The organism is Acinetobacter sp. SwsAc5, assembly GCF_013391485.1.
GTDB classification, from domain to species: Bacteria; Pseudomonadota; Gammaproteobacteria; order Pseudomonadales; family Moraxellaceae; genus Acinetobacter; species Acinetobacter towneri.
On sequence record NZ_JACAXD010000024.1, the window covers coordinates 1 to 46,684 of the forward strand.

A 46,684-nucleotide genomic window follows, 5' to 3' on the forward strand; every position below is an offset into this window, starting at 1 on the left:
ACCTTCGAAATCTCCTAAACGTTGTCGTTGATCAATGACCTGGTCTCGGCAGTGAATACTTGTTTTATCAATGATTTGACCCCTACGATCCGTGTTTTTGTAACCGCGTTTTCGATATTTCTTCTGATGCCTTAAGTGTAGATGAAGTTTACCGCCTTTTGATTTATCTTGATAAATGTACTGGTAAATCCACTCATGTGAAGGTACATCCAGCCAACCGCGTTGTGTTAAAGCACCTGAAATTTGTTCTGGTGACCAGTCCAAACCAATCAAATAATCAATATAAGCGAAGGTAAATGCTGTCATTGATGATGAAGGACGATACCGTCTTTGACTTGCAAATTTAGCTGCCTGTTGAGCTCTATATCCACGTTGCCCAGTATTTCTTTTTAATTCACGGTAGATGGTTGATCGTGAACGTCCTAACTCCCGAGCAAGGGAGGCGATTGAACTTTTACTTTTCAAAGTAGCATAAATTTCGTATCTTTCATCTTGAGAGAGTTGGGTGTATTTCTTCATTGTGTGCTTTCCAATTGCGAGTTGAAAAAGTCTAATGATTCTATGAATACACCTAACTTTTTCAACTGACTACAAATGTGTTGCACTTGGGATTTGAATCTGCGAAAAATAATTTAAATTTTATTCTCTTTTTTTCCTTCAATTTATGCAGTCGTGAGTGCAAACTCGATCAAATATTGTCTAACAATCTGTGTGCTGTTTTAAGGATTCGCTGATTTTTATAAAGAAAAATTAATAAAACTGTGTTGAAAATATAAAGTGATATGAAACTTGAGAATTGCATAATTTTATTCATCTATTTAATATGAAAATACAAACCATTGAAAAATATGTGTTTATTTTTATATTTTTTTGTCATAAATTGACATTGGGGTGGAATAAATAATGAAAAGTGTGACTCGGTTTTCGCTTAGTCTATTAAGTGTATGTATATTATCATCCATGCTTGCCGCATGTGGTGGTGGCGGTGGTGGCGAGGGAGATACCGCTGGGAATTCAAATCAAGAAAATCCAATACCACCGGAAAATCCTCAGCAACCACCTGTGGGCAATGTGGCTAATCCTTATCCTGAACCTAAACAAGATGTCATCAATCAATCGGTACTCGGGTTTTATGATTACAACGCTAATTCTGAATCACGTGAAGTGCGTAATGATTTAGATGGTGATTTTCAGGCAATGATTCAATTTGCTCAAGGGCATGTGGTTGACCCGAATGGTAACGAGGTGAAAAAAATGCCACGTCTAACCGCAGAAAAAGAAGCATTATTATTGGTTACGCCAAATCAAGGCATGGACAATATCGACACTTTACAGCTTGAAGTGTATCAAAATGAGCGCTTGTTACGTCGTGTTGCTTTACTTGATCCAACCCAGATTCCTGCTTCAGACCAGAGCAATCAAGATGGTCGTGCCGAGGTACTGTATAGTAAGCGTGCGTGGTCGGCTAAATTAAATTGGGATGAAGTACGTCCCAGTTTAAAGCTGCGTTTGGTTGATTCTAAAAACCGTAGTGGTGCACTTGACGCAGAAAAAATTGATTTTGCAGCACCGGGTGAATTGGTACTCAACAATATTCGTATTGGTTTATTGACTGCGCCGCCGAAGTCTGGCGGGCATTATATGTTATTAGAGCCTGAAAAAGCGGGTACCGATTATTTCCAAACCATTCCTGCGGCGCAAATGACCGTGGCAAAATATGATGACATTCAGCTAGATCGAGTGATGGTCGCCAACGGCACGATTTACGATACCCAAAGTGCGGGTGAAGGTGGTGTCTATTCGGGGGACATGCGGGAAAATACTGCAAAATCGACCTTTAGTGTGGGAATTAACTTAGCCAACTGGGGTGTGACCAGTGCCTCTATGCAAAGTCAGCAACAGCCACAACTTACACAAACTGTAATTGCCCATCATGCACGAGGTAAATATACAAATGGTGATCAAACGCATGGTTTAAGTGGCGGTAATGGTATGTTGACCCTGTATGATTCTGTGGGCAACGAGTTTAGCCATGAAATTGGGCATCATTATGGTCTTGGGCATTATCCGGGTTCACAAGGTGAAAATATGTTCTGGGCTGCACACCATGCAGACAGCGGTTGGGGCTATATTGCGTATCGTAATAAAATGCGTGGCAACTTGGCGTGGCATACTCGAAACTTGGGTGATGGCAAAAATGGTGTGCCTAACTTCCTGAAACAATATGCTTATGGTTGGGATGCGATGTCAGGTGGTGCAACCAACAGTAGCATTTCGCGTTATACCCATTACACGGGTTACAGTACCCATATTCGGATTCAACCCCACTTTGGGGCGCGACATGTTTGGGATGAAAGCTCACCAAGTGGTTATAAAATTTGGAATAAAGACACACGCCAAATGGAAGTGGTTTATCCAAAAGTACCAAGCTCCAATCAGGTTTGGTACAACAGTGCCGATGGATATTATTTAAAACCGCGCTTATTTGGTGTGCCTGTAATTACTATTATTGGCGGATATGATCCTGAAACTCAGCAAGGTGTGTTGTATCCTGCTGCACGCAGTAACTGGGGTAATGTTTATAATTTACCTGCGGCAAATCGTGCTGCTGAAAATGCCGCATGTTGGTTAGATGTTCAATATGCCAATCGTAATCAGAACGTGGCATTGGCACCTAACCGTATGACCAGCAATGCCAATAAATTGCATGTCAATTTAGCACTTGCTGAGCAGCCAAAACAGGTGAATTTATACTGTAAAAAAGCCAATCATGCCGAGAAGTTATTATCGACACTGAATATTCCGCAATATAGCGATAGTATTCAACCTGCGGTAAAAATTGGTCGTACACATGGCTATGAAGCTTTAAGAAAAGTTGAAATGCCTGCTTTTCAGAAGCAGTTGGAAGCGCAAGCCAGTCAAGCTGTGGTGGCTTTAAAACCTGCTGCACAACTATTGTATGATTCTTATGCAGATTATCGTCAAGAGCTAAGTGCAACTGCACAGCAACAATTACAGCGTTATGAACAACAGCAAAATACGATTTATCGTTTAAACCGCTGGATGAATGTTTATCGTGCCGATTTAGAAAAGACTAAGCCTGAAGCGGAAACAGCATTGCACAATTTTGTGGAGCGATTGGGTTTAGGCAATGAAAATATTGTGGCTGAAGCAACACTAATGAAAAACAGAAATAACTGTTTGAAAGTTGAAACTTTGGCGAGTGGTCAGAAAAATGCTTACATTAGTGGAGCAAGTGGCTGTACAGGCGATGCAACTGAGCAGTGGATTTATGATGGTTTGGGGCGTATTCACAGCAAAGCAGAAATGGATCAGTGCTTAACCAACAACGGCAATGTGGTCTCACTTGCAAGCTGCAGTACATCTAAAGACAGTCAGGTCTGGGAAATGCACACAGCTTCGGGAACGATTCGTCAGGGGAGTCAGTGTTTTGATTTAGAGCATGGCTACCTAAAAGAAAACCGCGCGCGTTTAATTCGTTATGGTTGCACAGGTGGTGCGAATCAGCAATGGACGCAATTAAAGGCTAATAACAGTTTGCAACTGGCTTATTTAAGTCCACAAAATTTACGACTGATGCTGAAATAATTCTTCGTCTGAATTATTCATCTTCATTAATTTAAAACACCTTTTGACCAGTTCAGGAGGTGTTTTTTATTTTATGGTGGCAGGTGTATTTGAAGTGATGTAATTGGCGTGCAGAAACTAAAGATTGCTTAATTTGATAAATTATCGAAACAGCAGGCACAAAAAAAGCCCTTAACGGGCTTCTTTTGTTTAACACTTAGTTAGAAGCTAAAGCTTTAACTTGAGCGTTTAAACGGCTCTTATGACGAGCTGCTTTGTTCTTATGGATGATGCCTTTATCAGCCATACGGTCAATTACTGGAACAGCTTTTTTGTAAGCTTCAGTAGCAACCGCATAATCACCTGCAGCAATAGCAGCGATTGTGCGTTTTAAATAAGTACGAACCATAGAACGTAAGCTTGCGTTGTGTTTACGTGCTTTAACGTTTTGACGAGCACGTTTTCTAGCTTGAGCAGAGTTTGCCACTCGTGCACTCCTTGAAATAGATTGGTCTGGGCGGGCTGCAATTACTTCCGAAAACCAACATCAGAAGAATTATCACCAGCCCGTAAACAAGTGCCATATTTTGATGAAACTAGACAGTTAAGTCAAGTCTTGACATGCTTTGACAACATTTTAGCTGCAGAAAAATCAGAAAGAAACAGGTAGATTAGCTTTAAGCCTCAGAGATTGTTTAAAAAATGACAAATTCTATTCAAAATGCAATTGTAATTGGTGCGAATGGTTTAGTTGGGCAGCAATTGGTCAAACAGCTTAATCAGCTGCCTGAATGTAAAAATATCACCGTTGTTTTGCGTAGACCTTGCTCGGAATTAAATCGCTTAGAAAAAGTCCAGACGTTACTCCTTGAAGACTTTTTATTGCTCAATGATGAAGATGTGAGCGGTTATAGTCATGCATTCAGTTGTTTAGGCACAACCTTAAAAAAGGCAGGCTCAAAGCAGGGGTTTTATGCTGTGGACTATACCATCAATGCACATTTTGCCGAATTATTGCAGGCGAAGGGTACGCATTACATATTGGTCAGTGCTTTGGGAGCAGAAGCCAAATCAGCCGTATTTTATAATCGTGTCAAAGGTGAGCTAGAACAATATATTGAAAGTTTGGATTTAGACAAAGTATCAATTTTGCGTCCATCTTTATTATTGGGTGAGCGCAACGAACAACGGCGTTTAGAAGATTTAGGACAAAAGCTGTATCTTAAAATATCACGATTTATTCCCGATCATTTTACATATAAGCCAGTAAGTGCTACGCAAGTGGCTCATACTATGGTCGAGGCAGCGCAATCGCAAATTCATAAATTTCAAATTTATGATAATTTACAAATACAAAAAACCAAGTAAAAGGGGAACAACGTGTCTACAGTACCATTCGTAACTTGTGACTTATTAGATGACCATCCAGAACATGACCTTCAAGTGGTGATTCCATCTTTGGATGGTAAATTTTTCAAAAGTTACGGTGCACGTAAAACTTTTGGTGGTCAAATTGTGACTGTAAAATGCTTTGAAGATAACTCACGTGTAAAAGAGTTATTGGCAACCGATGGCACAGGCAAAGTTTTGGTGGTAGATGGTGGGGCATCTATGCGCTGTGCCTTAATGGGTGACTTGATTGCTGAATCCGCAGTGAAAAATCACTGGAATGGCGTGATCATTTACGGCTGTGTACGTGATGTCGATGCAATTGCAGCACTTGATTTAGGCGTACATGCTTTGGCTTCAATTCCACAAAAAAGTAACCGCAAAGGCGTGGGTGAAGTGGATGTGAGTTTGCATTTCGGACAAGTCACTTTTAATTCGGGCGATTATGTCTATGCTGATAACAACGGTATTATTGTGGCAAAAGAAAAGTTGGTCGATTTATAAGCGGTTTGATGGCGCAGTCATCAAATTGCTGAGCACATCACAAGGAAAACAAAATGGTGCATCATCAAATTAAAGTCATTCAGGCAGTGGCATCTATGCTTACCGAAGGTGGACGTGGAGTGAATGGGACAGCATTTCCCAAGCAACCCGAAAAAGCCTTAAAGTTATATGAGTTTGAAGGTTCACCATTTTGCCGTCGTGTACGCGAAGTCATGACCTTGTTAAATTTGGATTATGAGGTTTATCCATGCCCCAAAGGCGGCACAAAATATCGACCTTTGGTGAAACAACTGGGTGGTAAAACTCAGTTTCCATTTTTAATTGATGAAAATACAGGTGATCAGCTCTATGAATCACAGCAGATCATTTATCATTTATTCAAGCATTATGGCAAAAGTGGAAAAACGCCCAAAAAATACGCGCATTTTCCTAAAATTCCTTATGTTGCGCTTGCGGGCACATTATTGAATGGTGCACGTGGTGTGTGGATTAATCAGCAAATTGTAGAGCGCGCTGCACCTGAACAATTGATTGAACTGTGGGGTTTTGAGGGAAGTCCTTATACACGTGTAGTGCGTGGTGTATTGACTGAACTGGAGTTGCCATTCAAATTTCATAATGTAGCCAAAGAGCGTTGGCAAGATCAAGGCTTGGCAAAATTACGTTTAAAACCGGGTAAATATGTGCCACTGGCAGGTGGTAAGCGTGAGCAGGTATTAAAAGTCATGGGTGATAATATTCAAGTCCCATTTTTAATCGATCCAAATACCCAGACTCAGCTTTTTGAATCGGCCAAGATTGTGAAGTATTTACAGCAAACTTATGGCAAATAAGCTTTAAGTCATTTTTTGATTGTTATAAAAGCATCTTCAAGATGCTTTTTTGCATTTGGCAGGATGCAAAATATGCATCATTATAAATAGCCTAAGCAAAGTGGGGTTGAAACACTGACTTATAACATCAGGGGAGCATAAATCACCCTGATCAGTTGCATCTATTTTAGTGAAGCATTTAAACTCTGCAGCATTCACTTTGATTTCGCCAATTTATAGGTTCAAAATGTTCAGCAAACTTACAGGGTTGTTTAAAAATAAAGCCAATCTCGAAGAAATTGCCTATTTAGAAGCACAGAATATTCAATGGGATGCGGAACAAGGCTATATTGTCGATGGTATTTTGCTTAACGATGTTTTGGCAGAGCGTTTAAATTATTTATCCAACCGCCGTATGCAGCAGTTTGATGATTTGGCACAGCTGTATTCTACAGCTATGATTATCAATGAAAAAATTGATCTGGAAATTGCGCAACAGCGTTTTAACACAATGCTTGGTAATACCGAAGAAAACTTACTGGAATTTAAAGCGATTGTTAAAAAATTGAATGATTATTATCGACAGTTTTTACGTGATCAAAAGTAAAGAGGCGTGTGTATCAAACTTTAAAGCTCGCTGTTTTATAAAATTTTGCAATTAAATACGCTGTAATGGTGGATGAAAAAAATTACGTAAAACCGTCAATTCATCGTGCTAGTATAAGCCCCATGTTGTTTAGACCCTAAAGCTATATACATGTTCCAACACGAAATTTCCCAACTCAATTTAGCACAACTGAAAGCTGGCGAAAAACGCTGGATTGGTAATCTACAAGGTTCCGCCGCAGCATTATTATTTAAAGAAATTGGTCAGCAGAATCAGCATTTATTTGTGATTGTCGCGCGCAATCAACAACATTTGGCGCAGTTAGAAAGCGAATTAGAATTTTACGGGGTAAAACCGACTATTTTCCCCGATTGGGAAATTTTGCCTTATGACCGCTTGTCACCGCATCAAGATATTGTGTCGGAGCGTTTGGCGATTTTATCCAATATGCCGCAGCAAGGTGTATTGTTGGTTTCGGCAACCACTTTGGCACAACGTGTTGCACCAACCTCATGGGTGTTAGGCGAGCATTTCGATATTCGTGTTGGGCAAAAGTTTGCTTTGGAACAACAAAAACAGCGTTTGGTACAAGCAGGCTATCATCTGGTCGATACAGTCTATGATCATGGTGAGTTTGCTGTGCGTGGCAGTATTATGGATATTTATGCTTCGGGACAGGAAGCACCCATCCGTATTGATTTATTTGATGATGAAGTTGAAACCTTAAAGTTTTTTGATCCAGAAACGCAGCGTACCACCCAAAGTTTGCAGAATTTTACGGTTTTACCCGCCAAAGAATTTCCATTAAAAGAAGGTCGTGCGATTTTCCGTGACCGCTATGCAGAAAGTTTCCCAACGGCAAACCCGAAAAAGAACCCTGTGTATCAGGATGTGTTAGAAGGCATTGCATCGCCTGGTTTAGAGTTTTATTTTCCGTTATTCTTCACTCAAGCACAGCTTGAAGGTCAAAATACATTACTTTCATACTTACCAAAGCATTGCATTGTCATTACAGATAAGGCGGTGGATGACTGTTTAACTCAATTTTGGAAAGATGTGCTGTATCGTTATGAGGACAGACGTCATAACATCGACCAGCCGATTTTGCCGCCTGAGCAATTATTCCTACAACCAAATCAATTATTAGAACAACTGAATCAATTTGGACGTGTGATTGCATCGCCCGAAGCTTTTGAGCAAAAAGCAGGTGTAGTGAACTTAAGCACACTTGTACCACCACGTTTGGCGGTTGATCCTAAACAAGAACAACCCTTTCATGCCGTTAAGCAATATATTGATGCGGCCAATCATCCTGTTTTATTGGTGGCAGAAAGTGCAGGTCGTCGTGAAACCTTAAAAGATGCGTTGCGTGCCGCTTTGGGTGAAATTCCACAAGTGGAGAGTTTTGAGGCATTTCAGCAGTCTTTACAAGCCATTGCGATTACCAATGCACCTTTAGATCGCGGCTTGGTCATTCAAGATCAATTGAGTGTAATCTCAGAAAATCAGTTGTATGAACATCGTGTGGTGCAGCGCCGTCGTAAACGTCAGCAGGAAGTTTCTGAAGAGTTTTTAATTCGCAGTTTGACCGAGTTAAGCATTGGTGCACCTGTGGTACATATTGATTATGGCGTAGGGCGTTATGCAGGTTTAATTACTTTAAATATTGATGAGCAAGAGCATGAGTTTTTACAACTTGATTATGCCGATGCTGCAAAAGTGTATGTACCTGTTACCAATTTGCATTTAATCAGCCGTTATAGCGGTGGTGATCCAGACCTTGCGCCTTTGCATAAATTAGGCACAGATGCATGGAATAAAGCCAAACGCAAAGCGTTGGAACAAATTCACGATGTGGCAGCAGAATTACTGCATATTCAGGCACGTCGTCAATCTAAACCGGGTTTTGCTTTTGAGTTGGATCATAGTCTTTATATGCAATTTGCCAGTGGCTTTGCTTATGAAGAAACCCTAGACCAAGCCAATGCAATTGAAGCGACTTTACATGACATGCAACTGGCAAAACCAATGGATCGTTTGGTCTGTGGTGATGTTGGTTTTGGTAAAACCGAAGTCGCCATGCGGGCTGCATTTGTCGCGGTACAGAATAATAAACAAGTCGCGGTATTGGTTCCGACCACATTGTTGGCACAACAGCATTATGAATCTTTTAAAGACCGTTTTGCCGACTGGCCTGTGCGTATTGAAGTCTTATCGCGTTTTGGTTCAAGCAAATCTCATCAAAAAACCATTGAAGATTTAGCTGAAGGCAAAGTCGATATTGTGATTGGGACGCACAAAATTCTGCAAGAAAATATTCAGTTCAAGCAGTTGGGTTTAATGATTGTCGATGAAGAACATCGTTTTGGGGTGCGTGACAAAGAACGTATTAAAGCGCTGCGCGCCGATGTGGATATGCTGACTTTAACCGCAACGCCAATTCCACGTACCTTAAATATGGCATTTAGCGGTATGCGCGATTTATCCATTATTGCCACACCACCTGCACGCCGTTTAGCGGTCAAAACCTTTGTGCAAGAGCATACAGGCGATACGGTGAAAGAAGCCATTTTACGTGAATTGTTACGTGGTGGTCAGGTGTATTTCCTGCATAATGAAGTGGAAACCATTGAGCGTAGTGCTGAAACCATTCGTGAATTGGTACCAGAAGCGCGGGTTGCAGTTGCGCATGGGCAAATGCGCGAGCGTGAATTAGAGCAAGTCATGCAGCAGTTTTATCATAAAGAATATAACGTGTTGGTTTGCTCAACCATTATTGAAACAGGGATTGATGTTCCAAATGCCAATACCATTTTAATTGAACGTGCAGATAAACTCGGATTGGCGCAGTTGCACCAACTACGTGGTCGTGTTGGACGTTCGCATCACCAAGCTTATGCGTATTTGCTGGTACCTTCCATTAAGGGCTTAAAAGGCGATGCTGAAAAACGCTTGGATGCGATTCAGCGTGCCTCAACTTTGGGTGCAGGTTTTATGCTGGCAACCGAAGACTTGGAAATTCGTGGTGCGGGCGAATTACTGGGTGAGCAACAAAGCGGTTCAATGCAAGCTATTGGTTATAGCCTGTATATGGAAATGCTGGAAAAAGCCACCAAAGCCATTCAAAAAGGTAAAACCCCTAACTTCGATGCACCATTGTCTTTAACTGCAGAAATCAACCTGCACATGCCTGCTTTAATTCCAGATGATTATTTGGGCGATGTGCATCAGCGCTTATTGTTCTACAAACGCATTAGTAATACCGATACTCAAGAAAAGCTTGATCATATCCGTATGGAGTTGATTGACCGTTTTGGTATTCCACCACAAGCGGTGAAACAATTATTTGCTGTACATCAACTGCGTTTAAAAGCAGAGCAGTTGGGCATCACTAAAATTGATATTGGTACAAATGGCGGTCATATCGAATTTTCACCAGATACACCTGTGCAAGCCATGAGCATCATTCAAATGATGCAAAAACATCCGACCTATTTCCGTATGGATGGTGGACAGCGTTTAAAAGTGACGGTGATGTTGGAGGAAGCTGAAAAGCGGATTCAATTTATTGCCGATCTATTAAACAGCCTGCTAAAAACTTTGCACAGCTGAGTTTAAAAATGCAAATTGATCCAAATATCATATCGGTAAATTTATGAATATTTGCTAAGAAACCTCTGATTCTATAATGAATATTATTCATGATGAATTTGGTTAAAATTGCACTTTATTTACATCGAAACATGATGGGAATCATACTCAGTTCACTAGGGATGTGATAGTATTACCCATCATTACAATTTGCGTCATTTATAAAGATATGTTTAGTTTGCATCCACAACTTGCTCAAGATACTTTTTTTGTAGGCGACTTTCCTCTGTCAACATGTCGTTTAATGAATGATATGCAATTCCCTTGGTTAATTCTAATTCCACGTGTGCCAGGGGTTACAGAACTATACGAATTAAGCCAGGCAGACCAAGAACAATTTTTACGTGAATCTAGCTGGTTATCTAGCCAATTATCACGTGTATTCCGTGCCGATAAAATGAATGTGGCGGCTTTAGGTAATATGGTTCCACAATTGCATTTTCATCACGTCGTGCGTTATCAAAATGATGTGGCTTGGCCTAAACCAGTTTGGGGTACGCTAGCTGTACCATACAGCAATGAAGTTTTGGCTCACATGCGTCAAACCTTGATGCTTGCTCTGCGTGGTCAAGGCGATATGCCATTTGACTGGCGAATGGATTAATTGAAATGAATTGCCACGCAGGATGCGTGGCTTTTTAATCCTAGATTGGAGTAGGCCGCGGTGTTCATGTACAATTGGATGGAAAGAGATCCCAAACAATTCGAATTTCTGCATCGTTTAGTCGGGTATGCAAGTTTATCCCTGATTATGGTGGTCTATCACTACACCTACGCCGATACCGATTATCAAATTTACCTTCCGTTTTTTCTTACTTTTTTATTACTGATAATTCCTAAATTTTCGCGTTGGCTGCAATATAAATATAGTCATCAAGCCAAGCGTAATATCCTGTTTATTATTGATATTGTGGTAGTCGCAGTATGTTTGTCTGCGGTACATCTGAATTTGGTACTTACTTTTGCCGCTTTATTTGCGCTGCTATATACCGCCATTTATATTAAAGTTTCTTTCTTTTTGGTGGCATTGGCATCCTTATTGGCGGTCACAGTTTTTTATTTTTGTAATATTTTTATTTTTGGTTTTAACGAATATTTTGAACAAAGCAGTACCGAACTTACGATTTTAGCCTTTTTATGTATGATCTTTTACTTTGGCATGGGCAGTGCCTATCAGGCACGTCGTATCCGCTATACCACGGCAAAGAAAGACCATTACTACACACAAATGAACCGCTATATGGAATTTGCGAATCAGCTTAGTCGCTATGCACCTTTGCAGTTGTGGCAATCGATTATGAAAGGTGAGTCGGAAGCGAAAATTGAATATAAACGTAAAAAAATGACGATTTTCTTTTCTGATATTCAAGGCTTTACTGAACTTTCTGAAACACTAATTCCAGATGATTTAGCATTCCTGCTCAATGATTATTTAAGCCACATGACCGAAATTGCCAAGCAATATGAAGCGACGGTGGATAAGTTTATGGGTGATGCGATTTTAATTTTCTTTGGTGATCCAAATACGCAAGGTGTTGAACAAGATGCTAAAACTTGTGTAGAGATGGCTATTGCGATGCGTCAGCAAATGAAATTGTTACGCGAACGTTGGGTCAAAATGGGCTATCCGCCTTTACATATTCGTATGGGTATCAGTACAGGATATTGCCACGTTGGGAACTACGGTGCAGCACATCGGATGGCATATACCATTGTTGGGCGTGATGCTAACTTAGCTGCGCGTTTGCAAAGTGCGGCCGAAGTTGATGAAATTTTACTTTCAGATGACACTTATAAACTGATTAAAAATGATTATTTGTGTGCTCCGAAAGCACCGATCTTTTTAAAGGGGATTCAAGGTCCTGTAAAAACTTGGCAAGTGATGGAAAAATATGCGGCCAGCAAGTCGGATTATCAGCGTTGGTTTGACTACGAATATAAAGGTTTTCATTTGTTGCTTAATTTGGATGAAGTGCAGAATTTTGAATATCCTGAGCTAATTACCGTATTAGAAAAAATGATTAAAAGAATTCAAACGCAGCAAAAGCTGACCAACTCACAGGGCATTGTAAAACTTAATCTTGAAGATGAAGTGATTGAACATCCACCTGTTGAAGAAATTGCCAAAACTCATATTCCTGAAAAACACTAAAATTTTTCTTATAATGTAGATCTCGTTTAACTTTTAAATCCTCAAAAATTTTAAATCTAAAGTTGTGCAATAAAAAAACTGCGCCGTAGCGCAGTTTTTTAGAATTAGCATCATTTTATGATTAATGATTTTCTGAAGCATGGTTAATGGTGTATTTTGGAATTTCGACTTCCAAGTCTTCATTGACCACTTTAACCTGACAAGATAAGCGTGAATCAGGCTCTAAACCCCAAGCACGGTCTAATAAGTCAGCTTCAACATCATCCATTTCTTCTAGGCTGTCAAAGCCTTTACGAACAACAACGTGGCAAGTGGTACATGCACAAGACATATCGCAAGCATGTTCAATTTTAATGCCATTTTCAAGTAAGCTTTCGCATAAGTTGGCATTTTGTTCGACTTCAAACTCAGCACCTTCTGGGCAGAATTGCGCATGTGGAAGTACTTTAATACGTGGCATAATCTTTACCTTAAATTAGTTTGAGTTTGACCAGTCGTCGAGTTTAGTGCCTTTAAGTGCTGTATCAATATGTTGATTCATACGAATTGCAGCAAAAGCATCACTGTGTATTTTAAGCTGTTCAACAGCATGTTCAATGGCTTTAATGTCTTGTCCAGTCAATTCGTCTTCCAACTGCGCTTTGGCAGTATTTAAAGCTTCTAATTGTTCTGGGCTTAATAGTTGTGCATCTACTTTTAAGGCTTGTTGTAAAGCTTCAAGTTCACGTTGTGCTTCAACTTTGGTTTCATGCAAATGACGCAATTGCTTGTCTTCTTCTGCATATTTGAAACCATCTAGCAGCAAACGCTCGGTATCTGCTTCAGATAAACCATAAGATGGCTTGATGTCGATATTTGCAGTCACACCAGAAGTGGTTTCTTTAGCAGAAACACTGAGCAAGCCATCAGCATCGACTTGGAACGTAACTTCAATGCGTGCCTGACCCGCAGTCATTGGTGGAATACCGTGTAGCACAAAACGACCTAAGCTACGACAATGTTCTACCAAATCACGCTCACCTTGTACCACATGAATCAACATGGCAGATTGGCCATCTTGATAAGTGGTAAATTCTTGGCGACGTGCTACAGGAATTGCAGTATTGCGTGAAATTAAGCGTTCCACCAAACCGCCCATGGTTTCTAAACCCAAAGACAGTGGGGTAACGTCTAATAGCAACGAACCATCTTTGCTGTTACCAATTAGTTGATTGGCGGTAATTGATGCACCAATTGCAACCACTTCATCTGGGTTAATTGTGCATAATGGTTCTTGATTAAATACTTCACGAACAGCTTTTTGCACGGCATAAGAACGTGTTGAACCACCGACTAAAACTACATTTTGAATGTCATCTAGGTCAAGTTTGGCATCGCGTAATACACGTTTGCATACACTAATGGTTTTATCTAAAGCAATCTGAATAATACTTTCAAAGTTTGCGCGGTCTAATTGCAGCGTGTGCTCTAACAGTTTTAATTCAACACTTTCTGCATTGCTGAGCGCTTCTTTGGCTTTACGTGCAGACACAATAAAGTGTGCATATTCTGCATCATCTAAACTTTCAATATTCAGCTGTTTTTTTGCCCATTTTACAATCAGACGATCTAAGTCATCACCACCTAAAGCAGTGTGGCCGCCTGTGGCTAAAACTTCAAAAACACCTTGAGAGAAACGTAAAATAGAAACGTCAAACGTACCACCGCCCAAGTCGTAAATCACATAGTTACGGTCTTGAGCCAAGTTGGTGTCTTGATCTAAACCGTAGGCAACCGCTGCTGCAGTCGGTTCATTCAATAAACGCAATACTTTTAAACCTGCAAGCTCGGCAGCGTCACGTGTGGCTTGGCGTTGAGCTTCATCAAAATAAGCAGGAACAGTAATCACTGCACCATTTACAGGGTTTTGTAAGCTGGCTTCTGCGCGGTCTTTGAGTTGTTTAAGTAATTCTGCCGAAATTTCAACAGGTGTTTTACGGCCTTGAGCTGTTTCAAAAGCAGGCATTTGATTGTCTTCACCCACTAACGTGTATGGATGTTGAAATTTAATGTCCGCTTTAGAACGACCCATAAAACGCTTGACTGAAACAATCGTGTTTTTAGGGTCTGTAGTAATAAATGGCGCAGCAGCATTGCCATAATGTGTATTTTGCTCTGCATAATGGACGATAGAAGGCAGTAGCACGCGACCTTGCTCATCATGCAAGACTTTGGCTTTACCAGAAAGAACTGTGGCAACCAATGAATGAGTGGTGCCTAAGTCAATGCCAATCGCAATGCGATGTTCATGCGGTGCACTTGATTGACCTGGTTCTGCAATTTGCAAGAGCGCCATTATGTAAAATCCTTTGCCCGTTAAATATTAAAATACAAACTAAAATTAAAAATCATCGTCTAAATCAAAACTGTCATCATCAAGGAAACGATCTTCAGCTTTGTCTAGGTCAGCCATAACTTTCATGAAAAAGCGTAATTTACGCACAGTGTCACGCGCTTCTGCCCAATCTTCTTCGGCATAGTCAATTTTAAATTCACGGACTAAGCCATCAACCCATTGTTGTACTTCAACCTTTAATGACTGTAAGTCATCGGCACAGTTGGCATCATCCAATTGCTCACGAATTTCCAAGGCATCTTGTAAAAATTCAAAGTCATGGATGGATTGATCGAGATGATAATCTTGCTTTTTCAATGAGAGTAAATATGCAGCACGACTGTCTACCGCAGAGAGTTGTTTAAACGCCTGATTAATTTTACTAGATTTAATCAAGGCTTGATCTTTGTCTTCGGCTTTGTCGGGGTGATATTGCTGCTGTAGCTTTAAAAATTCAGCTTTTAAAGTAGCGAAATCAATATCGAGTGCAACAGGAAGATTAAACAACTCAAAATGATTCATGGGAGATGGAATCCGCGATTAGTGTGCAAAATTGGCTGCATAAATGCAATTAAAACAGTGTATTGTACACTGTTTTAAGCTAAAAAGAGGGAGGTGGCTTTATACCGTGAACGATTCACCGCAGCCACATTCACCTTTTTTATTGGGGTTGTTAAACTCGAAACCTTCGTTTAAACCATTTTTGACATAGTCCATTTCCATGCCATCTAGGTAAACTAGGCTTTTCGGATCAACGAAAACTTTAACACCAAACTGTTCAAACATTTGGTCGTGCGTATCGACTTCATCTACAAATTCGAGTACATAAGCCAAACCAGAACAGCCTGAAGTTTTCACACCAACGCGAATACCTTGACCCTTACCGCGATTCTTTAAGTAATTGCTGATATGAGTTGCAGCATTTTCAGTTAAATTGATCATGAAAACTCCGTTTGTTTTTCCACAAAACTTAGCAAATTAAGCTTTGGTCTTTTTGCTGCGATAGTCTTCTACAGCAGCTTTAATTGCATCTTCTGCCAATACAGAGCAGTGTACTTTCACTGGTGGAAGGGCAAGTTCGGTAGCAATATCAATGTTCTTGATCGCTTGTGCTTCATCTAAAGTTTTACCTTTAAGCCACTCAGTAACCAAAGAACTTGAAGCAATGGCAGAACCACAACCATAAGTTTTGAAACGTGCTTCTTCAATCACGCCTTCGTCATTCACTTGAATTTGCAGACGCATTACATCGCCACATGCAGGTGCGCCCACCATACCTGTACCAACGTTTTCAGCATTTTTGTCTAAAACGCCAACATTACGAGGGTTTTCGTAATGATCAATTACTTTATCGCTATAAGCCATGTCGCTTCTCCAAACCTCGGGGTCAGCCTTAATATAAATATGGGGGTGAAATTACCTTTATCAATCTAATGGCTTCCTGTCAAAGCCATTAGATTTGGGATGAATTAGTGTTCAGTCCATTCTACTTTAGAAAGGTCAATCCCTTCTTTATACATATCCCAAAGCGGTGAAAGTTCACGTAACTTTTCAACAGCAGCTTTAGTCACAGTTAGGACATGATCAATATCTTCTTCAGTGGTGTATTTACCAAAACTGAAACGAATTGAGCTGTGTGCAAGTTCGTCTGAAAGACCTAGTGCACGTAATACATAAGATGGCTCTAAAGTCGCTGAAGTACACGCAGAACCTGAAGATACCGCAGCATCTTTAAGAGACATCATTAAAGATTCACCTTCAACAAAGTTGAAGCTGACGTTTAAATAGTTGGCTACGTTTAGTGTTGGGTGACCATTCAGGAAAACTTGTTCCATGGTGTTCAAGCCATTCCAAAGTTTGTCGCGCAATACACGTAAACGGGCTTGTTCAGAAGCTAAGTTTTTGCCTGCAAGTTCAAATGCTTCGCCCATACCTACAATTTGGTGGGTTGCAAGTGTGCCTGAACGCATGCCACGCTCATGACCGCCACCATGCATTTGTGCTTTTAAGCGTACGCGTGGACTGCGGCGTACAAATAGCGCACCAATACCTTTAGGGCCATAGATTTTGTGTGCAGAGAAGCTCATTAAGTCTACTTTTAAGGTAGATAAATCAATTTCTACCTTACCTGCAGCTTGCGCAGCATCAACGTGGAAGAAGATTTTTTTGGCACGGGTGATTTCGCCAATTGCAGCGACATCGGTAATCGTACCAATTTCGTTATTGACCATCATCAACGACACTAAAACTGTGTCTGGACGAATTGCCGCTTCAACCATTTCAGGTGTAATTAAACCTGTTTGTGGTTGTGGCTCTAAGTACGTGATTTCAAAACCTTCAGATTCAAGCTCACGGCAGGTATCTAAAATGGCTTTGTGTTCAATTTTAGACGTAATAATGTGTTTGCCTTTAGACGAATAGAATTGTGCTACGCCTTTTAGTGCAAGGTTATCTGATTCTGTTGCACCAGAAGTCCACACGATTTCACGTGGGTCTGCTTTGATCAAGTTCGCAACTTGTTCACGTGCATATTCAACTTTTTCTTCTGCTTGCCAGCCATAAGCGTGTGAGCGAGAAGCGGCATTACCGAAAGTCCCATCAAAAGTCAGGCACTCCATCATGCGTTCTGCAACTTGCGGATCTACAGGAGTGGTTGCTGCGTAGTCAAGATAAATAGGACGTTTCATGTCAAATACCTGTAACCGATAAAAGGGCTGAATCAAACGGAGCTGTATTTTGGCGGATGGCAACGGTTTGTACGTTGTCACGGGCTACTAAGTCAGCAAGTGAGATTTTAGCGAGATAGTCGGCAATATGATGGGAGAGTTCCTGCCATAAGTCGTGAGTCAAGCACATTGCACCATTTTGACAGTTGCCTTTATGGTCGCAACGCGTTGCATCAACAGTTTCGTTTACGGCTTCAATGATTTCTAGCACAGTGATTTCATTTGCACTACGTGCTAAATGGTAACCACCGTTAGCACCGCGAACACTAGACACTAAGCCGTGGCGCTTAAGTTTTGCGAATAACTGCTCAAGATAAGCAACAGAAATAGTTTGACGGGCTGCAATTTCAGCAAGCGTGATCGTTTGTTCAGTTGGCTGCAAAGCTAAATCAAGTAGAGCAGTCACTGCGTAGCGACCGCGAGTTGTTAAGCGCATGATTCGATACACATGATTAGACTAGATATGGGTATTCTATGAATCCCGACTAAATTAGTCAAGTATTTTATTGTGATATTGTGCGCGAGGATTTACGCTGTTTTTCTTGATATTTTAATGCGTTTAAGCGATCCATAAATTATACACTAATAACGTAATTAATAATACTGTTATTACTCCAAAGGCGATGTTAATGCGCTTTTGACGACGTTCAATCCGACGAATACGGTTTTTATGCTGTTTAAGCTCAACTTGTAAGGTATTGATCTTAGAGCGTTGCTCATCAATTTTGTCTAAAAGTGGAGCAATGCGCTTTTTAGAACCGATCACTTCTTGTTCTTGAGGTGCTTCTTTTAGCCATTGTTTCCAGTCAGCCAAAACTTTGGGTGCACTAAAATGCAAAATTAGATCACGAAACTCATCTTTAAGGGTAATGTCACCATCTATACGCATGTGTTTAATACTGCGACGATTACCTAAAATAAAGATTTTAAATAAATCTATGAGGGTGGTGCGCACATCCAAATCGACAGCTTGTTCAGGTGCTTTGCTGTCAAATAAGATGCCGTTTGGATTGAATTCGACGTAAATGTCGAAATAAGGAATATAGCTATTAATTTTAATGGTGATTTTCTGGTCGACAAACTTTTTAGCCTGCAAAGCGACCACACGATCATGTTTGAGAATAAAGCTAAAAATTGTTTCCAACACAATCATGAGCATGGTCAGCAACAAATGTGGATTACTTTGTCTTTGTTGCGAATCACTCATAAAATCAAGTCCCTAAATCTAAAGTTGAATTCCTTGTTTTGCGCTTCGTTGAGAATACATTCTAAGAAGCGCAGCGAATAATCTTGCTTTGTAGAACAGTTTAGCAAAACGATCAAGTATTTAATTTGCTATTATGAAAGCATTTTGTAGGTTTATTACATTTATGTGCGCATAAAATAAGCAGGAGAGAGGTTCATGGAAAAAACGACGGATAGCGTAGAAGAGCATTTGGTTGAACCAGAAACCACATTGAAAAATAAAGATAAATTACGCTCAGGACGTAAATCATCACTCGATTTTCGTAAATATACCAAGCAAATTTGGCTAGCAGGTTTAGGTGCATTTTCACGCGCAGAAGAAGAAGGCAATAAATTGTTTGACTCTCTGGTCAAGGTGGGTGAGGAATTAGAATCTAAAACTACAGAAATTGCCGATCAAACAGTTGAAAAAGTGTCTGAAAAAGCCAAAGAGTCGGTCATTGATACTAAAGATAAAGTTGAGCGTTTAATTGACCATAGCGTCAATCATTCTTTAAATAGAATTGGCTTGGTGACAGCAAAAGACCTACAACATTTGGAGCAATTGGTACTGCAATTACATGCCAAAGTCGATGCGTTGATTGAAGAAAATAAACAATTAAAAGAAGATGTTGCGAAAAAGTAATTCTGTGGAAAGGGGGGCTTAAAGGATGTTGCTTTATTATACATCGGGTATTTTAGGGCAAAACTGAATAGAGGCTAACAGTTCCATCGTTTTTACCATTTATTTTGCATAAAAGCGTGCAGGGAGTATTGCTTTTACCCTCAAAGCATTGCTATAAAGGCGTTACGGTAATTTAAATTAAATCTCTGGACCTTAAATAAACGATATTAAGAGGACGTAATTTTCATGAATAAATCAGAATTAATCGATGCAATTGCAGAGAAAGGGGGATTGTCTAAGACTGATGCAGGTAAGGCCTTAGACGCAACAATTGCTTCTATTACTGAAGCGCTTAAAGCGGGTGATACTGTAACCCTCGTTGGTTTTGGTACATTTAATGTGAAAGAGCGTGCTGCTCGCACAGGTCGTAACCCACAAACAGGTGCTACACTTGAAATTAAAGCAAGCAAAGTACCAAGCTTTAAAGCGGGTAAAGGTTTAAAAGATTCAGTAGCATAATCTTTTAAAATGCCAAGAAAGCGCGCCAATTGGCGCGTTTTTTATTAATAATGTCAATAAACGGCTTCAACGCATTCATTCGTTGAGGGTTTTCAGTTAAAATCTCGCACAAATAAAATATTGGAATACTTATGGAATCTTTTCGTAAAGTTATTAAGGGTTGGTTGGGCAAAGTTTTGCTCGTCTTGTTCTTGACCCCTTTAGCACTTGTAGGTATTGAAGGATATTTTAGTGGAGGTCAGTCTGAAGACACTGCACAAACAGTCAATGGTCAGCAAATTTCAAAACGAGAATTAGATAATCTGACCAATTCCTTGAAAGAACAATACTTGGCCTATACCAATGGTGATGAAACACTATTGAATCAAAATTATATTCAAAACAAAGCCAAAGATACTTTGGTTGCACGTACCTTGTTATTACAACAAGCTGAGAAATTAGGGATTTCTTTGAGCGATGCACAAATTGAACAAATGATTGCACAGCAACCGAATTTCCAACAAGATGGCAAGTTTTCTGAAAGCTTGTATGCGAACTATCTGCAATCTGTAGGCATGACCAATCAGGCGCTTGTGGCAAATTTACGCCAAGACCATGCGTTAAAAATGCTGAGTGCTAGCTTTACCGATTATGCTTTAGTTAGCCCGTCTGATATTCAGCAAATTGCCAATTTACAAACCCAGCAACGTACTTTGCATTTATCTAGCATTAAGTTAGATGACTACAAGAAAAACATCATCACAAATGCACAAGAGATTGCTGCGTATTATGAACAGCACGCCAATGCCTTTAAACAGGTTGCTAGCGTTGATGTCGATTACATTGTGGTGACTCCAGCCAATATTGCACCTGCAAATACGGCTGTCACTGACGCAGAGTTACAACAGGCTTATCAAAAGTTTGTCGAAACTCAAAAAGGTGCTGCTGTACCGACAGTGAAACATATTTTAATCACCACCGATGCGCGTGATGATGCCGCAGCTAAAAAACTTGCAGAGCAAGCCGCAGCTGAAATTAAGCAAGGTACAAGCTTTACTGCAGCTGCACAAAAGTATTCGGATGATCCTGAGTCTAAAGCCAAAGGTGGTGAGGTTGCAGGTTATGAAGCAGGCGTATTTGGCGATGCCTTTGACAAAGCCGTGGGTAGCTTAAAATCTGGTGAAGTATCACAGCCGATTAAAACTCAATATGGCTATCATGTGATTCAAACAGAAGGTGCTACAGTTCAAGTCCCTGCGTTTGAAACTCAAAAAGCACGTTTAATGGCAGAGTTGCAAAAAGCCAAAACTGAAAATGCGTATACCGATACCATCAACAGCTTAAATGAATTGGTGGTGAGTAGTGATGCTTTAGATGTTGTGGCAGAAGAAGTGAAAACGGCCAAAGTCGAATCTGTTAATGGTTTAACTTTGGCGGCGCAGCATCCTGTTTTAAGCCAGCCATCTGTCAAAGTTAAATTGTTTAATGATGATGTGAAAAATGGCGATCGCAACGCATCGAGTAACATTACTTTAGCCAATGGCGATGTGGTATGGGTGAAAGTGCGTAATTACCATGCCGCAGGTGTGCAAACTTTAGAAGAAGCAACACCCCGCGTAAAAGCTAAACTGATTGAGAAAAAAGCCTTTGATGCAGCGAAAAAAGATATTCAAGCTGCGTTGGATGCCTTTAAAACTCAACCTGCAGCGACCGTTTTGGCGAAAAACCAAATCCGTTTTGAAAATGCAGGCATATTCACCCGTGCAGATGGTTTGTTAAAGCGTGAAATTGAACGTGCTGCATTTAGTGTGCTCGCGCCTAAAGATGGTATGTGGTCAGTAACAACAGCATCTATACCAAATGAATTGGTGGTGGTAGCTGTATCAAATGTAAACGATACTACATCGAATGCTTTAACGCCTGAGCAACTGAAAGAGTTAGCGCAGTTGTATCAACAATTACGTGCTCAACAAGAGCTAGATGACTATACGCAATATTTGAAATCGAAAGCGAAAATCAAATAAGTGATGAACATCTACAAAAAAACCAGCAAATTTGCTGGTTTTTTTGTGCATCTAAAATGATTAAGTAAGCAGTTTCAAGATTTATTCAGCGCGAATTTTTAGCTCATAACCTGTGTATTTACGAATGTTGATGACACCTGTATCCAAGATTAAATATTGCCCTTTAATTCCTTGCAGTTTGCCGCGAATAATTGGGGTTTTATCTAAGTTATGTGATTTAATTTTCTCAGGATACTGTTCTACAGGGTACACAAATTCACGCGGAAGTTCCTGATCTAAAAGCTCTACCGTTTCGTTGAATTCAAGGTTTTGACTAAACTCATCACGAATGGTCTGAATTTTAGGTGCAAACTCTTCAATCAGTTGTTCACGCACTTCAATTAGGTTTAGCGGCTCTGCTTCGCCTTTGAGTAGTTTGCGCCAGTCGGTTTTATCTGCGACCTGTGTACCAAACATAACTTCCAATTGCCCAGATAAACGGCGTGAGCCGACTTTCATAATTGGCAAGGCTTGAGTTGCGCCCTGATCTAGCCAACGTGTTGGCATTTGACCTAAACGGGTGATTCCCACTTTTAAAGCACTTGAATTGGCTAAATATACGATGTGCGGTTGAAAGCAGACTTCTTGAGCAAAACTATCTTCACGACATGTACCTAAATGATAGTGACAGGTTTCAGGCTTCATGATGCACATATCGCAAGATGCTTTGGTTTTAAAACACTTGAAACAATGTCCTTGCGAATAAGATTTTGGTGTTTTCACACCACAAGAAACACAATAAATATTGCCCGTCCATTCCAGTTCAAGTTCTTGCCCAAGCTGAAAAGGCAGGTCAATTTCTGCACGGTCTAGAATAAATTTATATTCAACATTTGCCTTGTGTACCTGTTCATCAGTTACACTATGGTCCTTAAGACCTGCGTGCATTTTATGGCAAATGCCTTGTAGTTCCATAAGAATACTCTCTCGAAAATGAAGGAATGCAGTGATGGCTGAAATGCGTTTAATTCAAGCATTAATTGATGATTTATCTCAACAACAGCCAATTTCTACTGCATTGTGTATAGGGCAAAATATTGAAGCAAGCCCGAAATATAACAATCAAGCGGCTGATGAGCAGCCAACTATCCAATGGCAGTATTTTAGCGCATTGGCATTTTTAAATCTGCCTTTTACCCAACGTTTTGATTTGGCAGTTGTATTTTTAGATGCTGCAGATTTTGCTGTGCAGACGCCACAACACACTTCGCAAATTTTGGTGAAGCTACGTGATTTATTGGCAAAACGTATTGTGGTGATTGCTGCGCGTGAAGATGAGCAATTGCTTAGAGCGCTTGGTTTTACGCAATTGATTGAACATCGCTTTGAGCAGCATCATTTGTGCTTATGGCAATTTAATATTTTGACTTATAAGCACGTGCCTGATTGGTTTAATTCTAAGTTTTGGGCAAACCCTGAAAATTGGGATAAATTCCGCTGGTAAGTGCTGAATTACGATCACAAAATTCTAATAATGATAATTAATTCACATAAATTTAGGATATTGCAAAATTTAACAATTTCAAGCGCGCAATTCAGTCAAAACTTCGTATGCTGTCATAAGGGCATATTGAGGAACATAAAATGACTAATTTAAGCAATATTGTTGAAATTTTAGCAAAGCAGGCATTGGGCGCGAAACAGCAATCTAATCAATCTCAAGGTGGATTGGGCGGTATTTTAGGCTCAGTTTTGGGGCAACTTGGTGCTAATAACCAACAATCTGCACAAGGGGGCTTGGGTGGTATTTTGGGTTCAGTACTTGGTCAGTTAGGTGGGCAACAACAGCGTTCTGCTACAGGTGCTTCAGGTGCACAAAGTTTATTGATTGCAGTCTTGCCTTTGGTATTGGCATGGATTCAAAAACAGGGTGGATTGCAAGGTGCTTTGGATAAACTCAAAGGACAGGGCTTAACCAGTCAGGTGGCTGATTGGGTGTCTACAGACCCAGGTGAAAATGCACATGTAGGTGCTGAACAAGTACAAAGTTTATTTGATGATGCCGATGTAGAGCAGGTTGCACAGCAAACTCAGGCGCCAAAACAAGATATTTATAATGCGATTTCTGCAGTTTTGCCGCAAATTATCGATTCATTGACACCACAAGGTGAGCAAACCAGCAAACAAGAAGCCAATGACGATATTCAACAAGTGATGAGTTTAGTGTCTGGGTTTTTAAAGCGTTAATATTGAAAAAATCCAGCTTAGTAAAAGAGACTTGGATAAACAAAGCTAGCACATTTGCTGGCTTTGTTTTATTTGTTTTTTTAAGTATGCATTAAAAAAACACGCCGAAGCGTGTTTTTTATATTTTAGGCTTTAGTTCAGACTTAGAAGTCGTAACGGAAACCTAAAGAAAGACCTAAAGCATCTTCATCAGCGACACCGGCAACGCTGTTAGAGCGACCTTGTGACCATGGTGTTAGGTTAGATTTAGTGTCATTAAGCATTGTTGCAAGGTTAGCATATACGCGTACTGCCTTGTCTAAGCGGTGCTCTACACCTACTGCCAATAATGTTGCATTTGCATCATCAGCATCTACGTCACGGTGGAATACTTGACCGCGTACATAAGTCTTCGGCGCAACTTTATAGTCAGCCGCTACACCAAATACTTGAACATCTGGGTTTGCAGTATCATTGTCATGTGTTAAATACTGGTATAAAGCACCTAAGTTAAATTCAGGTGTGATTTTATAAGCAGCTGCAACACGGAAGCCATCACGTTCACCGCGGCTTGCTTCTTCTTCATAGTGCTCATAAGCTGCTGCAAAGTCTACGTTACCTTCTTTATAAGTTAAAGCTAAGTCGTAAGCTTTATCTTTATCTTTAGCTCCATCTTTTGCAGCATCAGGGCTGTTTTGTTCGTGCAGTGATAAAGCACCAGTTACGTTAAAACCACCGCCAAATTTAGGAGTTTTATATTCAATTGTATTGGCATTACGCTCGTCAAAACGTAAATTACCAGCACGGGTTACGTTACGGATGTCACCAACCATGTCACCGAAGAAGTTGACTGGACCACGTGCAGCTTTAAATGGGCTGTCGAAGCGACCTACACGCGCTTGACCAAAATCACCTTTTAAGCCTACAAAGGTATCACGAGTAGCAAACTCTAAATCATCATTTGCAGAGCCGCTAGCAAAGTTAATTTCTTGTTCGATTTGACCAAAAACAGTCATGCCGTTTTCTAATTTTTGTTCAGCTTTGAAGCCTAAACGTGATGAGTTAGAAGAAAGACCAACTTCATTATAGTCTTTACCATCATCAAGATAGTCTAAAGATACGTGTGCACGACCATAAACTTTAACATCAGCAGCCATCGCTAATGCTGGTGTTAAAAAGGTTGCCCCAACTGCTAATGCGCAAAGCGTTTTTTTCATGTGTAGCTCCAATACAGACTATTGTTTTTTAGTCCTAAACATTGTTCAGAAGTAGGGTTGATCTACCGCTGTTCTCTATTGGTGCTAAGTATTCCTTACAAATGCGACAGTAATATTAAGGAAATATTTCAAAATTATTAAAAAGTACAAGTTAGATCAAAAACTTACTTTTATTCGCATTTTTTTAATGATTATATTTCTATTTATAGAAAAATATGTGAAATAAATAACTTAATTGCAAAGGGAAAGACATCTTAGTGTCATAAATGGTGGTATAAATGAATGAAGAAAGCTGAATGCAAAAAAAATGGAGCAGCTGCTCCATTTTTTGTATGACATTTTTGAAATATTTAAAGCGCTGCTTTAATTTTTTCCGCTTGAGCTTTAATTTTCTCTTGGTCACCCATTTGTGCAGCATGTTTCCCAAGTTGATGAACCGAGGTCGGAATTAAGTGAAAATGCACGTGGGGGACAGTTTGACCTGCGCTTGTACCTGACAATTGCATTAACACGATACCATCTACACCCAAAGCTTGCTGCATTGCTTTTGCAATTTTTTGCACAATTTGAATGGTATATGCTGCTGCATCTGCAGGTAAGTCCAGTAAAGTCACCGCAGGCGTTTTAGGAATCACAAGAGTGTGACCATCGGCTTGCGGCATGATGTCCATAAACGCAAGCACTTGGTCATCTTCATACACTTTAATTGCAGGAAGTTCGCCACGTAGAATTCTTGCAAAAATATTTTGATCATCGTAAGCCATTATGATTCCTTAAATTCAGCTTTGATATTTCAGAACGGTTATTTACAGTTCAGTTCTTTTTGACGTTCTTTGATTGCGTCAAGACGTTGTTGTTCTTTTTCAGAAAACTTAGGTTTGGTTGTATAGCAGTTGTCATTACCAAAACGTGCTTTAGCTTCTGGGTCTTTGAAGCAGAACCCTTTAGATGCATAAATAACATCGTGGTCATTTTTCAGTTTCTGACATTCTTGTTCAGATGCAAAAGTAGTTGAACTTGCCCCAATTAAAGTTGCAAGGCTTGCAAATACGGCAATGCTAAACTTGTTCATAAGAGTTTCCTCTATTTAATGATGGTGTGACTAGCCACTTAATACACATTATTGGGTTTATGGCTGTATATTCAATGGCGAGTTCTTACTCTAGGGTAATATTACTCCATAATTCATACATTTTCACAGCAGTGGAAAAATCACTGTCTTTTTCTGCGGTTAAATTCGCTGCTTGAATCAGGCTTTGGGTTAAAGCCAATACAGGTGCAGGCAAAGCTGCTTCATGGACTAAATCTAATGCGATACCTGTGTCTTTAGCCAGTAAAGGGAGTGCAAAAGTATTTGGAAAAGCGCGATTCAGTACTCGCTGCGGCAAAATCATTTCCGTTACTGCGCTTTTACCACTTGAAGCATTTATGCATTGCAAGGCCTGATTTAAGTTTACGCCATGTGCTTTTAAGGTGGTAAAACCTTCAGCTGCAGCACACAAACTCACTGCCATTAACATATTATTCACCGCTTTTACGGCAAAGCCAGCACCAGGTTCACCCACATGCTGAATCACTTTACCAAAAGCCTGAATTGCAGGTAGGGCTTTTTCAAAAGCAGAAGCTTTACCGCCAATCATGACTGTTAATGTGGCATTTTCTGCACCAATGGTTTGTCCGCTTACAGGTGCATCTAAAAAGTCGATCTGTTGTGCTTCAAGTTGTTGTACCAATTTTTTAGCACTTTCGGGTACGCCACTGGTGCAATCGACCCAGACTGAACCTGCTTTAAGTTGAACTTGTGCAATCAGGTTTTCAACTTCGGTACTGGTGGGCAAGCAAGAAAAAATAATATCTGCTTGCACCGCTTGAGCCAATTCAACCGCTTGTGTGCCATATTCAGCAGCATGTTGCTCGGCTTTGGCAAAGTTACGATTCCAGACATAGACCGTATCAAAATGTTTAGGTAAATGGGCTGCCATGCGGTAGCCCATTGCGCCTAAGCCAATAAATGCAACAGATTGAATCATGTTTTTGCTCTCTTTATGCAATTTTGCTAGATCGTTGTTCTAACCAAGTGGTCAGTTTAGGCCAGAATTCATTGGCACTTTTTTGACTGGACATTAAACCCAAATGTCCACCTGGAATAAGAGTAAACGTGACATCGGTACTACTTGTCAATTCACATAAAGGTTGAGCAGCTTCAGCAGTGACAATTTGATCGCTATCACCCGCACCGACCAAAAGTGAACAATGAATATTTTTAAGGTCTATCTGATGTTGTTTGAGTTGAATATGACCTTGTTTGAGTGGGTTTTGCAGCCATACATTCAATACCATGTCCTGATTAATCCCACCCGGATAATCAATCATATTATTTAAAAAATTGGCTAAAGTTGCGTTTTCATGCAAGGTTTGTAAGTCGTGCAGATTCGACAGCATCTGTTTATTGCTTTCCAGCCATGCTCTAGGGTCTAAAATCTTAAAACCAATCGCATTGATTAAACCCGGCGTATGAATTAAATGCTTTGGAATTTTTCCTGAATAAAAGGCATGTTGCAATTTGGGATATTTAGAAATCAGTTGATTGGTCAGTTGAAAGAGTTTACCAACCCGCCCCGAAGCATAGCTATCTACAGGGCTACCCAAAACCATCAAGTTTTTAATATGAGTTGTTTGTTGGTCGGCGGTATAAAGCATGGCAAAAATACCCGCCATACTCCAACCATGTAGTGAAATTTGTTCGACTTTGGCGTGTTGTAAAATGAGTTGAATACAATTAGGGATTGCATCCTGAATAAAAGCCATAAAATTTAAATGACAATGTTGATAGGTCAATTGTCCCCAATCAACCAAATACACATCAAAACCGCTATGCTGAAAATGTTTCACTAAAGAGCGATAAGGATATAAGTCATAAATCGACATGGTAATTGCTAAAGGCGCAACAAAAACCAGCGGCTCTTTATATTGCTTATCTGGCGAAGCGTAATAGCGAATCTGCGCATACTTATAATGTGCCACGATGTCGTATGGCGTGGTCTGAGATAAGATCAAATCACGGCTTTTAAATAAGCGAGTGCTGAGGTTTTTAAGCTTTTTTCGGTGCGGATTAAATTTTCTTTGTAGCTGATTCATGAGGTGTTCCATCACACGTGGCGCCGATTTGAATGAAGTCTAAGCGATATTTATACATTTTACCTTGACCTTAAATGCGCTTGGCGCTCAAAATGTTGGCAATTATTTAACAAACAGGTCTTAGGACTAAGTTTAGGGCTGAGCAGTAAAGATGAGTCAACACGACGACATTGAATATCAATTAGATACTTTGGCAATTCGTACCGGACACAACCGTACAATTGAAGGCGAACACAGTGAGCCAATTTTCCTGACTTCATCATTTGTTTGTGAAAATGCTGCCGATGCAGCTGCAAAATTCTCAGGTGAAATTGAAGGCAATACCTATTCACGTTATACCAATCCAACTGTACAGGCTTTTGAAAAACGCTTGGCAGTATTAGATGGTGCAGAACGTGCGGTTGCGACAAGTTCGGGTATGGCGGCCGTTCATGCGATCACTTTGGCTTATCTTAAAGCGGGTGATCATGTAGTCTGTTCACGTGCTGTATTTGGCTCGATCATTTCACTATTTGAAAAATACGTGATGAAGTTTGGTGTCGATGTCACTTTTGTTGATTTAGAAGATTTAGACAGTTGGAAGCAAGCGATTCGTCCAAATACGCGTTTGTTATTTATTGAAACACCATCAAATCCATTGGCTCAGGTGGGTGACTTGCAAGCGATTGCCGATATTGCACATGCAAATAATGCTTTATTTGCAGTTGATAACACCTTCTGTACCCCAGTTTTACAACAACCAATTAAATTTGGTGCTGACCTAATTATCTACTCATCGACCAAATATATTGATGGGCAGGGACGTGCTTTAGGCGGCGCTGTGGTGGGCAAAGATAAACTGGTTGAAGAAATCAACGGTGTGATTCGTACTTTGGGTAACTCATTAAGTCCATTTAACGCATGGATTTTCTTAAAAGGTTTAGAAACTTTAAGCCTGCGGATGAAAGCACATTGCGCTAGCGCACAAAAACTTGCCGAGTGGCTAGATGCACATCCAAAAGTTGAAAAAGTGTATTATGCAGGTCTGCCGCATCATGCGGGGCATGAGTTGGCGAAAAAACAACAGTCTGGCTTTGGTGGTGTTGTATCTTTTGTGGTGAAAGGCGAGCGTGAAGGCGCGTGGACTGTGATTGACAACACACGCTTCCTATCTATCACCAGTAATTTGGGCGATGTAAAATCAACCATTACCCATCCTGCAACAACATCGCATGGCAGAATGACCCCAGAAGCCAAACAAGCAGCAGGTATCAGCGAAGGTTTAATTCGTGTTTCTGTTGGCTTGGAAGATATTGATGATATTATTCGCGACATCGAGCGCGGTTTAGACCTCATTTAAAACTAAATAGATCATTTGTTCGGAGATTTTTATGAACATTAATATGTTGATGCAGCAAGCACAGCGCATGCAAAAAGAAGTGGAAAACAACATTAAAAAAGCCAAAGAAGAACTTGCGCAAACTGAAGTGCATGCAGAAGCAGGTGGTGGTTTAGTGAAAGTGACTATGACCTGCCGTAATGTGGTCAAACGCATTGAAATCAACCCTGAATTATTGCAAGACGATGCAGACATGATTGAAGATTTGATTGCCGCTGCAATGAATGATGCTGCCCGTCAAGCCGAAGCAATTTCTGAAGAAAAAATGAAGTCTGCAAACTCAGGCATGGGCTTGCCACCGGGCTTGGCTGGTTTATTCTAAGGAACGGCGTATGTTTAGTGATCGTTTTGATCAACTGGTACAAGCGCTACGCATTTTGCCAAGTGTTGGGCCTAAATCGGCTCAACGCATGGCATTGCACCTGATTATGAAAAATAGAGAAGGTGCAGTCGGTTTGGCTCATGCTTTGAATGAAGCCACTAGCTATATTCACGAATGTTCGATTTGCCATTCATTAACTGAAGATGAAGTTTGCAATATTTGTGCCTCACATGATCGGGATGCACATTTGCTGTGTGTCGTGGAGTCTCCAGCCGATGTGATGGCCATTGAGCAAAGCGGTAGTTTTCGTGGAAAATACCATGTCTTGGGTGGGCATTTATCGCCTTTAGATGGCATTGGGCCTGACGAAATTGGTATTCCATATTTGGTTCAGCGTTTAAGTGATGGCAACATTACTGAGGTGATTTTGGCGACCAATGCAACCGTAGAAGGTCAGGCGACAGCACACTATTTGGTAGAAGCGACCAAACATTTGCCTGTGCAGATGACCCGTATCGCGCAAGGTGTGCCGCAAGGTGGCGAACTTGAATATGTCGATAGTCATACTTTAAGTCAGGCGGTGCATAATCGGATGCGAATGAAATAAGCATTTAGGTGCTTATTTCATGTGGATGTTTATTTCGCATGTGTGGCTATTTTATATGAATAATCAATTGATAAATCATCCATGAAAAGGATTACTTGCCTTTAAAGCCAATAAAAATCAAATTAAGATAAAAAAACGATAAAAAATTTAAATTTCCACTGTATCGACTTAAAAATAATATAAAAATTGAAAATACTGGACATATTTTTATAGCTAAATGCTATTTAATGTTTAAAATGAACCCCTAGAGAATCCTGTTTTACCTGCTCGCTATGTTCCAATTTATTCACCAACAAAAAGACTTTGAAAATGTCTTGGCATTAATGAGCCAAAACAGCATTTATGGTTTAGACACCGAATTTATTAAGGTCGATACTTTATGGCCAAAATTGGGTGTATTCCAAATTAATGTGAATGATCAGGTCTATTTGTTAGATGGGACTTCGTTAAATTTAAGTGCATTTTGGGAAAAACTGTTTCAAGCGCAGCAAAATATTTTTCATGCCTGCGGTGAAGATATTGATTTAATTTATCATTATGCGCAGCAAAAAAACTTAGATAACGTGTTTGATACCCAAGTTGGCATGTCATTTTTAGGGCATGGTTTACAAGTCAGTTATCAAAACGCTTTAAAAACCATGCTCAATGTCGATATTGATAAAGGGCAAACTCGCTCAGACTGGCTTGCACGTCCGTTGTCCGATGAGCAGTTAAATTATGCTGCCAATGATGTGCTGTATCTAATGCAATTGGCAGATAAGGTACAAACCGACTTAAAACAAAATTATTTACTGGATTTTGCACAAGAAGATTGCCGCAATTTAACTCAGGAAATTGGTGAAGAAACACCTTTAGAGTTGTTGTATCAGGATGTGGGCAACTATCGTCATTCACGCCGTCAACTCATGCAATTGCAACAATTGGCCGTTTGGCGTGAGCAAATGGTAAAAGCCTTAAACCAACCACGTAGTTTTATTTTGCGTAATTCTACTATGCTGGACTTGGTCGAGAAAAATCCTAAAAATCAGTTCCAGCTCAGTACTATTAAAGATTTACGTGCGCATATTGTGCGTGAACATGGCAAAACTATTTTAGATTTAATTAAATATTTGCCTGATCAATCACAATGGCCATTACGTATGGCGCGACCAATTCGTCATTCTTCAAAAGAAGTGGGCGAAAATGTAGAACAGGTGATTCAACGTGCCGTACAGGAAACTCAAATTCCAAAAGAAGTTTTGCTGCGTAAAAAATGGCTCAATGCGCTTTATCAGCATGTGGTATTTCATAACGATGAGCAAGATTTGCCTAACTATTTGTTAGGTTGGCGTTATGAATTACTCACCAAGCCTTTAATTGAAGTTTTACATGCCGACGAGCGTTATTTGTCTGGTCAGATGAAAGTTGCTGAATAAATCAAACCGATCCACATTTTAAATAAAGCCGTTTTTCACCTGAAAATGGATGAATTTTCACGCCATTCTTTGTTTGAGTGTAAACATAGACCAATGCGTTAATAATGGTTAATGTATCTCGGTTTTTTTTGTTGTATCCTTTGCCTGAGTTTTTAGAGTTTTGTTGTTTATGCACTGTTCAATTTATAAATCGAGCAAAAAAGATGAGATGTATTTATACATCGCCCGTCCTGAGCAAACTGAAGATCAAGCAGAAGCGTTTAACCCGCTAGAGGTTTTACCTGAGCCAATGCGAGTTGCATTTGGTCGTGCGACATTTGTAATGGATTTGCAACTGTCTGAAAGCCGTAAGTTGGCACGTGTGAATGTTTTGCATGTCATGGATTCTATTCAAACACGTGGCTTCTTTATTCAAGTGCCACCAGAAGGCTTAATTAACCCAAATGCCGTTGAACCAGAAGGTTTACGTGGTGCTTAAGCTTTATTCAGGAGTTGAGAAATGAATAGTGTGATGACTGGATTGGATTCAATTCCTGAAACTGCAATTGCTGTTTCTGTTTATTTGTTGGGGAGTGCCATTATTTTATGGTGCTGGTACGAAATTGCCAAACGCTTGCCCAATCCGTTAGGTGGTATCACTTGGATTGTGCTGTTTGCAATTTTACTTACCCCAACAGTATCAGAAGGCAGCAATGCAGCACTTGCCCCAGCCATCTTTGGACTTCTTTTTGGTGTTTTAACCAAAGAAACCCCATTGGTTTGGTCTAATTTATCTGCCATTTTATTTGTGATCGGTCTTGGCTTATTGATCGGTTATTTCTGGTCAAGATACTGTCTTAAACAAACGACTTATAAAGCCAAGAAAAATACCTCACCACTGTAACTAAAACAATTAAGGTAAAATCATGTCTGTTGATGCGCAACAATTTTCGGGTACAGATCAGTACATTGCGACTGATAGTTTAAAACTTGCGGTGAAAGCCGCACGTGCTTTGCAAAAACCGCTTTTGGTGAAAGGTGAGCCAGGTACAGGTAAAACCTTATTGGCAGAGCAAGTTGCTAAAAGTTTGGGTTTAAAGTTGATTACATGGCACATTAAATCGACCACCAAAGCGCAGCAAGGTTTATATGAATATGATGCAGTGTCGCGTTTGCGTGACAGCCAACTGGGCGATGACCGTGTGTATGACGTTAAAAACTATATTAAACCCGGGAAATTGTGGGAAGCATTTACCAGCGAAGAACGCTGTGTGTTGTTGATTGATGAAATTGACAAGGCAGATATTGAATTCCCAAATGACCTGCTACATGAACTCGATAAAATGTCGTTTTATGTTTATGAAACAGGCGAAACCATTACGGCAACACAACGTCCAATCGTGATCATCACATCAAATAATGAAAAAGAGCTGCCAGACGCTTTTTTACGTCGTTGTTTCTTCCATTATATTGATTTCCCAGATGAAGCGACCATGCGCGATATTATCGATGTGCATTTCCCGAATATTTCAAGCACATTGGTTTCAGAAGCTTTACAAGTTTTCTTTAAATTGCGCCAAGTTCCGGGCTTAAAAAAACCACCATCTACGTCTGAATTAATTGATTGGTTAAGCCTATTGATGGCAGATGACATGCCGGAAGATATTTTGCGTAATAGCGATAAAAGCAAAGCCATTCCGCCTTTATACGGTGCATTAATCAAAAATGAACAAGATGTGCAATTGCTTGAGCGTTTAGCCTTTATGTCGCGCCGTTAAGGGAGGACAACGCCATGTTCGTGCGCTTGTTTTATACCTTGCGACGTTACGGTGTGCCTGTCACCACACGTGAATTGATTGACTTAAATCAGGCGGTGGCATCGGGTCTGGTTTTTGCAGATCAAGATGAATTCTATCAACTTGTTAAAACCGTCATGGTCAAAGATGAGCGTTTTTTTGACAAGTTTGACCGTGCCATGAAAGATTATTTTGATGGCATTTCCACTTTTGATTTAGATGATTTACTGCAGCAAGTTCATCAATTGCCTAAAGACTGGTTCGACTTAGAACTATTAGAAAAACATCTCACGCCAGAACAACGCGAAGAGCTGAAAAAAGCAGGTTCTTTAGAAGAATTGATGAAAATGCTGGAAGAGCGTTTACGCGAGCAGCATAAAAAGCATCAGGGTGGCAACCGTATGATTGGTACGGGCGGTACATCACCGTTTGGTGCTTTTGGTGATCATCCTGAAGGTGTACGCATTGGTGGGCCTGGACGTAAGCGTTCAGCTGTTAAAGTCTGGGAGCAGCGTCAGTATCGAAATTTAGACGATGAACAGATTTTAGGTACACGACAAATGCAATTGGCACTGCGTCGTTTGCGTAAATTTGCCCGTCAAGGTGCAGCTGAAGAATTGGATATTGATGGCACTATCCGAGAAACTGCCAAACAGGGCATTTTAGATGTGCAATTGGTGCCAGAACGTCGTAATCGCGTCAAAGTGTTGATGTTGTTTGATGTGGGTGGCTCGATGGATGCACACATCGCCCAATGTGAAAAACTGTTTAGTGCGGCCAAAACTGAGTTTAAAACCCTCGAATATTTTTATTTCCACAACTGTTTATACGACTATGTTTGGAAAGACAATTTACGCCGTAGCAGTACCCGTATGAATACGTGGGATTTATTTAATACCTATGGACGCGACTATCGGGTAATTGTGGTCGGTGATGCGAGTATGGCACCTTATGAGCTGAATTCGATTGGTGGTTCGGTAGAATATATGAATGATGAGGCAGGGCAAGTTTGGTTACAACGTCTGCGTCAGCATTTTGAAAAAACCGCATGGCTGAATCCTGAACAGGAAGGCTATTGGCATTACACACATACCATTGGTTTAATTCGACAAATTTTTGAAAATCATATGTACCCAATGACTTTAAAAGGCATTGAAGATATGACGAAATATTTGGCGCGATAAGCGCCATTTTTTCCATTAATTTTTTATCAATATCAGTTATTGCATGCATATTGATGAAATAGCAATACGATAAGCAACGTGAATTTCAATTTGAGGGGATCGAGATGGAACATCAAATTAATGGCATCGCATTACCGAATGAAGAAGGTTTTTTCGGACAATATGGCGGGCAGTTTATTCCACCGCATTTAAAAGAAGCCATGGATGAAATTAACCTTGCTTATGAAGAAATTCGTCATACAGCAGAATTTCAAAATGAATTAAAAGATTTATTTACAAATTATGTAGGGCGCCCGAGTCCTTTGTTTCATGCAAAGCGTTTATCTGAACAGTTGGGTGGTGCGCAAATTTATTTGAAACGTGAAGATTTAAATCATACAGGTGCACATAAAATCAATCACTGTTTAGGTGAAGCATTGCTAGCCAAATATATGGGTAAAACCAAAGTGATTGCAGAAACAGGTGCGGGACAGCATGGTGTCGCGTTGGCAACAGCATGTGCGCTTGTGGGCATTCCATGTGAAATTCACATGGGACAAGTTGATATTGAAAAAGAACATCCAAACGTCGTGAAAATGAAAATTTTAGGTGCTAACCTGATTTCAGTCACACGTGGTACAGCGACTTTAAAAGATGCTGTAGACAGTGCTTTTGAAGAATACTTAAAAGACCCGAAAAATTATATTTATGCAATTGGTTCGGTGGTTGGCCCACACCCATTTCCAAAAATGGTACGTGATTTCCAAGCAATTATTGGCGATGAAATTAAAATGCAAAGCCAAGAACGCTTTGGAGTAAATCCAGATTATATCGTGGCATGTGTGGGCGGTGGTTCAAACGCAGTCGGTGCATTTACCGCATTCTTAAATGACCCAGAAGTTAAGCTTGTGGGTGTAGAACCTGCAGGTCATGGTTTAGATACAGATCAGCACTCTGCAACCTTAACTTTGGGTAAACCGGGTCAATTACACGGTATGGCGTGTTATGTGCTTGAAGATGAACAAGGCGAGCCATTGCCAGTACATTCAATTGCTTCAGGTTTGGATTATCCGGGTGTGGGGCCGCAGCATAGCTTCTTAAAAGACATTGGTCGCGTGGAGTATTCAACGGCTACTGACCAAGAATGTTTAGATGCCTTTATGACGTTGTCACGTGTAGAGGGTATTGTACCTGCTTTGGAAAGCTCACATGCGGTGGCGTGGGCATTACGTGAAGCACCAAAAATGGCAAAAAACGTGAAAATTGTGGTTAATCTTTCAGGTCGTGGTGATAAAGATTCAGACTATGTAGCAGAAAAATTAGGTTTGAATTAATTCTACTGAATATGAAAAACCGCCTAAATGTGTAAGTTTAGGCGGTTTTTTTGTTTATCTTTACTTTATATTTTGCAGGTTTTATAAAACAGTGACTTAGCTTGCAATATATTGTTGTAACTGCTCGATCAGTTTGCGTTGATCATCCATAGTCGCTTTCACCAAGTCACCAATTGACACCAAACCTACTAATTGCTCATCTTCAAGTACAGGTAAGTGACGTAAATGATGGTCAGTAATTAAGTTCAAGCATTCTTTCACACTGGTATTTTTTGTCACGGTCAGTACTTTAGCAGTCATAATTTCACTAACCGTTGTGCTTTTAGAGGTACGTTCCATCAAAATAACTTTACGGGTGTAATCACGCTCAGACAGAATACCAACCACATGATTATTTTGATCGGTAACCACCAACGCACCAATGCCTTTTTCAGCCATTAAACTAATTGCTTCTAAAACCGTTGCTTCTGGGCGAATTGTGTAAATTTCGTGATGTGCTTTATCTTGTAAAACGTGAGTTACCTTGGTCATATTCTGTGTCCTGATTTGTTGTTTATTGTTTGACTTTTAAAGTAACGTGAATTGTAAAAATTGCAAATACTTTAGAGTCACGATTGTTGATTTTTACGTTAATTCTATTCAGTTTTTATTTAAGCAATATTTAACGCAGGTTCATTAAAAAAGAAATGCTTCATTTGTGAAGTGGTCAGTTTAATTTTTTGACTTGACGAACCATACAAGGTTGGCGTGACATTTAAACGGGTGAGCGTTGGCAATAAAAAAGTCTCAAAATCCTGCGCGGAAATTTTACGAGGACTATATTGTGGCCAGTGTTTAGCAGCATATTTATGCGCTTGTACCGCATTTAACCAAAAAGGGAAAATATAATCATCGTGATCTGAACTCATTGCCCAACCTTGATGGAATAAACCCCAAAGTACACCGCAGTACATCATTGATTTTAATAGTGTAACTTTAAGCAGAAAATCCTTTGGTAAAGGGTGGAGTTGGTTAATCTGATTCATAATCAAGCAAGGTTGTAAAATTTGGCTATATTGTAAAAAGAATTGATGAATATACCGTTTAAGCTTTGCTTAAAATCGTAAACAAATATGTATTTATGGTTGGAGCATCTAAAAAAAGGGTCAAAAAAAACGCCACCTAAGTGACGTTTTATTATGCTTGCATGGTGGCCATGTTTTGCCAGTATTGCGCTTTCAATGAATCACGTTCTACGCGGAAACCTTGATAATACAGTTCTGCTAAGAACATTGCCGCTTTACCATGTCCTGCACGTGCAGCTTCTTCGAGTTGTTTTACCGCATCTTGGAAGTTCATTTGTGAATGAATCGTGTTTACTGCATTTGCATAAACATGCTCTAAGTCATGGTGAGAGATCGTCTGAATCATATTAAACTCCTTATTGTAATTATGATTACTTATTTAAGCCTACCTTTTAGGCTTCATATCAATTTAACGCTTTATTGTTAAACTAATATTACAATTTGATTGAATTGTCAAATAATCATCGGGGTTGATTGGCATATTTCAAGTTTACATGATTAAACATTGAACAAGTTTAATTTTGATTAAACTAAAGCTCTAAGCATGATAAAAAAGGAGAACAACATGACAAGATCCGTAGACGGATGTGCTTTTGATGTACCTCCATTGACTTCTCAAATTATTGAGTTGGCACATCATCACCGTAAAAAACTAGATGAGGCAATTTTCCGTCGAGATGTTCATTTAGGTGAATACTGCTTGGCGCAACGTAAACGTGTGGCTGATTTTGCCAAAACTTTAGAGCGAAGCGATCGTATAGAGTTTTACCGTAATTATGATGGTGAATTACTCCGTATTGCCGATGAAGATGAGCTTCATCCTGCTGAAGCAGAGGGTGGTGTCAGTGTATTTGCTATTTTCTTGGTGCTTGCAGTCATTGCATTGGTTTTATACTTTGCGGTAATTCGTGGCACGATTGGCTAAAGCTAAATCCTTTGTAGAATTTGTAGAAAAAGGCTCAATTTTTACTGTGACGATACAGTAAAATTGAGCTGTTTAACTTGTACATCTCACAAGGGCATCCTACACTAAGGCGATTAGAGGTAGGTCATGCACAACGCAATTCAAAAAACGATTCAATTTATTTCTCAACTGAAACTCGAGCAAATTTATAATATTGTTGTGCTGAGTATCATTTTTATTATTTTAACTTTAGCAAGTGTTGCGCTTTATCGCCCAGTTGGGGTGCAACAATTTCAAAATGTTGAGCGTTTGTCACAACAATCTATGTATGCCAATACCCAAGACATGGCAGTTCATTTACTCAATCAACGTCCGATTCGTTATGTGCATTATTTAAAGTTGATGCAGGCACATCAAATGGAGCAAGATCGGGCTCAACAACTTCCTGCCTTGGTGCAAGAGTAATTTTTTCTGTTGGCATCGTATTTATCTTGTACTGTGTCGGTGTTAAAGATGTTGGTGCGACTAAATTGTCCTGCAGCATTTTTTCCAATACGGCTTTATCTAAATGTTCACTTACAATCACCAAAGTTAAACGATCAGGATGCAAATGTTTGCGAATCGCACGTTGCACATCTTCTGCGGTAATTTTTTCAACTCGTTCTGCATAATCACTTAAATAATTTGCAGGAAGTCGATAAAAACCGATGTGCCCAAGCTGTGCATTAATACTGACATTGCTGCTGTATTGATTCGGAAATGCACGAATTAAACCTGCTTTGGTTTCTTTTAATTGTTCTAAATTCATAGGTTGTTGTACAAACTGAATTAAGCTCTGGTGAGCGACTTGAATGCTATCGAGTAATTGATCTTGGCGCGTAGAATAGCCTAAGCTAAATAAACCCGCAGCTTGAGTAAAGCGAAATGAACTGCTGACGCCGTAAGTGTAGCCACGTTTTACTCGTAATTCTTTCATCAAAATTGAATTGAAACTGCTGCCGCCCAGCATTTTATTGGCAATTTCTAAAGCCAAATAGTCAGGATCATCCCGTGTAGTCGCAAGTTGTGCAATACTGACATGCGCCTGTTGTGACCGGTAGGGAATATGCTGGATGTTGAAACGTGTTGCAGGTGTAGGCTGTGGCAAAGCTGTTGCTGCAACACCTTGGGCAATATGTGCGCTGATGGTATTGGCAAGTTTTTCTGCTTCTTTTAAGGTTAATTTGCCTGTAATGGCAATGTTCATATTTTGCGCGACCAGAAACTGATCTCTAAATTGTTGTAAGTGCTTTGGTTGAATCCGTTTGATGCTGCCATTGGTGCCTGTAATGGGTTCTGAATAGGCATGTTGTCCGTAAATTGCGCGATATAAGCAAATATTCATTAAACGGCTTGGATTTTCTTGCAGTTGTTTTTGCCCAATTTGTGTATTGCTTTGCACACGCTGGATATTAGAACGCTCAAAAGTCGCATGTTTCAGTATTTCCAGCATCATTTTGACGGCAGTTTGCATTTTCTGCGGATCAGACAGTGTTCTTAGCCGTACCACAAACATATCGCGGTACGCCGTGGTACTAAAACGTGCGCCTGTGGTTTCAAAGGCTGCGGCAATTTCCTCTGCCTTATAACGCTTGGTGCCTTCATCAATCAGTTGGGCTGCCATATTGGCAACGCCAAATAAACCTTTTTCAATTTCTGCATCGCGGGCAGAACCTGCATTAAAAGTCAGTTGGATATCAACCATTGGCAAAGCAGGATTTTCGACAAATAAAGTGCGTACGTGTCGATGATTTTTTAATTCATATACCTGTGGAGCGCGAACATCGACCAATTCATTTACGGCATTTAAACTGTGCAGCAAGCTCAAAGATTGTAAAGGCGTACTTACATCTGTTTCAGCAAAATCATGCGCTGCTGTGGTGGCAGTTTCCATCGCAAAGCCAGCAGAACATAGGCTAAAACTAGTGCTTAAAATAAGCGTGCTGAATAGATGTTTTTTCATGAAAATCACAGTTTAAGGTGTTGTGCTTTGAGGTAATAAATACAAGGTGCTAAGTCTGTCTTTGTTAAAGTAACTTTGCGCAACACGTTGCAGATCCTGGGCAGTAATCGCTTGGAAGTGTTGTGGTAAAACATCGATTAAACGGTGACTGAATCCATTGACTTCCAAATTGCCAATGGTTCGGGCTTGTCCTGCCAAATCATCCTGACTATAAATCCAATTGGCCACAAATTGAGTTACCACGCGCTCAATTTCACTTGAATTGACCAAATCCTGTTTTAGCGTATCCACTTCGTTTTGAATCGCGACCTGTGCTTCGCTTAACGTTACACCTGCTGCAGGCAATGCTGAAATACTAAACAAACTATCCCCACGTTGATACGGGTCATAACTGACACTGACTGAGCTAAGAATCTTATTGTTTCTGACCAAGCGCTGTTCTAAACGTGAAGTAATTCCACTGTCTAACAGTTGTTTGATGATAGTGAGCGCGAAGGCATCTTGAGGATTTTTAGCTGTTGCCAATGAACCGACATTCCAAGCCATATATAAATTAGGAACTTGCACAGTCGCAGACAATTCCATGTGCCGATAACCTAATTGTTCAAACTCCAACACATCATTGCGCGGTGGCGTAGGTGCTTTCGGAATATCTCCAAAATACTTTTGGACTTGCAACAATGCGGCTTGATGATCTACATCGCCCACAATCACTAGAATAGCATTATTGGGGCGATACCATTTTTTGTACCACGCCTGTACATCTTGCAGCTGAATGCTTTGCAAGTTTTTCATGTGCCCAATAATGGGTTGGCGATAATGACTGGTTGGGTAGGCAATCCATTTAAAGCGTTCAAAAGCCAAAGCCCGTGGATTATCATCGGTACGTTGCCGCCGTTCTTCCATCACCACCTTAATTTCAGGCTCAAAGTCTTGTTGGCGAAGTAACAAATTACTCATTCTGTCGGCTTCCAACTCTAAAGCCAGTGGGAAATAAGTTTTGGGATAGAGCTGATAATAATTCGTGTAATTGGTAAAGGTTGCTGCATTGACACTGCCACCATAAATACGACTTAAACGGGTAAATTCATCATTCGGCACCTTGGCTGTACCTTTAAACATCATGTGTTCAAGTACGTGCGAAATCCCAAGTGTATTTCCCGACTCATCGCTACTGCCCACTTTGTACCAAATTTGAGTCATCACCATGGGAGAACGATGGTCTTCACGGATAATGACTTTTAAACCATTGTTGAGTGTGGTTTCAAAAGTGTTATTCGCAGCTAAAACTTCAGCATGGCTAATCGAAGCTGTTAAACCCCAAAGCAACGCACAAACAGACTTCATCGAAAATTGGAACATAAGCAAGTGGAGATCAATCGTTATCGGCTTATCTTTCAGAAATTAAAGCGGAAAGGCAAGGATTGCTGTAGGTATTTTTTGTATGATGCGGCTATGTGGTTGGAATACGAGGTAAAAGCAATTGGTTTATGTTAGAATCCGATTTTTTAACGCAATGCTTTTCAAGGATTCGGCATGCAACAGCAATCTAATGGGCAAAATAAATTTTTGATTGATGCTGATATCGGAGATGATGATGTCACATTACCGAATTTACCAGCGGTAAATATTCCGATTGTTGAAACAACACCTCTACAACAAGCAGAAACCTCTGAACATGCTGCAGAAACATCATCAGACACGGATGCGCCTGCGAAAGGTGGTTTCTTTAGTCGCATGAAAGAAGGGTTAACCAAAACCCGTAAAAACTTTGCCGATGGCATGGTGAATATTCTGATTGGCGGTAAAGAAATTGATGATGAATTATTAGAAGAAGTCGAAGAACAACTGTTGGTTGCAGATATTGGTGTAGATGCAACGAAAACCATTATTGCCAATTTGACCGAGCGTACTGCGCGTGGCGACTTAATTTATTCACATTCTTTATATAAGGCTTTGCAAGAAGAATTAGTGGCTTTGCTTGCGCCACGGGTAAAACCTTTACATATTGATGCCAATAAAACCCCTTATGTGATTTTAGTCGTGGGTGTGAATGGTGTAGGTAAAACCACAACCATTGGCAAGTTAGCGAAACGCTTACAAGGCGAAGGTAAAAAAGTCATGTTGGCCGCAGGGGATACTTTCCGTGCTGCAGCGACAGAACAATTGCAGATTTGGGGTGAGCGTAACGATGTTGCCGTTGTTGCACAAGGTCACGGTGCAGACAGTGCTTCTGTTATTTTCGATGCGTTTGAAAGTGCGCGTGCCAAAGGCATTGATGTGTTAATTGCAGATACTGCTGGACGTTTGCATAACAAAAGCAACCTGATGCAAGAATTGACTAAAGTTAAGCGTGTGATGCAAAAAATTGATGCGACTGCACCGCATGAAGTGATGTTGGTCGTAGATGCAGGCACAGGTCAAAATGCCATTAACCAAGTGGAAATGTTTGATGAGGCTGTTGGCTTAACAGGCATCACCATCACTAAACTGGATGGTACGGCAAAAGGTGGCGTGTTATTTAACATTGCAAGCCGTAGCCATGTGCCAATTCGCTTTATTGGTGTGGGTGAAAAAATTGACGATTTACGTCCATTCTCAGCCAAAGCATTTGTTGCAGCACTGTTTGAAACTGAGAAATAAGTTTTAAAATAAGTTTAAAGCTAAAATGTAAAAATGCTGTAAGTTTCACACAAACTCCGCAAAATGCGGAGTTTGTGGTTTTTAGCGGGTTTGAGTGTTGTAAAAAGCAGCAGCTAAAAATACGAATGTGAATAAAAGCACATTCGTCTATATACAATAAGAAAAAATATTAGATTGATTTTGATTGATTTTTTGGGGAAGTTAAAATGACACTGTTAAATAAAATTGGTCATGTGCTTACAGCAGATATCATGAAAGACTTTAAGCTTAAAAAAAAGCCTAGCCATGATGCACATGAACTGACTTTCATCGATCAATTGAAAAAGCGCCGTAGTATTTATGCTTTAGGAAAACGCATTCATTTTAGCCAAACTTATATGACCGAGCTGATTCAGGAAGCTGTGCGTAGCTGTCCATCGGCACATCATTCACAAAGTACGCGCGTGGTTATTTTATTTTCTGAATCACATAAAAAATTTTGGAATTTAGTACAGGAAGTACAACGTCAGTTTGTACCAGAGCTGGTTTTTGCAGGTACTAAAATGAAAATCGAACAATGTGCAGCAGGTTTTGGCACGGTATTGTTCTATGAAGATCAACAAGTGATTCGTCAATTGCAAAAGAAAATTCCATTTAATGCTGCAGAATTTCCAATTTGGTCGGAGCAAACTTCAGGCATGGCGCAATTTGCAGTGTGGACAGCACTGGCAGATTCAGGCGTGGGTGCATCTTTACAGCATTATAATCCAAACATAGACCGTGCTGTGGCAGAGCATTTTGATATTCCAGATACATGGTTGTTACGTTCACAACTCGTTTTTGGATCAATTGAAGAAGAAGTAACCGAACGGAGTCATGCACACTATCAAAATCAATTTAAAGTCTATGCTTAAATAACAGCATTTGATGAAGATTGGTCAAATCAGCTTATTATTATGTGCTACAAAGAGCGAACCGCAGCATATTTATATTGCAATAGACTGTATCTATAGAATAAAAGGTAATAGGGTCTGTTGACACTTCTTCTATGTTTGCGACGTGAGAGATATATCTCGCAAGGTTTTTTAGCTGATATAAGGCATGAGGCAGGAAATTTAGTCATTCTAAATGACTGACTCATAACGCAATAGCAGCAAAAAATATGCTCGTCCTTCGCTGCGCCTTGCGCTGCAAACAAAGCAGTGCTTGTTTTTGCTCAGGCTGTGGCTAAAACTTTCTCAGATTGCGTTATGAAACTTGGCAATAGTCTCGCTATTCCCTGCGTTTCATGCCTGATCTGCTCAGTTTTAGCCTACAGCGCAAGCCATTTATGAAATGTCAACAGACCCTAAATGCAGTCACATACATTTGTCACTTTATATAACTATAATCGTTCTATACATAAAACACACTGTCGTATTTTTTGTAATGTTTATGCTGAATAAAAAGCTTAATATCGCTGTATCAATTAATTTATACAAAATTCTGCAGAGGAATTAAAAATGTCATTTTTAAATCAATTAGAAAAACGCCGTTCAATCTATGCACTTGGTAAAAATGTTTCTGTAGATCAGGCAACTATTGAAAGTACAATCAAACAAGCAGTTCGTTTAAGCCCATCTGCATTTAACTCGCAAACTTCACGTGTTGTGACTTTATACGGTGCATCGCATACACAATTCTGGAACATCGTTTTAGAAACTTTACGTAAAATTGTACCTGCAGAAGCATTTGCAAACACTGAAGCAAAAATTAACAGCTTTAGCGCAGGTTTTGGTACAGCATTGTTCTATGAAGATCAAGATGTTGTAAAAGGTTTACAAGAACAATTCCCACTTTATGCAGACAACTTCCCAGTGTGGTCAGAACATTCTACGGGTATTGCTCAATTTGCAGTGTGGACAGCGTTGGCTGAAATTAATGTAGGTGCATCATTACAGCACTACAACCCAATTATTGATGCAGAAGTTGCTCAAACTTACGACATTCCTGCAAACTGGAAACTACGTGCACAATTGGTGTTTGGTTCAATTGAAGCACCTGCTGGTGAAAAAACATTTATGGATGATGCAGCACGTTTCAAAAGCTTTGACTAAGCTCTAGCAACACATACTGCACAGACTAAAAAGTAGGGTGATGATTCATCCTACTTTTTTTGTTTTTTTTGGGGAGTTTCAATGAGATCACCTAAACTTCCTTATTCATGTGAAAATGCCTAATCTCATGAATTGTCATAAAACTGTCATTTATACATTGCATAGTGCAATCAAACTTTAATAAATGATACAGAGTGAAATATGGCATTTAAATTAGGCCTAGCAAGTATTGCATTGATGGCTTGCAGTTCAGCATTTTCAGCAGTAATTATTGCAGTACCTGAAGAAATTAAGTTGCTCGCTGTAAATGATCAAGAAGTTCGTTCAGGTTTATTCAGTTCAGCACAGCAAGTGAAAGTCAATGCGGGTGAAAATGTCATGAACTTGCGCTATCAACAATATTTTGAACATCATAATGGCGCACACGATATTTTAAAATCAGGTGTTATTACACTCAAAACCCCAATTCTTCAAGATGGCGAAAACTATCGACTCGCTTTGGTAAATCCACCTAAAGACTTCGATGCTGCAAAAGAATTCAAAGATCAACCAAGCGTTGGTTTATATAATCAAAAGAATCAGTTGCTGGTACAACAAACAGGTGCTAAAGCAAACTCAACTGGTTGGTTAGGTGGTAGTTGGCTTAATAAAACTGTAGATACCACTCAAAATAGTGCTGCGGTCAATCAGCCAGCAGCAGTTTATACCGCGGCAGCAGTGTTGCCATCTGAGAAAACCACCTCAGTAACATTGCCTACAGCAAAACAAACACAGGGCAAAGAGCAACAATTGATTCAATTGTGGCAACAAGCCACTAAAGCAGAGCGACAAAAATTCATGTCATGGCTTGCAGAACAAGCCAATTAATGTTGATTTGCAACCAGCTCCATTGAGCTGGTTGTTTTTTGTTATCGCCTTAAAAGGATTTATTTAAAAACCAATCCAGTAACGTGCGAAAAAAAGACAAATTATAAGAAAAGTGTGATAAAAATATGAAATGCGTCTAAAATTTGGGCGGATGGTGCTTTTTTTGAAAAAAAACTAAAAAATATATTGCGTCTATTCAAAAACTGTATAGAATACGCAACACACCAACGCAGTGTTGATTGAATTGGTGCTGTTATTGACGAAATAACAGGAAATCATTAAGAGATTATGAAGAACAACTTGTGTGGATTTTTACTGATTGATTGATCGAAAATATTTCATTGATTGATTGGTTTAAATTACTCGAAGTTTATTTGAGCGAAATTTAAGTCAGAAAATTG

The 46,684-nt window shown here is 39.9% G+C and carries 48 protein-coding genes and 1 pseudogene; 28 read left to right on the forward strand and 21 right to left on the reverse strand.

Translation table 11 applies throughout. The features are described from left to right. Positions 1-519 (reverse strand): annotated as a pseudogene (locus tag HYG89_RS12395) (IS30-like element IS18 family transposase); the annotation flags it as partial. 441 nt (positions 520-960) lie between these two features. On the opposite strand from HYG89_RS12395, the gene HYG89_RS12400 reads away from it, so the two are divergent. After that, complete coding sequence (locus HYG89_RS12400) at positions 961-3,609, forward strand: M66 family metalloprotease (protein WP_256734010.1); 2,649 nt, start codon at positions 961-963, stop codon at positions 3,607-3,609. Positions 3,610-3,805: 196 nt separating this feature from the next. Here HYG89_RS12400 and rpsT read toward each other — a convergent pair whose 3' ends face one another. After that, complete coding sequence (gene rpsT, locus HYG89_RS12405; RefSeq protein WP_004976669.1) at positions 3,806-4,075, reverse strand: 30S ribosomal protein S20; 270 nt, start codon at positions 4,073-4,075, stop codon at positions 3,806-3,808. A gap of 215 nt (positions 4,076-4,290) precedes the next feature. Here rpsT and HYG89_RS12410 point away from each other — a divergent pair, with 215 nt between their 5' ends. The 7 genes from HYG89_RS12410 to HYG89_RS12440 all read left to right on the forward strand — a co-directional run bounded on the left by HYG89_RS12410 (position 4,291) and on the right by HYG89_RS12440 (position 12,703). Next, complete coding sequence (locus tag HYG89_RS12410; RefSeq protein ID WP_131261459.1) at positions 4,291-4,956, forward strand: NAD(P)H-binding protein; 666 nt, start codon at positions 4,291-4,293, stop codon at positions 4,954-4,956. Positions 4,957-4,968: 12 nt separating this feature from the next. Beyond that, the gene (gene rraA, locus HYG89_RS12415) at positions 4,969-5,481 is read left to right on the forward strand and encodes a ribonuclease E activity regulator RraA (RefSeq protein WP_004976667.1); all 513 of its coding nucleotides are present in this window, start codon (positions 4,969-4,971) and stop codon (positions 5,479-5,481) included. A 53-nt stretch (positions 5,482-5,534) separates the two neighbouring features. Continuing rightward, positions 5,535-6,314, forward strand: a complete 780-nt coding sequence (locus HYG89_RS12420; RefSeq protein WP_178867773.1) for a glutathione S-transferase N-terminal domain-containing protein — start codon at positions 5,535-5,537, stop codon at positions 6,312-6,314. 226 nt (positions 6,315-6,540) lie between these two features. Continuing rightward, positions 6,541-6,900: a hypothetical protein gene (locus HYG89_RS12425; protein WP_004976663.1), complete on the forward strand. Its 360-nt coding sequence runs from the start codon at positions 6,541-6,543 to the stop codon at positions 6,898-6,900. A 150-nt stretch (positions 6,901-7,050) separates the two neighbouring features. Beyond that, positions 7,051-10,512 carry a transcription-repair coupling factor gene (gene mfd / locus HYG89_RS12430; RefSeq protein ID WP_178867774.1) on the forward strand — a complete coding sequence of 1,154 codons (3,462 nt, stop codon included), beginning with the start codon at positions 7,051-7,053 and terminating at the stop codon, positions 10,510-10,512. 208 nt (positions 10,513-10,720) lie between these two features. Then, a complete protein-coding gene (locus HYG89_RS12435; RefSeq protein ID WP_178867775.1) occupies positions 10,721-11,155 on the forward strand; it encodes an HIT domain-containing protein in 435 nt (144 codons plus the stop codon). Between the two features lie 66 nt (positions 11,156-11,221). Next, positions 11,222-12,703 carry an adenylate/guanylate cyclase domain-containing protein gene (locus tag HYG89_RS12440; RefSeq protein WP_218644962.1) on the forward strand — a complete coding sequence of 494 codons (1,482 nt, stop codon included), beginning with the start codon at positions 11,222-11,224 and terminating at the stop codon, positions 12,701-12,703. 121 nt (positions 12,704-12,824) lie between these two features. Here the strand turns inward: HYG89_RS12440 and fdx are convergent, their stop codons facing one another. The 8 genes from fdx to HYG89_RS12480 all read right to left on the reverse strand — a co-directional run bounded on the left by fdx (position 12,825) and on the right by HYG89_RS12480 (position 19,010). Continuing rightward, on the reverse strand, positions 12,825-13,163 hold the full coding sequence (gene fdx / locus HYG89_RS12445; RefSeq protein WP_004976656.1) for an ISC system 2Fe-2S type ferredoxin: 339 nt from the start codon (positions 13,161-13,163) through the stop codon (positions 12,825-12,827). A 15-nt stretch (positions 13,164-13,178) separates the two neighbouring features. Next, the gene (gene hscA, locus HYG89_RS12450) at positions 13,179-15,038 is read right to left on the reverse strand and encodes a Fe-S protein assembly chaperone HscA (protein ID WP_178867778.1); all 1,860 of its coding nucleotides are present in this window, start codon (positions 15,036-15,038) and stop codon (positions 13,179-13,181) included. Between the two features lie 45 nt (positions 15,039-15,083). Next, on the reverse strand, positions 15,084-15,599 hold the full coding sequence (hscB, locus tag HYG89_RS12455; RefSeq protein WP_004976652.1) for a Fe-S protein assembly co-chaperone HscB: 516 nt from the start codon (positions 15,597-15,599) through the stop codon (positions 15,084-15,086). Positions 15,600-15,698: 99 nt separating this feature from the next. Continuing rightward, positions 15,699-16,019: an iron-sulfur cluster assembly protein IscA gene (gene iscA / locus HYG89_RS12460; protein WP_004976650.1), complete on the reverse strand. Its 321-nt coding sequence runs from the start codon at positions 16,017-16,019 to the stop codon at positions 15,699-15,701. Between the two features lie 36 nt (positions 16,020-16,055). After that, complete coding sequence (gene iscU / locus HYG89_RS12465; protein ID WP_004976649.1) at positions 16,056-16,442, reverse strand: Fe-S cluster assembly scaffold IscU; 387 nt, start codon at positions 16,440-16,442, stop codon at positions 16,056-16,058. Positions 16,443-16,546: 104 nt separating this feature from the next. Continuing rightward, positions 16,547-17,764, reverse strand: coding sequence for an IscS subfamily cysteine desulfurase (locus HYG89_RS12470; protein WP_178867780.1), 1,218 nt, complete (start codon positions 17,762-17,764; stop codon positions 16,547-16,549). A gap of 1 nt (position 17,765) precedes the next feature. Further along, on the reverse strand, positions 17,766-18,239 hold the full coding sequence (locus HYG89_RS12475; protein WP_004976645.1) for an Rrf2 family transcriptional regulator: 474 nt from the start codon (positions 18,237-18,239) through the stop codon (positions 17,766-17,768). A 123-nt stretch (positions 18,240-18,362) separates the two neighbouring features. After that, the gene (locus HYG89_RS12480) at positions 18,363-19,010 is read right to left on the reverse strand and encodes a hypothetical protein (protein ID WP_178867783.1); all 648 of its coding nucleotides are present in this window, start codon (positions 19,008-19,010) and stop codon (positions 18,363-18,365) included. 195 nt (positions 19,011-19,205) lie between these two features. Here HYG89_RS12480 and HYG89_RS12485 point away from each other — a divergent pair, with 195 nt between their 5' ends. The 3 genes from HYG89_RS12485 to HYG89_RS12495 all read left to right on the forward strand — a co-directional run bounded on the left by HYG89_RS12485 (position 19,206) and on the right by HYG89_RS12495 (position 22,174). Beyond that, on the forward strand, positions 19,206-19,673 hold the full coding sequence (locus HYG89_RS12485; protein WP_178867785.1) for a phasin family protein: 468 nt from the start codon (positions 19,206-19,208) through the stop codon (positions 19,671-19,673). 225 nt (positions 19,674-19,898) lie between these two features. After that, complete coding sequence (locus HYG89_RS12490) at positions 19,899-20,171, forward strand: HU family DNA-binding protein (RefSeq protein ID WP_004976639.1); 273 nt, start codon at positions 19,899-19,901, stop codon at positions 20,169-20,171. A gap of 131 nt (positions 20,172-20,302) precedes the next feature. Beyond that, positions 20,303-22,174 (forward strand): SurA N-terminal domain-containing protein, encoded by a 1,872-nt coding sequence (locus HYG89_RS12495; RefSeq protein WP_178867787.1) that lies wholly within the window; start codon positions 20,303-20,305, stop codon positions 22,172-22,174. 81 nt (positions 22,175-22,255) lie between these two features. Here HYG89_RS12495 and HYG89_RS12500 read toward each other — a convergent pair whose 3' ends face one another. Further along, the gene (locus tag HYG89_RS12500; RefSeq protein ID WP_131261455.1) at positions 22,256-23,128 is read right to left on the reverse strand and encodes a DUF2797 domain-containing protein; all 873 of its coding nucleotides are present in this window, start codon (positions 23,126-23,128) and stop codon (positions 22,256-22,258) included. Positions 23,129-23,162: 34 nt separating this feature from the next. Here HYG89_RS12500 and HYG89_RS12505 point away from each other — a divergent pair, with 34 nt between their 5' ends. Beyond that, complete coding sequence (locus HYG89_RS12505; RefSeq protein WP_167845983.1) at positions 23,163-23,657, forward strand: DUF6231 family protein; 495 nt, start codon at positions 23,163-23,165, stop codon at positions 23,655-23,657. Positions 23,658-23,797: 140 nt separating this feature from the next. Beyond that, positions 23,798-24,400, forward strand: a complete 603-nt coding sequence (locus tag HYG89_RS12510; RefSeq protein WP_178867789.1) for a YidB family protein — start codon at positions 23,798-23,800, stop codon at positions 24,398-24,400. Between the two features lie 143 nt (positions 24,401-24,543). Here the strand turns inward: HYG89_RS12510 and HYG89_RS12515 are convergent, their stop codons facing one another. The 5 genes from HYG89_RS12515 to HYG89_RS12535 form a co-directional block, all read right to left on the reverse strand. Continuing rightward, a complete protein-coding gene (locus HYG89_RS12515; RefSeq protein ID WP_178867791.1) occupies positions 24,544-25,596 on the reverse strand; it encodes a porin in 1,053 nt (350 codons plus the stop codon). A 350-nt stretch (positions 25,597-25,946) separates the two neighbouring features. Further along, entirely contained in the window at positions 25,947-26,360 is a 414-nt protein-coding gene (locus HYG89_RS12520) for an HIT family protein (protein WP_178867793.1), read from the reverse strand. Between the two features lie 38 nt (positions 26,361-26,398). Further along, complete coding sequence (locus HYG89_RS12525) at positions 26,399-26,668, reverse strand: YARHG domain-containing protein (protein ID WP_004976631.1); 270 nt, start codon at positions 26,666-26,668, stop codon at positions 26,399-26,401. Positions 26,669-26,753: 85 nt separating this feature from the next. Next, positions 26,754-27,626, reverse strand: coding sequence for an NAD(P)-dependent oxidoreductase (locus HYG89_RS12530; RefSeq protein WP_178867795.1), 873 nt, complete (start codon positions 27,624-27,626; stop codon positions 26,754-26,756). Positions 27,627-27,639: 13 nt separating this feature from the next. Continuing rightward, positions 27,640-28,734: an alpha/beta fold hydrolase gene (locus HYG89_RS12535; protein ID WP_178867796.1), complete on the reverse strand. Its 1,095-nt coding sequence runs from the start codon at positions 28,732-28,734 to the stop codon at positions 27,640-27,642. Between the two features lie 151 nt (positions 28,735-28,885). Between HYG89_RS12535 and HYG89_RS12540 the strand changes: the two genes are divergently transcribed. From HYG89_RS12540 to trpB, 9 genes are all read left to right on the forward strand, one after another. Beyond that, the gene (locus HYG89_RS12540) at positions 28,886-30,073 is read left to right on the forward strand and encodes an O-succinylhomoserine sulfhydrylase (RefSeq protein ID WP_096901446.1); all 1,188 of its coding nucleotides are present in this window, start codon (positions 28,886-28,888) and stop codon (positions 30,071-30,073) included. 31 nt (positions 30,074-30,104) lie between these two features. Further along, positions 30,105-30,434 (forward strand): YbaB/EbfC family nucleoid-associated protein, encoded by a 330-nt coding sequence (locus tag HYG89_RS12545; protein WP_004976621.1) that lies wholly within the window; start codon positions 30,105-30,107, stop codon positions 30,432-30,434. 10 nt (positions 30,435-30,444) lie between these two features. After that, a complete protein-coding gene (gene recR / locus HYG89_RS12550; RefSeq protein WP_019837914.1) occupies positions 30,445-31,041 on the forward strand; it encodes a recombination mediator RecR in 597 nt (198 codons plus the stop codon). A gap of 272 nt (positions 31,042-31,313) precedes the next feature. Continuing rightward, complete coding sequence (locus tag HYG89_RS12555; protein ID WP_096901447.1) at positions 31,314-32,456, forward strand: HRDC domain-containing protein; 1,143 nt, start codon at positions 31,314-31,316, stop codon at positions 32,454-32,456. Positions 32,457-32,625: 169 nt separating this feature from the next. After that, entirely contained in the window at positions 32,626-32,934 is a 309-nt protein-coding gene (locus tag HYG89_RS12560) for a YcgL domain-containing protein (protein ID WP_004976615.1), read from the forward strand. 21 nt (positions 32,935-32,955) lie between these two features. Next, positions 32,956-33,339 carry a hypothetical protein gene (locus HYG89_RS12565; RefSeq protein ID WP_096901448.1) on the forward strand — a complete coding sequence of 128 codons (384 nt, stop codon included), beginning with the start codon at positions 32,956-32,958 and terminating at the stop codon, positions 33,337-33,339. 22 nt (positions 33,340-33,361) lie between these two features. Continuing rightward, positions 33,362-34,213, forward strand: a complete 852-nt coding sequence (locus HYG89_RS12570) for a MoxR family ATPase (protein WP_004976610.1) — start codon at positions 33,362-33,364, stop codon at positions 34,211-34,213. Between the two features lie 14 nt (positions 34,214-34,227). After that, positions 34,228-35,415, forward strand: coding sequence for a VWA domain-containing protein (locus HYG89_RS12575; protein ID WP_178319350.1), 1,188 nt, complete (start codon positions 34,228-34,230; stop codon positions 35,413-35,415). A gap of 104 nt (positions 35,416-35,519) precedes the next feature. Beyond that, positions 35,520-36,728 carry a tryptophan synthase subunit beta gene (gene trpB, locus HYG89_RS12580; protein WP_104851935.1) on the forward strand — a complete coding sequence of 403 codons (1,209 nt, stop codon included), beginning with the start codon at positions 35,520-35,522 and terminating at the stop codon, positions 36,726-36,728. 96 nt (positions 36,729-36,824) lie between these two features. Here the strand turns inward: trpB and HYG89_RS12585 are convergent, their stop codons facing one another. The 3 genes from HYG89_RS12585 to HYG89_RS12595 all read right to left on the reverse strand — a co-directional run bounded on the left by HYG89_RS12585 (position 36,825) and on the right by HYG89_RS12595 (position 38,138). Continuing rightward, positions 36,825-37,259 carry a CBS domain-containing protein gene (locus HYG89_RS12585; RefSeq protein ID WP_096901450.1) on the reverse strand — a complete coding sequence of 145 codons (435 nt, stop codon included), beginning with the start codon at positions 37,257-37,259 and terminating at the stop codon, positions 36,825-36,827. A 119-nt stretch (positions 37,260-37,378) separates the two neighbouring features. Beyond that, entirely contained in the window at positions 37,379-37,753 is a 375-nt protein-coding gene (locus HYG89_RS12590) for a DUF2750 domain-containing protein (protein WP_178867797.1), read from the reverse strand. A gap of 151 nt (positions 37,754-37,904) precedes the next feature. Then, on the reverse strand, positions 37,905-38,138 hold the full coding sequence (locus HYG89_RS12595) for a hypothetical protein (protein ID WP_004976599.1): 234 nt from the start codon (positions 38,136-38,138) through the stop codon (positions 37,905-37,907). Positions 38,139-38,357: 219 nt separating this feature from the next. On the opposite strand from HYG89_RS12595, the gene HYG89_RS12600 reads away from it, so the two are divergent. Beyond that, positions 38,358-38,717, forward strand: a complete 360-nt coding sequence (locus HYG89_RS12600; RefSeq protein WP_167845990.1) for a hypothetical protein — start codon at positions 38,358-38,360, stop codon at positions 38,715-38,717. A gap of 126 nt (positions 38,718-38,843) precedes the next feature. Beyond that, positions 38,844-39,161 carry a hypothetical protein gene (locus HYG89_RS12605; RefSeq protein ID WP_004976594.1) on the forward strand — a complete coding sequence of 106 codons (318 nt, stop codon included), beginning with the start codon at positions 38,844-38,846 and terminating at the stop codon, positions 39,159-39,161. Here HYG89_RS12605 and HYG89_RS12610 read toward each other — a convergent pair. Next, complete coding sequence (locus tag HYG89_RS12610) at positions 39,058-40,698, reverse strand: pitrilysin family protein (RefSeq protein ID WP_178867798.1); 1,641 nt, start codon at positions 40,696-40,698, stop codon at positions 39,058-39,060. The two genes, HYG89_RS12605 and HYG89_RS12610, sit on opposite strands and share 104 nt — an antisense overlap. Positions 40,699-40,710: 12 nt before the next feature. Beyond that, positions 40,711-42,045: a pitrilysin family protein gene (locus HYG89_RS12615; protein ID WP_225530234.1), complete on the reverse strand. Its 1,335-nt coding sequence runs from the start codon at positions 42,043-42,045 to the stop codon at positions 40,711-40,713. Between the two features lie 189 nt (positions 42,046-42,234). Between HYG89_RS12615 and ftsY the strand changes: the two genes are divergently transcribed. From ftsY to HYG89_RS12635, 4 genes are all read left to right on the forward strand, one after another. Further along, positions 42,235-43,341, forward strand: coding sequence for a signal recognition particle-docking protein FtsY (ftsY, locus tag HYG89_RS12620; protein ID WP_004976589.1), 1,107 nt, complete (start codon positions 42,235-42,237; stop codon positions 43,339-43,341). A 206-nt stretch (positions 43,342-43,547) separates the two neighbouring features. Then, the gene (locus HYG89_RS12625) at positions 43,548-44,234 is read left to right on the forward strand and encodes a nitroreductase family protein (protein WP_178867799.1); all 687 of its coding nucleotides are present in this window, start codon (positions 43,548-43,550) and stop codon (positions 44,232-44,234) included. A 588-nt stretch (positions 44,235-44,822) separates the two neighbouring features. Further along, a complete protein-coding gene (locus tag HYG89_RS12630) occupies positions 44,823-45,416 on the forward strand; it encodes a nitroreductase family protein (protein ID WP_178867800.1) in 594 nt (197 codons plus the stop codon). 201 nt (positions 45,417-45,617) lie between these two features. After that, a complete protein-coding gene (locus tag HYG89_RS12635; protein WP_178867801.1) occupies positions 45,618-46,283 on the forward strand; it encodes a DUF2057 domain-containing protein in 666 nt (221 codons plus the stop codon). The last annotated feature ends 401 nt before the right edge of the window (positions 46,284-46,684 follow it).

What these genes read in the sequence shown, in the direction of transcription:
- HYG89_RS12400 (WP_256734010.1), top strand. Translation starts at nt 961, where the DNA reads ATGCTTGCCGCATGTGGTGGTGGCGGTGGTGGCGAGGGAGATACCGCT.
- HYG89_RS12410 (WP_131261459.1), top strand. Translation starts at nt 4,291, where the DNA reads ATGACAAATTCTATTCAAAATGCAATTGTAATTGGTGCGAATGGTTTA.
- HYG89_RS12420 (WP_178867773.1), top strand. Translation starts at nt 5,535, where the DNA reads ATGGTGCATCATCAAATTAAAGTCATTCAGGCAGTGGCATCTATGCTT.
- HYG89_RS12425 (WP_004976663.1), top strand. Translation starts at nt 6,541, where the DNA reads ATGTTCAGCAAACTTACAGGGTTGTTTAAAAATAAAGCCAATCTCGAA.
- mfd (WP_178867774.1), top strand. Translation starts at nt 7,051, where the DNA reads ATGTTCCAACACGAAATTTCCCAACTCAATTTAGCACAACTGAAAGCT.
- HYG89_RS12435 (WP_178867775.1), top strand. Translation starts at nt 10,721, where the DNA reads ATGTTTAGTTTGCATCCACAACTTGCTCAAGATACTTTTTTTGTAGGC.
- HYG89_RS12440 (WP_218644962.1), top strand. Translation starts at nt 11,222, where the DNA reads ATGTACAATTGGATGGAAAGAGATCCCAAACAATTCGAATTTCTGCAT.
- fdx (WP_004976656.1), bottom strand. Translation starts at nt 13,163, where the DNA reads ATGCCACGTATTAAAGTACTTCCACATGCGCAATTCTGCCCAGAAGGT.
- hscA (WP_178867778.1), bottom strand. Translation starts at nt 15,038, where the DNA reads ATGGCGCTCTTGCAAATTGCAGAACCAGGTCAATCAAGTGCACCGCAT.
- hscB (WP_004976652.1), bottom strand. Translation starts at nt 15,599, where the DNA reads ATGAATCATTTTGAGTTGTTTAATCTTCCTGTTGCACTCGATATTGAT.
- iscA (WP_004976650.1), bottom strand. Translation starts at nt 16,019, where the DNA reads ATGATCAATTTAACTGAAAATGCTGCAACTCATATCAGCAATTACTTA.
- iscU (WP_004976649.1), bottom strand. Translation starts at nt 16,442, where the DNA reads ATGGCTTATAGCGATAAAGTAATTGATCATTACGAAAACCCTCGTAAT.
- HYG89_RS12470 (WP_178867780.1), bottom strand. Translation starts at nt 17,764, where the DNA reads ATGAAACGTCCTATTTATCTTGACTACGCAGCAACCACTCCTGTAGAT.
- HYG89_RS12475 (WP_004976645.1), bottom strand. Translation starts at nt 18,239, where the DNA reads ATGCGCTTAACAACTCGCGGTCGCTACGCAGTGACTGCTCTACTTGAT.
- HYG89_RS12480 (WP_178867783.1), bottom strand. Translation starts at nt 19,010, where the DNA reads ATGAGTGATTCGCAACAAAGACAAAGTAATCCACATTTGTTGCTGACC.
- HYG89_RS12485 (WP_178867785.1), top strand. Translation starts at nt 19,206, where the DNA reads ATGGAAAAAACGACGGATAGCGTAGAAGAGCATTTGGTTGAACCAGAA.
- HYG89_RS12490 (WP_004976639.1), top strand. Translation starts at nt 19,899, where the DNA reads ATGAATAAATCAGAATTAATCGATGCAATTGCAGAGAAAGGGGGATTG.
- HYG89_RS12495 (WP_178867787.1), top strand. Translation starts at nt 20,303, where the DNA reads ATGGAATCTTTTCGTAAAGTTATTAAGGGTTGGTTGGGCAAAGTTTTG.
- HYG89_RS12500 (WP_131261455.1), bottom strand. Translation starts at nt 23,128, where the DNA reads ATGGAACTACAAGGCATTTGCCATAAAATGCACGCAGGTCTTAAGGAC.
- HYG89_RS12505 (WP_167845983.1), top strand. Translation starts at nt 23,163, where the DNA reads ATGGCTGAAATGCGTTTAATTCAAGCATTAATTGATGATTTATCTCAA.
- HYG89_RS12510 (WP_178867789.1), top strand. Translation starts at nt 23,798, where the DNA reads ATGACTAATTTAAGCAATATTGTTGAAATTTTAGCAAAGCAGGCATTG.
- HYG89_RS12515 (WP_178867791.1), bottom strand. Translation starts at nt 25,596, where the DNA reads ATGAAAAAAACGCTTTGCGCATTAGCAGTTGGGGCAACCTTTTTAACA.
- HYG89_RS12520 (WP_178867793.1), bottom strand. Translation starts at nt 26,360, where the DNA reads ATGGCTTACGATGATCAAAATATTTTTGCAAGAATTCTACGTGGCGAA.
- HYG89_RS12525 (WP_004976631.1), bottom strand. Translation starts at nt 26,668, where the DNA reads ATGAACAAGTTTAGCATTGCCGTATTTGCAAGCCTTGCAACTTTAATT.
- HYG89_RS12530 (WP_178867795.1), bottom strand. Translation starts at nt 27,626, where the DNA reads ATGATTCAATCTGTTGCATTTATTGGCTTAGGCGCAATGGGCTACCGC.
- HYG89_RS12535 (WP_178867796.1), bottom strand. Translation starts at nt 28,734, where the DNA reads ATGAATCAGCTACAAAGAAAATTTAATCCGCACCGAAAAAAGCTTAAA.
- HYG89_RS12540 (WP_096901446.1), top strand. Translation starts at nt 28,886, where the DNA reads ATGAGTCAACACGACGACATTGAATATCAATTAGATACTTTGGCAATT.
- HYG89_RS12545 (WP_004976621.1), top strand. Translation starts at nt 30,105, where the DNA reads ATGAACATTAATATGTTGATGCAGCAAGCACAGCGCATGCAAAAAGAA.
- recR (WP_019837914.1), top strand. Translation starts at nt 30,445, where the DNA reads ATGTTTAGTGATCGTTTTGATCAACTGGTACAAGCGCTACGCATTTTG.
- HYG89_RS12555 (WP_096901447.1), top strand. Translation starts at nt 31,314, where the DNA reads ATGTTCCAATTTATTCACCAACAAAAAGACTTTGAAAATGTCTTGGCA.
- HYG89_RS12560 (WP_004976615.1), top strand. Translation starts at nt 32,626, where the DNA reads ATGCACTGTTCAATTTATAAATCGAGCAAAAAAGATGAGATGTATTTA.
- HYG89_RS12565 (WP_096901448.1), top strand. Translation starts at nt 32,956, where the DNA reads ATGAATAGTGTGATGACTGGATTGGATTCAATTCCTGAAACTGCAATT.
- HYG89_RS12570 (WP_004976610.1), top strand. Translation starts at nt 33,362, where the DNA reads ATGTCTGTTGATGCGCAACAATTTTCGGGTACAGATCAGTACATTGCG.
- HYG89_RS12575 (WP_178319350.1), top strand. Translation starts at nt 34,228, where the DNA reads ATGTTCGTGCGCTTGTTTTATACCTTGCGACGTTACGGTGTGCCTGTC.
- trpB (WP_104851935.1), top strand. Translation starts at nt 35,520, where the DNA reads ATGGAACATCAAATTAATGGCATCGCATTACCGAATGAAGAAGGTTTT.
- HYG89_RS12585 (WP_096901450.1), bottom strand. Translation starts at nt 37,259, where the DNA reads ATGACCAAGGTAACTCACGTTTTACAAGATAAAGCACATCACGAAATT.
- HYG89_RS12590 (WP_178867797.1), bottom strand. Translation starts at nt 37,753, where the DNA reads ATGAATCAGATTAACCAACTCCACCCTTTACCAAAGGATTTTCTGCTT.
- HYG89_RS12595 (WP_004976599.1), bottom strand. Translation starts at nt 38,138, where the DNA reads ATGATTCAGACGATCTCTCACCATGACTTAGAGCATGTTTATGCAAAT.
- HYG89_RS12600 (WP_167845990.1), top strand. Translation starts at nt 38,358, where the DNA reads ATGACAAGATCCGTAGACGGATGTGCTTTTGATGTACCTCCATTGACT.
- HYG89_RS12605 (WP_004976594.1), top strand. Translation starts at nt 38,844, where the DNA reads ATGCACAACGCAATTCAAAAAACGATTCAATTTATTTCTCAACTGAAA.
- HYG89_RS12610 (WP_178867798.1), bottom strand. Translation starts at nt 40,698, where the DNA reads ATGAAAAAACATCTATTCAGCACGCTTATTTTAAGCACTAGTTTTAGC.
- HYG89_RS12615 (WP_225530234.1), bottom strand. Translation starts at nt 42,045, where the DNA reads ATGAAGTCTGTTTGTGCGTTGCTTTGGGGTTTAACAGCTTCGATTAGC.
- ftsY (WP_004976589.1), top strand. Translation starts at nt 42,235, where the DNA reads ATGCAACAGCAATCTAATGGGCAAAATAAATTTTTGATTGATGCTGAT.
- HYG89_RS12625 (WP_178867799.1), top strand. Translation starts at nt 43,548, where the DNA reads ATGACACTGTTAAATAAAATTGGTCATGTGCTTACAGCAGATATCATG.
- HYG89_RS12630 (WP_178867800.1), top strand. Translation starts at nt 44,823, where the DNA reads ATGTCATTTTTAAATCAATTAGAAAAACGCCGTTCAATCTATGCACTT.
- HYG89_RS12635 (WP_178867801.1), top strand. Translation starts at nt 45,618, where the DNA reads ATGGCATTTAAATTAGGCCTAGCAAGTATTGCATTGATGGCTTGCAGT.